Source organism: Lysinibacillus sp. NPDC096382 (assembly GCF_044762845.1).
Lineage (GTDB): Bacteria > Bacillota > Bacilli > Bacillales_A > Planococcaceae > Lysinibacillus.
Genome location: NZ_JBIWFC010000001.1, coordinates 613,770 through 671,440, shown reverse-complemented (window position 1 = coordinate 671,440; position 57,671 = coordinate 613,770). Strand labels below are relative to the sequence as shown.

Sequence of the window (57,671 nt, the reverse complement as noted above, 5' to 3'; positions counted from 1 at the left end):
GCAAAATACATAGCTGTATCCACTTTTACACATGTTTTCGTAGCGTTTCTATTCATTCCTTTTCACCTCCGTTCAATATAATTAAATTTATATTATCATAATTCAGGTAATTTTGAAAAGACTAAATTACATTCTTTCACATTTTTTCTACAAGTCACCTTACCATAGGGTTGATTTCCGTTCCGACTGGTGCCTTCCTTGAGGCGCCAACATTTTCCAAAACTCATTACCCATCCCCCAATCCAAGATGTTAATTAAAAAAGTGCGAACTCCTGTACAAATACTTATGTACTAGCGCTCGCACTTTTATGTTACCAACTATTATGCTTGTAATTTAAACATGTATTTTTTTCTCAACCATAAACTTATCGCCATGCTTATAAAAATTAATGCACTGACAGCTGTAATCCAAAAGAATACGTTTCCTCCAACAGTTGATGAATTAAAAAATATACCGCTAATAATAATAAATACACAACTTATAATCCCTGATAAATAATGGCTAACTGACGATTTAGTTGAAAAATGAAAAATATAAGTACAGTACAAATATAAAGAACACTTACTGTCATAATAGTCGGGAAAAATGGTTGAAATTTAGCCGCATAGACAAAGTAATCAAGCTGGCTAATATCCTGGCCATTGTTTATCTCAATATTAAATATCTAAGAAACTGGGGTTGAATACTTCCATTCCAGCGGATTATCTATAATACCACTTCCCTCATACCAAGAAATAGCTGTTGACATCAATAAAGTCAAGAAACCAAGAATTAGTTGCATCACATATTTAAACAATGTACTTCACCCTTTGAAGTTAAAGACGTTAAAATAAGTTCTTAGTTTCATAAATACTGGATTATATGGATGAAATAAGTGCTTTTGGATTTTCCCAATTAGATTTTCCTAAACCCTTAGCAATCTTTACTGCACGATAAACGCGCTTCACTTTTCCGATGGGAATAAAATTCAATGCCACTGCCCAGGCTATTTGTTTTTTGTTTTTCCCTACTTACTTTATATCCATCATAGGCCGCAAAACCTGCGTTGATAACGAGCCATACCCTTTTTCCATCTGGGTCTGTTTTCGTTATTGGATTATCATCCCCATATGTGTTGTAACTAGGTCCTAGATCGGGGTCACGAGAGATGAAACGGGCTGTTGCTGGATCGTAGTAACGGGCTTGTAAATAGTATTGCTTTGTTTCGGCATCGTAGACATAGCCTGCGTAGCGAATAGGTTGCTCTTTTATACGACTGTCGACTGGTTCAGCTGATAGTAAGTTCCCCGCTGGGTCATAATCGTATGTCGCAACGCTTGCATCATTTTGGTCAACTTAGAAACCAATCACAACAAGCTTCTATGTCTTTACTTTTTTCACAAACATTTTAACAAACGGTACGAGGAAAACGGACACGACCAGTACGCGAAATAGCTGAAAAGCGGTGACGATTGTGACCTTTGCATGTACGGAAGCTGCGATTATCCCCATTTGATCAAGCCCGCCTGGTACGATGCTTAAAAAGCCTGTACGAAAATCAAGGCTGTATAAACTCTGCATGACAAATGTTAAGCCATAAGCTGCGCCAACAAAGATACATGCCGATATAAAAGCGTAAAATACATGCTTCCTCGATAAATGTAGATCGTCTTTTTTCATTAAAAGTCCAATGTAAATGCCAAGCATCAGCTGCGCGATATGAAGTAGTGACAACGGCAATTTCGGTACATCAATCCCTGCTATATTGATGCCCATCAATAGAAACACGGGACCAAGCATATAGCCTGTCGGAATTTTTGCCTTTTGTGCTAGCCAGCCCGCTACGCCACACACACCAAGTAAAGCTATTAGGCTCCATGTATATGATCCGTTGACAACTATGCTAGTTCCCCCAGAGTCTGACACCATTAATGGCACAAAGCCGACAATTAAAAGAACCCGTAATATTTGGAAGAACGTAATGACGACCATATCCATATCCCCTTGCTCCTCGGCAAAGGCAACAACTTGTGACATGCCACCAGGTACACAGCATGTTAACGCGGTCGCAAAATCTAAATCCGCACGTTTTGCAACTAAATAACTAACACCAAAAAACAATACAATAAATAATACATTTAAAACAATCATGCTTCCTAAAAATTGTTTAATATCCTGCACCGCTTCTGGTGTAAACGCAAAACCTATGGAATATCCCGCAACGATTAAACCAAAATTCCGAAAATATTTATGCCATTTCAATTGTACTTTCGTCGATAACTGAACAATTAGCACCGCCGCAATAGCTCCAAGTAACCATGGCATTGGAATATGTAATACATTAAATAAAAACGCACCTGTTAAACCAATACATAATGTAATAAACATGTGCTTGTCAAAAATAAACATAGAAGCAACCCCTCATGACTGTATCATTCTATTATGCCGTGAACCTGCCTATTTTTCTACTTCATCACTTTTTTACAATGTTTTATATCGTTAAAATTGAACCTGTTATTTATAAAACCTCTTATCCAAGACTAAGCCCAAATTTTCTATGCTACATATTTATTCCCTGATTCAGTGATTCTCCGTTGTGGAGATATGTAAAGGAGGCCTTCAATGAAAATTTACTTAACGATTAACAGTGATTTAGAAGAAACTGAGGTTCATATTCATGCAAAGGAATACAACAAGCAAATTGAACGTCTGATGAAGCAACTACAAACTTCACAAACGACAATGCTAGATGGCTATTTTCAACAAGAAATTCATATGTTAAAAATTTCAGATATTTACTCCATTTATGCAGAGGGTGCAAAAGTATTTTTGCAGACGGAGGAACAGGAATTCGAAACGAAGCGTAAATTATATGAGCTGGAAGCACAATTTGCGAAAGACTTTGTCCGAGTCAGTAAATCGACACTCGTCAACATTAACAAAATTACCTCTATTCAAATGGGTACAATCGGTACAACAGAACTAATTTTAGAAAATGATGTGTCCGTCCATGTTAGCCGCAAATATTTAAAAGAACTAAAACAACACTTAGGTATTGGAAGGGACTCATAATATGAAAAAATTTATACGTATGATGACAAGCGGTCTACTCAGCTCTTCCTACGCCTTAGTACATTCAGTTTCCTATCTAATATTTCCCAATCAGCTATACAACTTTACTATTACGCAATGCCTTTATGGAGAGCTCAATCTCCAAGGTTTTCGAAGGTGCGCCCGCTTCACAGCTAGAAGAATACAAAAAAGTATATGGTATTGTCTATGACCTTCACGGAAATATACTAAGTACCTCAACAAGCATGATCATTATTATCGTCACAATTATTGTGCTAGCTATCTTATCTATCATTATTTTTAAAAAGAAGAATAAATAAACACTTTCGCACATCGTTTATAAAACGATGTGTTTTCCATTGATTTTATTTAAACATTTTGTTATTTTAATAATATATAAGCAAACAAATTTAACAATCGTTTGTTTTACAGGAGGATTTCCAATGGATGTAAATGAATTATTTTGGCAAGCTTCGATTCATGACATAAAAAAAGGCTACAACGATGAAGTAACACACTTCACTTGTTTACTTTGCGGGGAAAAGATTGAAAAGGGTATTATTTATCCACATGAAGGCGTTCTCTACGAGGCAGAAAAATTTATGCAACATCATATTACTGCTGCACATCAATCCGTATTTCATTATTTAAATGGCCTTAATAAAAAAATGACAGGACTAACTGATCATCAAAGTCATATTTTACGCTTATTTTATGAAGGAAAAACCGATCAAGACATTAAAGAAGAATTGGAGATTGGTAGTGCAACCACAATACGTCATCATCGCTTTACCCTTAAAGAAAAGGAACGTCAAGCGAAAACCTTTCTTGCAATGATGGAACTATTAAAAGAACAGAATGAAAAGGAAGACAGCTTTGTACCTATTCACAAAACGGCTACGATGGTCGACGATCGCTATAATATTACGATTTCTGAAGAACAACAATTACTTGAAAAGTACTTTCCAAACGGTATTGGTAAAGAGCTTGTCCGCTTCCCAAAACGTGAAAAACATAAAATTGTCATACTCCGTGCAATCACAAAGCTTTTCGATGCAACAAAACAGTATTCAGAAAAAGAATTAAACGAAATAATTCAACCATTATATGAGGACTATGTACAAATACGTCGCTATTTAATCGAATACGGCTTCATGGATCGACATGAGGATGGCAGTGCTTACTGGATAAAAAAATAAGAAGGCAGGGTTTCCAATGGACCATAAAAAAGAATTAAAGGAAATGTATAAAGAAATAAAAATCGAAGCTGGTGTTTTCACAATGACCAATCAACAAAATGGTAAAGTGTTTGTTGGCAGCTTCAATAATTTAAAACGCTTAAACGGCTTTCAATTTATGTTAAAAACGAAGACACATACTAATAAAGCACTACAAGCGGATTTCAACACATTCGGCCATGATGCTTTTGATATTGAAGTTGTGGAATATTTGAAGAAAAAAGAAGAAGGCTATTTCGATCCAAAAAAAGAGCTAGAAAAACTGGAACAAAAATGGCTCGACAAACTTCAGCCATTTGGTGAACGTGGATATAATTAAATAACAAAAAAGAATCTGTTTTCTACGAGACTAAGCTTGAGAAACTTGCAGATTCTTTTTTTGTTTCATATATTGTGTTGTATCGCACGGGGATTCACTCCTTCCGGGGAATTCCTTTTCACTGGTAGAGTAAATATCAGTTGGATCTGATCAGTTCTTCGGCCGACCCGAGCACTTTTCTCTTGCACCCGATCAGTTTAACCGGAGTGGTTTTCTTGGCATCTGAGTATTTCTTCGTCGGCCTGCCCCCTTGCTCTCTCACTTCATTTCTGAATTTCCTGCTGAGCTTTTTTTGTTAGCTTTCCGAAAACTAGCTCATACGAATGTTTGATTAAATTTTCAACTAAATCAATAGGTACGTCATCTACATCCATATAGATTGAATTCCAATGTGTTTTATTCATATAATAACCTGGTATAATACCTTCATAGGCTTCTCTTAACTCTTCAGCTCGATTAGGTTCACATTTTAAAGTAAGTACAGGTCTTCCGGTACTATCTCCACCCATCATGCTATACATTTTATCCCCAATATGATAACGATCCGCCTGCCATTCTTCTTTGTAATCATGCGTTGTTCCACGAAGTTTTAGGCAATATTTATGAATTGTTTCTTTGTTCATTATTTAACCCCATTTCGTTTTAAAATAAAGAAACACACGTTCGATTATTTTCATTATAATCAATAACGTGTGTAGAGGAAATAATTATTTTATTTTTTAAATTAATTTCAGTTCCTAATAATTTTTGTTCGAGCAGATCTTCGGTCACACGATTTAATTTTTAAAGTGTTATTACAGGACACTTTTTACTTTATGCCTCTATCAAACACACCGATGACCTCAGTAGTTTGTAATATATTGACAAAAGCTTTAGCATCTGCATTCTTGATCATACTTTTAACATCAGCAAGCTGATAGCGTGTAATGACGGTAATTAAAACTTTGCGCCCTTCGCCTGAATAAGCACCTTTCGCATCCATAATCGTTACACCTCTATGAAGCTTTTCCAGTAGCTGCTGTTTTACTTCCTCGCCCTTACTCGTAATAATCATCAGTGTCAATTTAATATGGCTCGTATGAATGGTGTCGACAACCTTCCCTGTAGCATAAATTGATACGAGTGTCAGTAATGCCGCATCCCAGCTAAAGACGAACCCGGAGATAGCTACAACGATACCATTCATCGCAGAGATTAATGTACCAAGTGGAAAATCTCGTTTACGACTTAGTAGCATCGCTATAATATCAAAACCACCAGAAGAACCTGCCGCACGAAAAATCAAGCCCAACCCTATGCCCACAATAACACCACCAAATAATGACGCAAGAATTGGATCTTGTGTAGCTTTATAAACCGGAATAATATACAAGCTTACCGACAAGACAACTACAGAAAGAATGGTATAGCCAATAAACCGTTTCCCTAGCTTCAAGACACCTATAATTAGCAAAGGTAAATTCAATAGTAAATTTAAAACCCCTGTATTCAAGGGTGTAATAATACCAAGCATGATAGCAATCCCACTTAATCCCCCACTTAAAATCTCATGTGGGATTAACAGAAGATTGTAGGCAAGGGCGACTAATATCGATGAAAGTGTAATAATGACAATATTCCGCATAATAAATCCCCTATCATAACGAACGAGTTTTGTACTTCTTTCCCTTAGAATACCCAATTTATTCGTTCAAAAAACCTTGAGTAGGGCACTATTGCAGTAAAAACAACGACATTTATTTCTTTATTTCTTCTGATGTTCTTTTTTCTGCTCCTCTTTTAACGGCTCTTCTTTTAACGGCTCTTCTTTATTCTCTTCAGCCTTCTCCGCTACCTTATAAATACGTTCAAGCATAGGCGGATGTGTATAACGGAACCACTTTACGAGCAACTGTGGATTTACCTCACTCAAACCAGATATCGTTAGCTTCTGGAATGCAGTAATTGCGGACTCTCGATCGCCCGTTAGTGAAATCGCATATTGATCAGCTCTATTTTCCTGATACCGCGAAATATAATTCGACAGAGGGCTCGAAGCAAATAATAAAACAGATGTTAGGAGTAAGAACAATGGATAAGAGCTTATATCACCGACTTTTTTAATTTTTAATACCTGTCCGTAACGTCCAATGAACCATCTCAAACATTTTGCTGTTAGCCATAAGCCTAGCAATGACAACAGAAGATACCCAGCAATCCCAAAATAAATATGCTTCTCAACATAGTGTCCCATTTCATGTGCCATGATAAATAATATTTCATTATCTGTTAAACGATTTAAGGTTGTATCCCATAGCACAATTCTTGAATTACTGCCAATACCCGTTACATAGGCATTTAAAGCATTTGTTTTTTCTGCCATATTGACTTCATATACGTGCTCTGCTGGTATATTTGCCTGTTCAGCTATAGATAAAATTTTCTCTTCTAGCTCCTTATTTTTTAACGGATAAAAATCATTATATAAAGGATCGATGACTACAGGTTGAATGAACATCACAAATATTGTAAATGGAATCGTTAGAAACCATGCATATAGCCACCATCTTTTGGCACTTTTTTTGATGAGCCAGTAAAGGACAGATACGATAATTAGACTCATGCCAAAGTTAACCCAAAAATCAATAATGCCGTCTCGCATCCATGAAGAAAAACCTTGTGTACTAATTCCGTAAGTTTTGCTTAAATTGTAACGATAATAATCGAGTGGGAATAGTACAACGTATAGTAAAAATGATAATAAGAATAAGTAGCTTGCATTTTGTAACAGCTTCCATTTTGTTTGTGACGTCGCCACCTTTTCAAAGTAACGTGATACGCCCATAGTTAAAATCATGAAATAAATTAACCATTCCAAAGGTGTAGCAACAAAGAATAGGAAGTTCCGTATTTTAGAATATTCACCGCTTAAGTATAGTTCTTTTTCGGACATAAACATCACTGGATCTGCAGCTGTCCCTTGCATCGCACGGGGTATTGTACCACCACCGCTGTGGAATATATACCAATACATACACAGCACATAAACACCGAATAAAAGTAGCGCGACAATTCCCATTTTTTTCGCTATGTCATTTCCTCCCTTGCTCAACACTAAGTTCGTCCTATAGTAAGTGTAAGCTAAAATGAAAAAGTTAGAACAATTTTTTCTTTGTTTTTATTTACCTTCTGTCCTTCTTTACACCAAAAGAACAAATGCACTAAAGCGCTGGAGAGCCCGAGGGATCGAAGCGACCTCGAGGATGTAGCGCTTTAGCTTAGACGAAAACTATACCCTTGTTTTTCCACAATTAAAAATCTATAGTTTCTTTAACAAAAAAATTCGTTCTACTTCTCCAAACGCGTAACAAGCCATGTAGATGCTGAAGCACCGCGGCTCGTTCGCTATTCCTAAAAGTGTCGCGAATTTTAAAGAATATTTTTTATTACTTATCCATTACAAATGCCGTTTTGCCACGTTGATCTTCACTTAAATAACCAGCTAATTCTAGTCGATCATGCCATTCTTTTTCTATAATAGCGGCCTTTAATGCTTCATCCTCTTTCGTTGATAGCTCTACCATAATCTCCCCTTGATATTGCCAAACCTCAATATCCGCCGCATAGCCCGCAAAGCTTCCTTTATATGTTGTTGCCTTTGCAGGACCATATACAACCGCTTGGGATAATGTGTTTTGATACCATGCTTCAGAATCCCAATTTAAAATTTTCTTCGGAACATTTTCTAAAATTAATTTTTTTGCCGCATTTGTATCCACTGCATCATAGGAAATTTTAGCTGTAGTCTTTAATGATTCCTTACGACTTATTGCGAACGAACGATTGCTACCCTTAATATCCGTTTCGAATTTATAGTTAGACTCTGTTCCAGTGAAGCCATGACTCTCTGTAATAGCAATTGCTTCATCCAAAGGTGTATTTAAAAATCTCTTTTTATACGTGATATCCATGTTATTGCTTCCTTTATAAACACGTAAACGGTGGATATAATCCTCATTTAGAAAAGCTCTATTCGGCGTATCAAAGAAATAAATCTTTACTTCATCTTTTTTTGTAGCTTGGAAAATAGTAAAAATATCCGGTTCAGTGAAAAGCTTAGATTTAAGATTGAATTTAATTTCATTCCCTGGTTCGATTGCTGCTTTAGCTTGTGTAGAATCCAATCCAATGATGCTAACAAGTACAATAACAACTAAATAAAAATTTACTGCCCATTTCTTCATGTTAATTCCTCCTCATGTTTTAGTAATTGCAAGGTAGTCGTTTCTCTATTCGTTAATGAACTGTGAAAATAGATAGTTTTATGTGCATGTATTTTCTTAAAAAGTGCGATGATATCATCATAATCCGGATGCGTTTTGTAAAAAAAATCCTTATGTTGATTTTTGGAAAATTGAATTTTATATTTACCTTTATTCCAATATCCCGTAAAGATAACCATAGCTGTTGGCTTTTTGTGAAGTAGTTCCACTAATTTCGCTTCATTACGCTCAGGTACAAAATAAATGAAGTTTTCACATTCTGTTTTCTTTGTCAAACATTCTAGTTTAAACTCTTGCAAAATTGTTTTGATAGGCAATAAATTTTCAGGTGCCTCATAATAATTTTCAAATAACGACAACAAATCATGATCTACACGTATCGCTCTTGTCGTATGCTGAAAAAGATAAGTAGCAATATCTGCTGTTTTTCCTGAGAAAGAAGATGGGAAAATGATCGGGCAGCCTGGATTTGCATTGATATATTCCGCCATTTGCTGCAATACTTCTAAATTATTGATGCGCTTCTCAACATGACCGCTATCTATAATGGCTAGATCATAAACAGTCCCGTCCTCTATCGGCAGTGCTGCTTTTAACAAATAGGAATCCACAACATAATCGCCAGAGTAAAATATCACCTCCTCAAAAAAACGAATCTTGTACCAAACGCTTCCTATTAAATGCCCACTGTAGCCCCATTGAAAGGCAAGACATTTACTAACAACTATCCACTTTCCGATTGATTCTGGTTGAAAGGTTCTTGTATGTTGACAAGACTGTTTTAATTGCTGCGCAGTCATTTTACTCATAATTATCGGCCCGCTATATCCCCAACGCTCAAGTAAAGGAATAGCACCTACATGATCTATATGTGAATGGGAAATAAACACTGCATCAAGCTTTGCCACATGAGCTTGTGTTAATTTTGGAGGTGTCTTTTGTCGATTGTTCATCACTCCGCAATCGAGTAAAATAGCATGTCCATTATTTTCAATGAAAAAACAGTTACGCCCATACTCACCGACCCCACCTAAAATCTCTACATTAAGCATCTACATGTCCTCCCCGTTTTTGCAGCCAATCTAATAGAAACATGAAAATAACGGTCATGACGACTGTAATCACCGCTACAGCCATTCCTACACCAACATTGCCTTGTTCAAATTGACTGTAAATAAATGTTGCGCCAGTCTCTACTGAAGGAGGCAAAATGAGTAATCCAGCGACGAGCTCACGCATTGAGATAATAAATGTCATCATCATTCCAGCAAGAATTCCCTGCATTAATAATGGAATGATGATATGTCGATAAACAGCCCAGCTACTTCGCCCAAAAATAGCGGCTGATTGGAATATCGAAGAATCTAATTGTGATAAAGATGACTTTATATATTGCACGGAATATGGTAAAAAAAGTACACAATACGTGACTACAACCATTGCCTTTGTGTTATAGATGGTCGCTGGTAGCCACGGTGCATTCCAAAACATGATTAACCCAACTACAAAGACAATTCCGGGAATAATATTAGACATTAAACTAAAGAAATCTAATACTTGCTGCTTTTTCGTTTCTCCTTTTTTAATGTACAAGGCAATGAACAAACCAATAATTGCTGTAACGACAGCTGTGATTACGGAGAAAACAACACTATTTAAAAATGCTGACAATCCAGCACTTCCACTTGTAAACACTTCCTGGTAGGAGGCAAAGTAAAAATTCCCTGCCTGCAAACCATCTCCCCTTACTTTCTGCAAAGATGTCACAATAATTGAGAAGTAAGGAATACCGATTGATAGTAACATGATGATCCCGACAAAAAGCCATGAACCGAACTTAACATACCATTTATCTTTGATCTCGCGAATAGCTGGTGTTTTTCCAGATAGCACGCTATATGTATATTTTCGTCCAATAAGATTTTGAAAATACCAGATAACGAGACAAACTGATAGTAAAAATAATGACAGCGATGTCGCCATACTAATGTCTACTGGCCATCTTGAAAGGTAAGAGTGAATCTCCGTTGTAAATACTTGAAAGCCAATTCGACTACCAAACGTTGCAGGTGTTCCAAATTCAGCAAGTGTTTTGATAAAAATTAGCAAGCTCCCTAGAACATAGCTAGAAACTACTAAAGGCAAAACTATTTTCGTCCAATTTCTCCAAGAGCTTCGTCCAAAAATTAATGCAGCATCTAGAAAGGAGCCATTGATTCTTAATAGCGTATTTTTCAACATTAAATATAAGAAAGGAAAAAGATGCAGGCTCATAATCATGACCATTCCAAATAAGGAGAAGAACGATTCAGTCATCCAAGCAGCACTTGGAAATAGCTGTTGGAGAAAGCCATTATTTTGCATGAACAATATCCATCCCATGGAACCAATATATGGTGGTGTCATAAACGGAATCGTTAAAATAATATCTAGCCAATCGTATTTATATAAGCTTGTTTTCGTTCTTATTAACGCCATTGGGAATGCTACAATTGTAGTCCCTATAATAACTAAAACCCCTAATAACACAGAGTTTCCAAGCGTTTGCCACATTCTTTCATTGGCAAACATTCTGTTAATCTGCGAAACATCTAATTGCCCATCTTTCATAAACGTATAAAATGCAATGGCAATTAACGGTGCGATACCAAACGTGACGACAAGTGTCAGTAAAAATCCAAAAGTTCGTCTGCCTTCCATAATCATTGATAATTCAATCCTTCCCTAAAAAAACTTAAAGGAGGCTAAAAAACTTCCTATCTATTTAACGAAAAATATCATTGAATTTAGTTAATATTTCAAGCTGCTTCGCTTCTGCACCTTTCCAATTCACGTTTAGCTGTGGAATTTCATCTAAGGCTGCGCGATCCTTAACAGGTATATCTTTGTTGCCTGGTAGTAAGTAAGCATTTGCTACAAGCTTTTGCCCTTCATCTGACAGTAAAAAATCAACGTACGCTTTTGCACTCTCTACGTTTTTTGCATCCTTCAAAATACCAACAGCCCGCGGACTGACAACTGTCCCGCTTTTTGGATAAATAATTTCTACTGGTTCACCATCAGCTTTCGCTTTATAGGCCATGTAATCTACCCCTGAAATTGTGGCATTTTTGGCACCAGTAATAACAGCATCTAACGCTTCCTTATTGGCACCATTCACCTGTAAACCATTTTCCTTCCACCTTTCTATCGTAGCCCAAGCTGTTGTTTCAGCTTCTGTATATCCGAATAAGAAGTCTACAGCAGAGCCTGACAAGCTAGGGTCTGGTATATTAATTTTATGTTGCCATTCAGCTTTTGCTAAATCTGTCCATTCTGCCGGAACCTGTTGCGTATTTTTAGTATTATAAGCAATACCTAATGCTGAGGCACTGTAACCATAGTAATACCCTTCTGCATTTGACCAATCGCTATTGATTTTCTTTGCATTAACAGCATCTTTATAACTTTGAAGCTGATCTGTTTCCTTTAAGCCATCCATTGAAGCAACAGAGGCTAGTACAACAACGTCTGCTACAGGATTATTTTTTTCCGCTTCTAAACGCGATAATATTTTGCCTGTTGTCCCTTGGAACATCTCTACTTTTATACCTGTTTTCTCTTCAAATGCTTGTTGAATATTCGCAGCTAAACCATCTGGACCAGCAGAGTATACCGTTAAAGTTTGTTCTTCTTTTGGGTTTGAACTTGCTTTATCATTCTTATCTACCTCTTTATTTCCACAGCCCGCTAATACTAATGTTAAAAGAACCCCAGCTGTAGCAAATAGTTTTAACCCTCGTTTTTTCAATGTAAACCCTCCAATTGATATATTTGTTTTTCATCAATAAAAACTTCAAGCTGTTTGCCATGTTCTATTGGTTCTGCTTCGTAAAAGCTCCAGTGCTTACCTTCTACCTGTGCCTGCACTAAATAACGATCACCAATAAAGGTACTTTTTACAATCATCGCTTGTTTTGCAATCGTACCTGGGCCTGGTAGTCTGGAAACTCCTTCAGGTCGCACAATATAATTACCTTTATCAAACCAGTTCACTTTGCCGACAAAATCTGCCACATACGGCGTTGCTGGAGCGTGATAAATTTCTTCAGGTGTTCCCACTTGTGCAATTCTTCCTGCCTCCATCACGATAATTTGATCTGACATTGCCATTGCCTCTGTTTGATCATGTGTAACAAAAATAGCCTGACAATCTAGCTTGTGAATAATATGCATGATTTCATCTTGCATTTTTTCTCTTAGTACTGCGTCGAGCGCCGATAATGGTTCATCAAACAAAATAAGCTGTGGATTTGTCGCAAGTGCTCTCGCTAGCGCTACCCGTTGCTGCTGTCCTCCCGATAACTCCCCAGGTTTTCGTTTTTCAAACCCCTCCATTTTCACCAATCGCATAACATGCTCTACTCGAGCCGGAATGTCTGACTTTGGAACAATACCCTTCAGGCCAAAAGCAATGTTTTGGAAAATAGTCATATGAGGCCATAATGCAAAATCTTGAAAAACCATTGCTATATTTCGCTTATTTGGTTTTACATTTTTATGGAGTTTGGATGAATAAATAATTTTGTCATCAAAGTAGATTTCTCCATTTGTCGGCTGTTCAAGACCTGCCAATATTTTTAATAACGTTGTCTTACCACAGCCTGATTGCCCTAAAATGGTAATAAACTTGCTATCCAGCTCCACATTAATGGGCCATAGCACTTGAGCCTGTCCATATTTTTTCTCGATATTCGTTAATGAAATTTTCATCATATCCTCCTCGTTAATTACAACTATAAATTCCAGATATTTAGAAAATATTAATATATTATTAATAACTCGTTAAAAAAAATCTAATAAACTAAAGCAAAACTAAGATTTTTTCTAATTTACTTTAGGAGGATAAAATGAATAACATGAAATTACAGGCATTTTGCCTACTCGTAGAATTAAAAAAATTAGCTCCTGTTGCCAAAGAGCTTGGTCTAACAGCACCGACAGTATCCTTTCATATTCGCTCCATTGAACAGGAATATGGCATCCGTTTATTTCGGACAAATGCAGGTGGATACCGTTTAACAGAAGCGGGAGAAGGGCTCTATCATTATGCTCGTCAAATTGTACAGTTACAAAAAGACATGAATCGCTTTGTCGAAAATCTTTTAGCGGGTAATATCGGCTACATTCGTCTTGGCGCAAGCGGGCTACCTGCACATATTTTTATGCCAGATATTATTCATCTGGTTTCAACAGCTTACCCAGACATTCGAATATCGCTAGAAGTAAAAACAGCACCCGAAATTGAACAAAAGGTAGCTCTTCAAGAATTAGATTTCGGGCTAATTATGGAAACAAAACAAGAAAATTCATCTCTTATATACAAAACAATCGGCGAAGATTCCCTTGTATTAGCATTGAGTCCTAGCCATGAGCTCGCATCAAAAAAGGACATCACAAAAGCAGATGTCCTAAAAAATAAAGTATTATTGCATACATCCTCAAGTTCAACGAATCATTTTATAGAAAAATGGATGGACCCATTTCATCCATCCATTTATACGATTGAACTCGATTCTGTCAGCACTATTAAGAAGATGCTTACTTTCGGAAAGACAATTGCATTTTTGTCAGTTGCCCTAATCGAAGATGAGTTAAAATCAGGACTTTTGATCAAAAAGGACTTGCACGATGTGACACTTAATAGAAAAATTCAACTTATTTATCCAAAATCTCGTCTAGATAGCAAGATGGATGCATTTGTAAAAACTGCAATTTATGATTTAGCCAAACAGTTAAAAATATATCCTCTTATGACATAATTCCATAGTCAGCAATAGTAATATGGAATGGGAGTTGTTTATCCCTATGAAGGGAGGGTTGTACTTGCTAACTGAGTTACTGACAAAAGATACTATACAACTCGCAAATTTTGTAAATACTTGGCAGGAAGCTATTCATTTAGCGGCAAGTCCACTATTAAAGCAGCATAAAATCGAAGAACGCTATATTGAGTCAATGATTCATTCCATTGAAAAACACGGACCTTATGTAGTCATTACACCAAAGGTAGCAATTCCACATGCACGGCACACAGAAGGCGTCAATGAGCTAGCCATGAGCCTATTAAGCTTACAAAAACCTGTTTTGTTTGGACCAGAAAAGCCTGTTTTCTTAATTATTGTCTTGGCGGCAACTGATCATGTGTCGCATCTGCATGCATTAGTTGACATAACAAAGATTTTGCAAGAACCAAATCAAATAGACAGCATCATTGCCTGCCAGCATAAAGACGATATTATCAAAGAAATCGAACAAATTATGGCAAAGGGGTAATTTTGATGAAAATATTAGTAGTATGCGGGAATGGCTTAGGCAGTAGCTTTATTATGGAATTGAATGTAAAAAAAGCGTTAGCTGAACTTGGAAAAGTTGCAGAAGTAACTCATACAGATTTAGCATCTGCCAAGGCCGAGAAAGCGGATATTTATATTGGCGCAGAAGATATTGTTAATCAATTAGGCAAAGAGAGAGGTCACATCGTTAGTATTGTTAATATGATGAGTATTTCTGAAATTAAATTAAAGCTTAAATCTCTGTTATAAAGGAACGAATTTGAACTTAATTAAAAAATGGATAGGATGAGGTGTTAATATGTTAGATGTTATTATGAATGACATTTTAGGAACACCAGCTATATTAGTCGGCCTATTCGCTTTTGTTGGTTTATTAATCCAAAAAAAATCAACTTCAACAGTACTTTCTGGTACGTTAAAAACGGTTATGGGTTTTGTTATACTTGGCGTAGGTGCAAGCGTTTTAATTGGTTCTTTAAATCATTTTAGTAAAATGTTTGATCATGGATTTCATGTCCAAGGGGTTATCCCAAATAATGAAGCGATTGTAGCAGCCGCTCAAACTAGTTTCGGAACATCTACGGCCATGATTATGGTTTTCGGTATGATTATGAACATATTATTTGCGCGATTTACGCCTTTTAAATATATATTTTTAACTGGTCATCATACATTGTTTATGGCGTGTTTAATCGCAGCGTCACTGTCAGTCGGCGGTATGAGTGGTACACCTCTTATCATCGTCGGCTCTATTATACTAGGTCTTTGTATGGTCGTATTCCCTGCCATTTTACAACCAACTGTTCGTCAAATAACTGGCAATGATGATTTTGCTGTTGGCCATTTTGGCAGTATTGGTTATTATGCCTCTGCTAAAATTGGGAAGCTGTTTGGAAACAAAGCCAAATCAACAGAAGACATAAAAGTCCCAAAATCTCTAGGTTTTTTAAGGGATACATCTGTAGCTGTGTCCTTAACTATGAGTCTATTTTTTATTATCGTTGCTCTATTCGCAGGTTCATCCTATATTGAGACACAATTATCTGGCGGTTCGAATTTTATCGTCTTTGCCATTATTCAAGCTATTACTTTTGCCGCTGGTGTCTATATCATTTTGGCTGGAGTGCGAATGCTAATTTCCGAGATTGTTCCTGCCTTTAAAGGTATTGCTGATAAACTTGTGCCAAACACAAAGCCTGCATTAGACTGCCCTACAATTTTTCCGTTCGCACCGAATGCAGTTATTATCGGTTTCTTGTTTAGTTTTGTAGCAGGCTTAGTGTCCATGTTTATACTCCCTCTCATAGTGCTAAAAGTAATTGTACCTGGGCTTGTACCACATTTTTTCACGGGTGCTGCTGCAGGAGTATTCGGAAATGCAACTGGTGGTAGACGCGGTGCTATGGTAGGAGCATTTGCCAACGGATTAATTATTAGCTTTATCCCTGCGATTCTACTGATCTTTATGGGTGATATCGGCTATGAAGGAACTACATTTGGTGATTCAGACTTCGGCATTGTAGGGATCATAATAATAAATATATTAAAGTTATTTGGTGCAGTTTAATTCATTAGTATGTCTCGCAAACCCTTTAGATGTTTGCGAGGCTTTTTATTTGCTAAAGAAAAGGGATGATTTTGCAAAATATATAAATATTTCACATTATTCCCCTACCTTTTTCACTATACAAATAGAGGAAATCCATTACAAAACAAACTAAATACTCAGTGATTAGAAAATATCGAGAATGATTTAAACCCATTTTCCTGTAGTAAATTGTAAATAATCTGATAGTATTTAATGGTAAAACAAAAAAATCATCGTCTGACCTCTGACTTAGAATAACTTATTGCCGAGATAAATAATACATACAATTGGAGGTATTCATATTGAAAAAATTAATGATGGGCTTTTGCTTAATAGCTTTGTTATTAGCAGGCTGTTCCATTACTCAGCAGGAAAAAGCGCAAGATGACTATAAAGTTGGTATCTTACTTTCGGATGCAGGGCTTGGTGATGAATCGTTTAATGACTCAGCTTTTAAAGGGCTTGAGAAAGCACGCGATGAGCTAGGTATTTTGTTTGATTATAAAGAGGCGCCTGATGGCAATTACGAGCAGAAACTAGAGGAACTTGTCGCAGAAAAGTATAACGTCATTATTGGTTTAGGCTTCTCTGTACAGGAAGCTTTAGAAAAGACTGCGAAGAAATATCCTGATCAGCATTTTATCCTTATAGATGGTCAATCAGATGTTGCCAATATCACTTCAATCACTTTTAAAGAGCAGGAAGGAAGCTTTTTACTTGGAATGGTTGCCGCAATGACGAGTAAAACTGGAAAATTAGGATTTATTGGCGGTGCAAATGTTCCAGTTATCCATCATTTTGAAAACGGCTTTATTGAGGGTGCTCGGTATTTTAATCCAACTATCGAAATTGTTAGTGAGTACGCTGGCACATTTGATGATACCGAGGCAGGTGCCGCAATCGCAGAACGTTACATTAAGAACGGTGTAGATTTTATTTATCATGCAGCTGGATTCACTGGCTTTGGTGCCATAAAGAAAGCCGAAGATATGGGCATATATGCGGCCGGAGTTGATATTGATCAATTTTACATTGCAGAAAAAACTGTCGTAACATCAATGTTAAAAAACGTCGACCAAGCTGTTTTTAAAATGGCTAAAACATTAGATGAGGAAGGAAAAATTTCCGAAAAATCGTTGTCATTCGGTTTAGCTGATAATGGCGTGGGCCTAGCGGATATACGTGTTATTAAACTTACACCTGAGCAACAGGCTGCTATTAAAAAAGCACAAGAAGATATTGTTTCGGGTAAAATAAAAGTTACTGCAGAAAAGGGGAACAGCCAGTGACACTACGAAAAAAATTATTCATGAACATACTTATTCCCATTGTCCTCGCAATGGCTATGATTGGTTTTATTATCGTTCAAACATTTGATATACAAACAACTGCACAAGATGATACAGAGCTATTGCTGGCAGTGGAAGAACTTGAACAAAGTTTAGTTTTAGCGAGCCAATCATTAAATAACTACACTTTTTTAGATAGTGAGGCCAATAAAAATGAAGCTCTTTCAACTTTACAAGAAACGAAAGTAAATTTAGAAAAACTCTCAACTATTGCAAAAATAGCTGAGCATAAGGCCATCATCAAAAAAATCGGGGGTAAATACGACGAATTAGAAAAAGCTTCAGAAGCAGGATTTCTTGCTCACAATCGTCCTGAGATAAAAAAACAATCCATCAGAATATCCGGTATTTTGAACGATATGTATCTACTGAAAAAAGAAACAAATGAATGGTATAAAGAAACGAATGATTTGGCAACACAAAAAATTTCTTTTATTACTACATCAACAATAATAGGAAGTATCCTTCTACTTATTGCTACTATCATTTTTTCGTATGCCGCAACGAAAAAAATTACAAATCCGATTAACCGAATCGTGGATTGTGCACAATTGGTGGCTGCAGGGAATTTGACAATTGACACCTCTTCCCTTCCCTATAAGAAAGGTAGCCGCAATGAAGTTGATCAACTGACTGAGAACTTTTCCAAAATGATTGTTAGCTTAAAAAGCACCGTACAATCCATTGATCATGTAGGTAAAAATGTTGGCCTATTTACTAAAGATGTCACAAGCTATATTGAAACCGTTAACGAAGGCAGTAAACAAATTGCTACATCAACGGACGAATTGGCAAAGGGAAGCCTAACTATTTCAGAAGATATCCAGTCAACGGCTATCCTGATGAATACGATGGCGGATCAATTTACTACTGTTCAGGAAACAAGTGAACAGTCAGCAGTAAACGGTAACAAAGCACTAACTGCTGTTCAAAATGGTCGTAGCTCACTAGAGAAGCAATCCTCTATTGCAAAGGATATTTCATCCACTTCAATTAATATCAAAGAGGCTGTTACTCAATTCTCTCAATTCACAACAAAAATTGAAGGTGCGGCTAATGCAGTCCACGCGATTGCTGATCAAACAAATCTCTTAGCATTAAATGCTGCAATTGAAGCGGCACGTGCTGGCGAAGCCGGAAAAGGATTCGCTATTGTAGCGCAGGAAGTGAAAAAACTATCTCATGAAACAGAAAAGGCAACTACTTTCATCTCTTCGATGGTTACACATATACAAGATGGTATTACACTCATTCTTTCTACGGCAGAGCATGGACATCAGCTTTCAAAAGAACAATTACAATCGATGACCGATACAGAAAAGTCTTTTGAGGTAATTGCAACTCATGTATTAGACATTAATGATCAGTTAAAGCACCTTACGAAGGATATGGAGAAAACAAGCGAAATGAGCCAGCACATGAACAATGCCATTGAAAACATTTCAGCTATTACGGAAGAAACCGCTGCAGGAACAGAAGAAATATCCGCTTCTACTCAAGAACAGTTAGGATCATTCAAAAAAATTAGTGATAAGGTTTCAGAACTTCAAGAAATGACAAATACATTGTCTGTAGAACTAAAAAAATTCACATTGTAAATTTCGTATTATTTTCGTCTATTACTTCAGAGTAATAAGTGCGTTTAATGAAAAGACGCTGATATCTGCTACACGGTATTCACGCTCTCCCGCTAAAGAGCGTCAAGCCGCATACAATAAAATGAGCAATTGTAGCAAGAACTTTTACACATAATTAACCTTCACAATTTTTGGATTGTAGTAAAGTTAAAACTGATGGAGCTCTAAAGCCTCCATCTTTATAGTGAACTGCACCCCAATTGTTAGACACAATCTAACAATTGCAGGTGCAGTTTTTGTATGGCTAAATTTAGAGAAGCCTTCATTATGCTTCGTAAATATATTTTTCTAGTGTGTATTTTTCAAGTTTGTCTTGCGCAACATTATAACCAATACCTGGTAGTTCAGAAACTTGGATATGTCCTTGTTCATCCATGACAATCTCTGGCTCAATAATGTCCTCATGCCAATAGCGGGAAGACGGTGCTGTATCACCAGGTATTGTAAAATTTGACAGTGTCGTAATGGCAATATTATGAGCACGACCAATCCCTGATTCTAGCATGCCTCCACACCATACAGGAATCTGATGCTGCTGACATAAATCATGAATCTTTTTAGCCTCAGATAAGCCTCCAACACGGCCTACCTTTATATTAATCACTTTGCAGCTACCTAGTTCAATTGCACGTCTAGCATCATCGTATGAATGTATACTTTCATCTAAGCAAATCGGTGTATTGAGTTCTCTTTGTAAATTTCGATGATCGACAATATCATCATGCTCAAGTGGTTGCTCAATCATCATTAAATTTAATTTATCCATCTCCTTAAATAATGGTAGATCTTCTAACGAGTAGGCAGAATTGGCATCTGCCATTAAAGGAATATCACCAAAACGATCACGGATTACACGGAGTACTTCGATATCTTTTCCAGGCTTAATTTTAATTTTAATTTTTTTGAACCCTTGTTTTAAATAACCTTCAACGCTTTCCAGCAATACATTCGTATCCTCTTCAATGCCTAGGCTAATGCCAACTGTAATTTCTTTTTTTTCTCCTCCAAGTGCTTGTGCTAAAGGTATGCCCTGCTCTTTTGCATATAAATCCCAAATGGCTGCTTCCATCGCAGATTTTGCCATATTATTGCGACGCACACGAGCAAATTTCTCATTTACTTCATTTGGGTGGTTGAATTCCTGATTAATAACAAGTGGTATTAAAAATTCATCAATAATAGAGAATGCCGTTGAAGCCGTTTCTTCTCCATAATAAGGATAAGCGCTAACAACACATTCTCCATAACCAACATGCTTCTCACCATACGCTTCAATAATTAAGAAAATACGTTCTTGCTGCTTCATAAAACTTGTTTCAAAGGGTGATTTCATTGTCATCTTCATTTTGCGAACTATAATTTTTTCAATTTTCATTTCTCAAAACTCCCCCTACTTGTAATATAAATGACAGGCCGTTTTATGGGCAGGTGAATGTTCGACCAACTCTGGCTCCACCGTCCGGCATTTTTCCATTACAAAAGGGCATCTCGTCTGGAAAACACAGCCTGTTGGTGGATTCAATGGAGAAGGGATTTCACCTTGCAGCTTAATCTTTTCACGTCTTATTCGCGGATTGGGCACAGGAATTGCTGATAAAAGTGCTTTTGTATAAGGATGCATTGAGTTGCTAAAAATTTCATCTGTCGTTGTTTCATCTACTAGCTTTCCTAAATATATTACGCCAATTCGATTGGAAATATGGCGTACAACACTTAAATCATGAGAAATAAACAATAATGTAAAGTTAAATTCTTTTTGTAAATCCTCCAATAAATTCAGCACTTGCGATTGAATAGATACATCTAATGCCGATACAGGCTCATCACAAATAATAATATCTGGATTCATAATAAGCGCACGTGCTAATCCTATAATTTGCACGCACAGGCATTGCCGAAGTTATTGGCGAACAAAAATCACCCTCTGGTGGAGACGATTTTCATTTTTACACAATTAAGAAACCACAATTAAAAGCAACGATGATTGGCCTAGGCTGTAACCTCACTCCTGGACTCCATCATCCTTATATGAGCTTTGATACAGATGCTCTTGAAATCGGCACAAACATCTTAACTAAAACTGTACTAGCCACTTTTCATGCTCAACAATAGATCAGAAAAAAATAGACTGTGGAGAAAAACACAATATTTTTCTCCACCCATTTTGGCTATTTGCACTAAAAGGAGATGTTAGTTAGCAAATGCTTTGTAGGCAAATCTCTCATAAACGGTCAGTAAGACATACTTACTTTCCTAAATCCCACTCTGCTCTTTTCATTGAAACACAAATTCCGCTGGTTCTGTCAATACAGCTCTCAACTATAGCGTGGCACATAAAATCCAAAGATGAAAATACGCGTGATACCTTATTTCAAGATAAATATTTCATTGTTAAATGGAGAACTGCTACTTCATTCCCCTTGTTTTCATAGCTATGCTTTCTATTTGCTTCAAATTGAATAGAATCAAATTCGTTTAATTCATACATTTCTTGTCCAACTTGAATCGAAATTTCCCCTTTCATTACTGTTACATATTCGATAGCTCCTTCATGATGAGGTTCTGCCTCATATACGCTATTCGCTTGCAAACAAGCACGATGCATTTCCAATCCTGTTTCTTTTTTGTAACGAAATATAGTCTCTAATCGCCACATTTGATTTTCTTCTATAATAAATCCTTGTCCGCAGCGTGCAACATTTACTATATCTTCTATCACCATAAGCCTTGATAACGGAATAGATAATCCTTTTGTAATCTTCCAAATGACGCCTAATGTAGGATTCGTTTCTCCTCTCTCAATTTTCCCTAACGTTAATTTACTAACACCTGTTTTTTTCGCTAACTCTTCTAAACTTAATTTCTGTTCATTCCTTATTTGTCGTAACAATTGACCAACTTGCAAAATTACTTCTTTTGTTTGCATATCCTCTTGTTCTTTCATATGAACCCCACTTTCGGTATATTATAATTTACTTTTTATCTAAATAATTATATTATAATATATATTTAGAAAGGAGCGAACGAAATGCGTGCTATCTTATTAGGTATTTTATCATCTGCGTTTTTTTCAGCTACATTTATTATAAATCGAGTTATGAACGTATCAGGAACAAGCTGGGCTTGGACTGCTTCCTTCCGATTTTTATTCGCTTTACCCATTCTATTCTTTATCGTCCTATTTCGCAAAAACCTTCGTCCACTATGGGTAGAAATGGGTAAACATCCTTTGGCATGGCTTGGCTATGGCACAATAGCCGGGGTTGGATTTTATTCATTATTAAGCTATGCTGCTGTCTTTAGTCCTGCATGGCTCGTAGCAGGTACATGGCAAATAACCATTTTAGCTGGTTTGTTATTATCTCCGTTATTTTTTATTACATTGGAGACGACATCTGGAGTTAAACGAGTTCGCGGTAAAATTCCAATGCGAAGCTTACTCGTTTCCTTATTTATTTTAACGGGTGTCATTTGTATGCAATTAACAGAATCTGGGGATATTACTATTTCTCAATTTTTATCTGGCTTCCTCCCTGTAGTTATCGCTGCATTCTTATATCCTTTCGGTAATAGAAAAATGATGGAAGTCGTTGCTGGTCGCTTAGATACATTTCAACGCGTGTTAGGCATGGCAATAGGTAGCCTTCCTATTAGTATTATACTAGCGATTTATGGTTGGACTACAACAGGTATACCAACATCTGGGCAAATCATGCAAGGTTTCTTATTAGCATTATGTTCGGGTGTTATCGCCACAATGACATTTTTCTTCGCTACTGACCTAGCGAAAAATAATCTGTCTTTGTTAGGGGCAGTGGAGGCAACGCAAGCTGGCACAATGATTTTTACTGTTCTTGGTGAAATCCTTTTTTTAAACGGTTCTTGGCCAGTTGGAGTATCTTTAATCGGTATGATCATTATTATGATTGGAATGATAGCTAACAGTATTTTAAATCGGTCAGTTCCTGTATCCAAACAAAAGAAAATAGTATAGTTTAAGAGCGTGTTTTAAACCGAAAACGGATTAAAACACGCTAAATTGAATTAGGATCTATAAAACACAAGATAAGAAAAACAAAATCCCGAAATAAGCTTATATTGCTCAAACGCAAGCTTCATTGAAAATGATCTAAAGGACATCAATAATATCAACGTTAAAGTTGCAACAACTTCGATTTTGACGTAATAATTGTTCTTTTAATAGCTTTTTGAAATTCTTTGATCTTTTATATTTGCAATTTCTGCTTTAGAGCTGGCTTTCATTTTCCATAATCATCCATAACATTATCTCTCCTTTTCTCTTAAAACTCTCATCTTTTTCGACTGCACATCACACAACATAATTGCCTGCTTTTCATAAGGGAATAACTGATCGAGTAAAGAAATTAACGAATGAAAGGATCCCTCATTTACCGCTAAGTAATGTAATGTGTGCTTTATAAAAGTATTTTCTTGCATTAAATCCTCTCTAATGTTTGGTTTTTGCATAAGGAATATAAATACCGATAGACTCGTTTATATAGGCGTATAAAGCTGTTCAATGTCCATCTCTTCCCACCTTTCAATCTATTCTCGTTTGATAAAAAAAGTTGCACTAATTTATTTTTTTGTATTTTTAATAACGAAACGAAACGACACGAGGGGAAAGTGGAAATGCAAAAATTTTATAAAAAGGGATGCTCTTAAAGCCCTTTATAGACTTTAAGAACATCCCACGTAAACATTAGTTACGCAACATTTATTATTCATTTAGACATTCTAATGAAAACTATATTTTGCGAGCATTTCTCCCCAAGGTGCCATTCCAGACTCTTTAAAACCTATACTGCCGTATAGTTTTCTTGCTTGCTCGTTGTCTGGCTGATACCCAAGCAAGATGACATCAGTGCGATCATCCCTACTCCGGATGTCTTCAATTATTAATTTCATTGCGCTCTTGCCATGTCCACGCCCTTGAAATTGCTCATCAATCATAAACCTATATATCCAATAGTTTTCATCATCTGAATCGATCCCGTACATCGCAAAACCGATAAGTATTTCTCCACAATAGATTGCCTTGATCTTCATGTGTGGTAAAAATTTACTTTCTGCAATTGAATACAGATTCGAGGCAATAAACCCTTCCTGTTCTTGCTTTGGCTTCAGTTGAATACAAGCTTCCCAATTACTTTGATCAATTGATCTTAAACTAAGCAAACTTCCGATTCCTCCTCTAGTAGTAGAGAAATCCATGATCACGAATTCTCTACTAAATAAGTTTTCCCCTACTGATAAAACAACCTGTTATTTTTATATACATACTACATCACTCCTCATCAGATGGTAGTCATCATTAAACTGTACAATTATATAGAAATATTGCTCTCTATTTGTACTCTTGTTTATTTCGGCATACAGGAAAAAAATACCTTCTGTATTTCTCTCATCACGTGTCATCGATTTCCGTTCCGCCCCCGCTCCCATCCTTGTCTTCGATATATGTTTATATACCGCCGATCATGCTTAAAATATCTAAATGATTCGCCATATATTCAAATGTTATTAGCAGATGATTTTTATAGGCATTTAATTCACGAATGTCAAGTTTAATACCTTCACATAAGAGCTATTGCATTTCCATTGGTGTTTCTTCATACAATTCTACATAAATCACGAATAACTCATCTTCAATAGCAGAAGACAATTTTTGTTTATAAGTCTTACCTCTTGCTTTACTTTAGAGTTTTATTATAAACCCCTAAAAAAATAATTTCAGAATTTTTAAAACAGAATACATACTTCCCCTTTTTAATTCAAGGTTATTTGTCGCACTTATAGTTCAGTCTATAAATCAAATATTGATGTAAATTTTATGACAGAGTTTATCCATTAGATATAAATAAAAAACCATTCTTGAATTGCTAATTTTAAATTCTAGTTGTTATTTAGTCTTGATTTTTACCTTTATTAATGAAAGCCGGTTTTCAAATAAAAAATAAAGGTGGAATTTTAAATGAGCGTAAAAGGTAAATCATTCATTATTGATGCCGGGCATGGCGGTAAATATGATGGTACAACATCAGGTTCTCGAAAAGAAAAAGTAGTGACTTTAAACATGTCGAAAATTCTTGAAAAAAAATTAGATGCAAAAAGGGCTACTATTTACATGACTCGTACCACAGACAAAGATTTTGGTGGTTCTAATGCAGATGACGATGTAAACAAACGTGTAGCGTATATTAATAATTCGTTCCCGAAGGTTAGTGGATTGGTTAGTATTCACGTTAATACTGCTTGGACAGGACGAATTGGCCCGTTTTATCAAAAAGGTAAAACTACATCCAAGAATTTTTCCCAAGCAATTGCTACTCGTTACGGAACTGTTCCACACGAAGGGGATTTTGCGATCATACGTGATACTACACGTACAGCTGCAACTACCCTAATCGAGTTCGGCCAAATTAATGAAGGTTGGTTAGACAAACCGGCTAGTCTTGAAAGCACTGCCGATTTCATTATCAAAGGAATGGAAGACTATTTCGCAAAATAAATTCTTACTAAAAAACCTAGGTAATTATGACCTAGGTTTTTATTGATTTTCAACAATTCGAGTATTTAAAGTTTTCAATTCATCGAAATTTTCTATTTCTAATTTAGGCTCTGCACCTTCTTTAGAATTAGGGACGTAGTAAACTTTATAAATTAGAGGAATCATAGTATCTATTTCTGCAATTGCTTTTTTGTATTTTTCTTTATCCTGTTCTGAGAATTGTTCGCTTTTATCATATCTATCCTTTAAATCGGTCATTATTTTCAACAAATTATTGGCAATAGGGCTAAGTAATTCTTGTCCTACTGCTAGGTCTATAACGCCCGAACTAGCCTCAATCGAAGTTAAATTTTTGTCAATTTCTTTTATAGAGTCAATTGATAATTCTTTTTTCGAAAGAATAGCATCATAGTTATCCAACAGTTTAAAAAGAGAGTTGCCTACAACACTTTCTAATGTTACTTTTGCTTCTTCTCCCTCTGTTTTGTAACTGTAAATAATTAACACTGCTATTATCACTAATATTAAAGTCATAAAAATCAAATAAATTTTTTTCATTTAATTCCCCCTAATATATAGCTAATAAAAATCTATTGCTTATATAAATATTACATTAACAATTACAAATAGTGAAATTTTGTTATCTACCTATCTCGAAAAAGAACGTATATAGTAGAGAGTAACTGTCTTAATTTTTACCTTTATGGTAGGAGGGGTTATATGAAACAAAAACATAGTACGACTCTTTTTGAGCATTATAGACAGGAAATAAAAAGAATTGCTTGGAGATTGCAATATAAAGAAAAGGTAAAGAGAAAAAAAGAAGTATTTGGTGATGATGAATTTTCATTTAAAACATCCAATTTTGCGCCTACTGTAGAAAGTGAGATTTTTCTTTTCCAACTAATAAATACACTACCATCTGAAACAGGCCGAAACGTTATTAAAGGTATTTATTTAGAAGGTAAGACTGAAAAGGAATTGGCGAAAGATTTAAAAATGTCACAGCAAGGGGTGAATAAATGGAAACAAAATATGTTGAAGCAGTTATATCAAACGATGAATTAGCGAAGTTAATTGCAATGGCTAAAAGTGGTGATAAAGCTGCAATGACTAATATTATTGATATGTATCGCGAGGACATCCAAAATAGTAGTAAGTATATAAAAATGAATAAGGAACATGCTTTTCAAAGTATTATTACAGATTTTATTGAGCTTTTAACCAAGGATGATAAAGATTTGGAATCTCATAATAAGAGGGGACTTTACTTATGGAAGGAGTAATTCAGACTATTTCAACCGTGGGATTTCCAATAGTGGCGTTTTTGCTGATCTTTTGGAAGTTTGATAAATCTCTTGGGCTTTTAACCAAGGCAGTAAATAACAATACAACTGCTGTTCGGTTATTGCTTCAACAAGAAAATAAAGACAATCATTAATAACCCTACATTTATGACATGTTCTAAAGATCATAAAAGATTGATTAAAAATTGTCTTCAAACTTTATTTAATAACAAATAGAAAAACTCCATTTTGAAAAAAATTTGATCAAAATGGAGTTTCGTGATTGTTTATCAGTACATTTGAATTTCATTTGGTACTAGAAGGTCCTAATTCTAAAAAACGCGCTATCATCGCACTAAATCGCCTACGCTAGATACTTACGTTGAAACAGTAGTACCGTTAACAATCAGGTAATTGTATAAATGTCGCTACGTTAAACTATGCCTTATAAATAAGTTAAAATGCTTAGAAGGTAAATTGAGCCAGCAAAAAAATAATAAGCCTTGTACTATTAAACAGCCTGCCGTAATTCTTCTTCATGCATAACCTGTGGACTCGTGTTTTCTTCTCTTCGTTGACAGATGTTATTCCAAATAAGAGCAGAAATAACAAGTAAGGTCCCTACTATATCAAAGATTGTTATTTTATATCCTTGTACCATCATAATGACTAATGTAGTAATTGGAACGAAGTTAATAAATAAAATTCCATTAATGGATGATAGGATTTTCACACCGTAATTCCAACTAAGCAATGCTACAATACCCGGCAGTGTCATCATAAACAATAAATCATATTTAATAGCAAAAATCGTTTCCATACTTGGGACTAATACAACCCCTTGTATCGTCATGATTATTGTGATGATACCTGTTACAGCTGTGCCAAATACACATGTTAAAGTGGAATAGCGCAGAGTAGACCAATCATTAAATGTTTGACCGCCCATTGTATAGATGACCCACCCAACAACACCAATTAAAATGAATGCGAGCGAAACCAGATTATGTTTTAGTGTAAGAAAGAAACCCATATCGCCTTTTGTAATAACAATTATAGCCCCAACAAAAGCAATGATCATACTACTAATCATATACTTCTTCGGTTTCACATGTTTATACCCCCAAAGAATAGCAATCGAAATCATCGGCATGAGCGCTTCCATAATCGACGCTACCATAACACCGGATTTCCCCATTAACATTTGGCCTAAGAAAACAAGCACGTTGTAAACTGTAAACGCCATAGTCCCAAAAAAGACGAGCAATTTACCTTTCCCTTCTAAACGAAATGCTTTCTTCCCTTCTTTCATCCATAATAAAATGACTAATACAATCGATACCGCTCCATATCGAATCGTTGAAAAATAGAGCGGATTTATATATTCAAGCGCATGATCTGCAACTGGAAACATGGCTCCCCATGACATACTTGCAATTAAACACGCGATCACGCCTACTACTATTTGATTTTTTCTCACTGTTTTTCCTCATTTCTATATAACCCTATCAATTATGCCTCGTCATGATTACGACCGGAATCAGTTTTGTGCTTTCGCCGCACGATGTGGCTCACTCAGTCATTGCCACAGGACGTGGCGTTTTTAGACTGAGTTCCTCTATTGCACAATGAGAATTATAAAAAAGAAAATACATCACGTAAAATGATTGAAAGTGATATTAACTATCATTTATAATGATAGTTTTTAAGGGGGTAATGCTCGATGGAACTACGAGATTTACAGATTTTCAAAAGCGTCGCAAATAACGGGAGCGTTAGCCATGCTGCAAAAGAATTAAATTATGTACAATCCAATGTAACTGCACGTATTAAGCTATTAGAAAAGGAGCTCAAAACGCCGCTATTTTATCGCCATAAAAAAGGGATGACATTAAATCCAGAAGGGCGAAAAATGCTTACTTACGTTAATAAAATTTTGCAAGATGTCGAGGAAATGAAACAAGTATTTTTAGATAGTGATACACCGACTGGTACTTTAAAAATCGGTACAGTCGAAACAGTAAGTATATTACCTACCATTCTAGCGTCCTACTATAAAGGATATCCGAATGTCGACTTAACACTACAAGCTGGTTTAACTGAGGAACTTATCAAAGAAGTAGCGGATCACCAATTAGATGGGGCTTTTATAACTGGACCGATTAAACATCCAGTTTTAGAACAATATGATGTGTATACAGAAAACCTCGTTCTCCTATCACAAAACAAATCCTTTCATATTGAGGAATTTATGTCTACACCAATCCTTGTTTCTAATCAAGGTTGCGGCTATCGATCCAAGCTAGAACTCTGGCTCAAAGATGAAGGTTTATTGCCAAAAAGAATTATGGAATTTAATATTTTAGAGACAATTTTAAACAGTGTTGCCATTGGTCTTGGCGTTACACTTGTACCACAATCAGCTGCTGAACATCTTTCTACTACAGGCAAGGTTTATTGTCATCCAATTCCTAAAAAATACGGTACGATTTCAACCGTCTTTATTCGACGAAAAGATGCATATATGACAAATTCGATGGAATGTTTTTTAAAAACAATTGCTGAGCATCAGTATATATAGGGTTATTTCTTTTTTGCGTGATATCGAAAGAGAAGTAGATCCAAACAATAGGAGAGTGGTTTTGATAACATATATAGAGAATGCGGAAAGCTTACGACCTAAAATTGAAGTAGCAACAGGCAAAATGAATGAAGCTGTCTTAAGAAATCAACGCCCGAACATTGCTGATAGAAGAGTAAGAATCACTGATAAGCATCGAACATCGCTGATAGAAGAGCAAAAATCGCTGATAAAGCATCGAACATCGCTGATAGAAGAGCAAGAATCACTGATAAGCATCGAACATCGCTGATAGAAGAGTAAGAATCGCTGATAAAGGATCGAACATCGCTGATAGAAGAGTAAGAATCGCTGATAAAGGATCGAACATCGCTGATAGAAGAGCAAGAATCGCTGATAAAGGATCGAACATCGCTGATAGAAGAGCAAAAATCACTGATAAAGGATCGAACATCGCTGATAGAAGAGCAAAAATCGCTGATAAAGGATCGAACATCGCTGATAGAAGAGCAAAAATCGCTGATAAAGGATCGAACATCGCTGATAGAAGAGCAAGAATCGCTGATAAAGGATCGAACATCGCTGATAGAAGAGTAACAATCGCTGATAAAGGATCGAACATCGCTGATAGAAGAGCAAAAATCGCTGATAAAGCATCGAACATCGCTGATAGAAGAGTAAGAATCGCTTCTCCATTCCAGATAAAAAAATAGTAAAAGAAGGATTACAGATAATCATCCATACAGATTTTTCATAAGAGCATTTTGATCCAAAGAAATAAATCATGATATTAAGAAATCTAAAAAGCGTGTTTTGATTATAAATTAAACCAAAACACGCTCTTATTAAAAATAGATTAACTTCTAGCAAAGTTCTTAATTCCTTAATAAAATTAATTTTTAGCGTGTTCTACATCCCGAGCAGCCCGTCAAATTAAATAGAGAAAGAGCAATAGCTATTCAGCTGTTTAATTTTCAATGAAACAGCTTCTGGTAGTCTAAGTCTGGATTTTTAAAAATGCTTTCCGTGTCTTGTATTGCATATTTTTTAACTATTATGAACTCTATTTTGCATTTTTGTCAGGTTGATGAATTCCGAATATATTGCCTTCAGTATCAATATAGTATCCTTGCCACGCCATTCCTGGTAGTGCGTATTTCGGCATTGCAACCGTGCCGCCATTCTCAAGAATTTTAGCTTCTGTTATATCATAATTTTCCACACCCATTGTACAAGCAAATCCATTTAAGGCTTGGTTTGGCTCCGGAGAAGTACCTTGACGTTGCATTAAAGCACCATTGATTCCAAGCTCGCCCTCATTGCCAGTCACCGCTCCAAAGTAAGGCATTCCTGCATAATCACTCCAGTCTTGAAATGACCATCCGAATACCTCTCCATAAAATTTCTTTGCACGTTCCATGTCACTTACATGAATTTCAAAATGAACTAATCTTCCCATAATATCCTCCTATAACTAAAGAATTAAATTACTCACTGTGTTTGAGTACAATCACTATATATTATTATTACAAGGAATGGAAATAAAAAAGAAGAGAAATTATATGAGCAAATCGAGAATAAACATTCCAATGCTTGTTCCCGATTTTGGCTCTATTACTTTTAAGTTAGTTTACAGCGTTTAAATGATCTTTTAAATACTGTATAAATGGATGCTCTTCTATATCTGATTTGCGTGTACATATAAATAAACTTTGCTGAATATCTGCCTGTTCAACATACACCCGAGCTAGTTTCTCATTTGCTATACTTTCCGTTACACTGTAGGACGGTGCTAAAGTCATACCGTATCCTGCTTCTACTACTTTAATCGATTCATGCAAGCCCTGCATTTGAAGTCCTAATTTAGGTAATGGACCGTTAAACGTGTAAAAAACCGACTCCAATAAATCAAGTGTCGAGCTACCACGTTCCCGATAAATAAAGTCCTCATTCGATAATTTGTAAATGGGGACAGTTTGATTTGCTAAAGAATGTGATGGGTGAACAACAAACCAAAACGGGATATCTACTATTTTTTCAAACCGTAAATCAGGGTGACCCATTTTATTTTGCACGACAAAACCAAGATCTACTTCATAATTCAGGACTTGCTCTTCCACAGATTTTACATTGCCTAGCGACACAAAAAATTCAATGTGAGGATTAGCAAGCTTATACGCTGCTATAATAGGCGGGAGTATATGGTTTATCGGTATATAGGAAGAAGCAATATGTATTTTTTCTTCCTTCGCTAAAAATTTACCAAGCTTGTCATCAATTTGTGCTTCTAAATAAAATAAACGCAATCCTTGCTCATACAAAAACTTCCCCTCAGGAGTTAATTGAATGCCACGTCCTTTCCCTTCAATTAGTTTTGTTCCTATTTCGCTCTCTAATTTCCGAATTTGAATAGTAACAGCTGGTTGGCTAAGAAGCATTTTATTCGCTGCTGCGGTAATTCCTCCAAGCTTTGCTACATTCGTAAAAATCCTTAATGCATGCAAATTCATTTCAATCACACCTTTCTATTCATAAATTATATTTATGAATAAGCAATTATTATATATTTGTTTTATGTATTATTTAGCAGTAATTTAGGTATGAGGTGATTTGATGGAAATTTTACTACATGAATGGTTATCAGTAAATGGGTTTATGTTATTTACAATTGGCTTACTCGCAGCAATTATTGGTGTTCTTTTCGGCGCTGCAGGCTTCGTTTTGTTACCTGCAATGTTACTTATTGGCATTCCAATTCATACAACCGTAGCAGTTAATAAATTCGCGACAGGAATTTCAGCCCTATCCAATGTCGTATCGTTTATAATTAAAGGACATTTATCGGTAAAAAAATTCACATCTTTAATTATGATATCTAGTTTTGGAGGTTTATTTGGCGCATTTTTAGCCACTCGATTATCAGAGCAAGTCATGAATGTTGTAGCTTGCGTATTCTTAATTTTCGCATTTTTCATTGTACTTTGCAGTAATAAATTTATGGTAAAGGATATAAAAGAAACGGAGGAACAATCAATTAATAAACTCATTCCGTTTGTGATTTCTATATATGACGGTGGTTTTGGACCAGGCTCAGCCTTAATGAATGTAACCTATCATCTTAAAAAGCAATATAACTATATAAAAGCAGTTGAGGTAACAAGAATTATTACATTTTCAAGTTGTACAGGTGCATTTCTCTTTTACTACTTTACGGGCATTGTTAATTGGGGAATCGCAATTCCTGTTTCAATTGGCTCTATCGTTGGCTCGTTCTTAGGTTTAAAGATAATTCCATATATCAAAACAAAATGGATTCAAATTTTATTACCCATCATTTTTTTCTTGCTAATTGTTCAGGTCGTATCAGATTTATTGATGTAACACTCATTGGCTAATATACGTTCTTAGGCTTCTCATCTGATGGTGTGCAAATTTATCTTACAAGTAAAGACACAGCGTTATTTTGGTTTGTTTCTTCAAAAAAGGTTGGGCAGTTAGTTATGATGAAAGAAAATAACTGTCTGGCCTGCATGAATTTTACATAAAAATATTTCTGCATCACGTTACTGGTCTATGTTACTATTTCTAAGAAAGTGTTCTAATTGCAAGAAAGCAGTCTAAAAAACTGAAATAAAAAAGCAGATTTGGAAAATGAAATATTCCCCAAATCTACTTTTAATTTTTTAAGTAATCTATATTGAAAACAGGCTATATTTTTAACTCTTTTATCCCTGCTTTTAATGTGTCTGCATCTACTTTTAATGTTCCCCAGCTGTCTTTAGCTGATTTCAAATTAGGTAGTAAAAATTTGAATTTATTTTGTTCCGCTTTTGCAGATGCATTCTCGATATGTCTCAGTACGCCTGAATATTGAGAGTCTAAATCATTCCATTGTGTAGACATAAAAGTAAGAGCGTTAATAGCATCATCGAGTGCATTGTACATCTCACTAATATTACTATGTGCAATGCCAACTACACGATTTAATGTTGTTTTATAATCAACTGTCTGATTTAATTGTGCTAATAACGGTTCTAATTGACCTAATTGATCTCTTGCTATCCCTAACATAATACCACCAGCAATCCACGTAGGAATAGAGGGCACAGATACTGTTATTATTCCATCAGACTCTAATTTTTTATAATAGTTTACTGATTCTAAAACTTCTTTTAGTCGCTTTTGATCATCCTCAACTGCAACCCCCTGGTTTTTTAAAATCGACTGTAAAAGATCTTTGTTACTGCCGAATGCTCTTACATCTTGTCCAACAGCGTCCCTTAATTTAGTTAATTCTCCTATTAATTGTTGTGCATATTTTTGATTTTGTTGAATTTCTTCTCGTAAATCTGTAATCCCTTCTATTAACGTCTCTCCATCTCCTGTATGAATGGCCTCTACAATTATGTCATAATAATTTTCAAATTTTGTATCGTATTCAATAATACCTGTCAATGTATCTATCAACTGTTTTTTTACTTTTGTATCCCATGTAAGGGCATGTGCTCTTGCATCCTTTTGATCTTGTACAATTTTACCAGGTAAATTTGGATAGTCCTTAATATTAATTCCTTCAAAGTTGACATCTGGATTCTTAATTAACATATAAGAATAGGCATTCATAGATTTTGCAAAAAGCCCCGCCATTTGCAAGGTTTCTCTCATCTTCGCTTCATTTGCTGAAAGAGACGTATCACTATTGTTAGTTTGCTCAATCTTACTTGTCTCTGCAAATGCTGCTACTGGAGAAATTACAGAAGTTGTTGTCAAGGTTAAAAGCGTCGATACAGCGAGTACTTTGTAAAGAGATTTTTTTTTCATTTTGTATTCCTCCTAGCTGTCTTTCAATTCTTTTCTTCTTGTTTAAACGCAATGTCTTTTGCAATAAATTCTGCATCTTGATGAATATCATTCCAACTCTGTTTAGCTGCTTTTAAATCATCAGGTATTAAAGAGAGCTTATGTTCTTGCATTTGATCGATATTATCATATAAATCTTTATAATTTGCCCCCATTGTATTCCAGTGTTGCTGAATATTCGTTAGAGACATTATCGCTTGATCCACTGTTTGATACAGATATGTCAAAGTGTCTTTAGCGTTAGTAAGTGCAATAACTGCTTGGTTAGCAAAATCGGCTTTCATCGTTAATTCTCCGATTTTATTAGAAATTTCGTTATAGGAGTTCATATGATTAGATGCCGTAACACCAGCTGCTGTTCCTAAACTAATACCAGCAGAACCTAGAACTGCAAGGCCGCCTACAACAGCCGGTGTAGCTGTTCCGCCAGTCACAACGATTACTACCCCTCCTGCAATCGTTCCAATAACTAAAACAGCTGCTCCCAAGCCACCACCAATTGACCATGCTAATACATTGTCAAAATGGGCCTTCTGAGTGGAACGCAGATTTTCAATTTCAGCTTGAATGTGTGGAATCAATGCTTGTTTTCCCGCTAATATTGCCGTTAATCCACCTTTCCCATCTGGACCGCCAATATTATTTTTAAAATCTATAGTATTTGTATACAGTTTTGTTTTGAAGGCTTCTAACATTTTAATTACTTCTGTAACTTCTTTCGAATTTGTATTAATTGTACTGATTAAATCGCCTATACCTTCTTTTAAGCCTTCCTTATCTTTCTTTTGTACAGTGTCTATCAATGTGTCGTAATAGTTATTAAATTGTTCATCATAATTTACAATATTACGTGCTGTCTTTTGAATTTTTGGCTTCGCCGTATCTAACCAATAATTCGCGTGGATTCGAGACAGTTCCTGATTAAGGTGAATATTTTTGATTAATTCTCCCCCTCCTGAACCTAAATCAATATTGGATAGATTTACATTCGGCTGTTTAATCATTGTTTTTGCGTACAAATCCATTACAAGAATATGAGATCCTGTTTGAGCTAACGCTTTTTTCAGTCCTTCAGGTCCTAATGTATAATAATTTCCTATTTTTTGTTCCAGAGTAATCTGTTCTTGTGCAAGTGCATGAATAGTGCCACTGTTAGTTGCGGTTATAACCGTTGCTAAAGTGGCCACAGTTAATACTTTAAAAGGGAATTTCTTCATATTAAACTCCTCCAAACCTTCGATAGATTTTTATAATTTTAGAATATTAAAATTTATCAACTTGTTCCTCTAGTTGACTTATTATATTTTTCAATCGTCTTAATGTCTCTTTTTGAGACGGATTGTCAGTAGTATCAGCATCAGTACTTAATTTTTTGATACTATTTTTTATTAAATTCAAGTCTTCTTTATAGCGTTTCAATAGGTCAAGTTCTACATCCACTTGGCTAGCAAATGTATGCAAATCATCTTGCATAAGAAGTAGCATTGATTTTTGTAAATCTGCTATCGTTAGTTTCGTTGTTAAATCATATAATTTTTGATTTTGTTGTCCTAAATCATCTAAGTATGCTCGTTGTTCTGCCTTTAGATTATTTACTTCAGCGAAGGTACTATATGCTTTTTTGATTTTTTCTGGGTCAATTGCTTTCATAAGGTCATACTCTTTCGCTTTTGTAGCTGCCGCTGCAGCAATTTCACCTTTTTTATTTTTCTCAATTGCTTCACGAGCTTCTTTTTTAGCAGTTTCAATCTCTAAAGCAGATTTACCCTTTTCTTTTGCTTCTTGCTCTGCTTTTTCCTCAGCTTCTAGAATAGATTTATTAATTTCTTTTCCTTTGTTATACGCCGCCGCCGCTGTTTGTGCAGCTGGGTCGATAATATCTTTTACAAGACTATAAATCTCTTGGAATATTTTAAGTCCTTGTACATTTAAAGCTCCCGGAAGAAATGCCATTTGCTGCAAATCATTTTGAATTAATTTTTTGGTATCTAGTAATTCGTCTTTTAGCTTGTCTATCTTCCCCGTTCCCTCTAAACTTAGTACCCCCTGAGCTTTTGTCACATCCGTATCGAGATCTTTAAGTTTTTTTTCAAGCTGTAATTTAAGGTCTGTTAATTCATTAATCTGAAGTTGCACATTTTCTTGATTCGTTATAGCCATTTCTTGAAGGACTTCTAATCTATCCAAAAAACCTTCTCTATCGTCCTTATTATCTACATACCCTTTCAATGTTGGATAATAATGATTAAATTTAGTGGCAAATCCTTTACTTTTTGAATTTATTAGCATTAACTTTGGATAATGTTCCGATGACCATTCTTTCATATCCTGTTTTATTAGAAATTGCTCTGTGTTTAAAGCTGGTACTTCCTCTAGCTGTACATTAGGGCTTATTAAAGCCTGATCTATATATAGTTGAATCAATTTAGACTGTGCACCTAATTTTCTTAAAGATGAGGAAATAGCGATGTTCTCTTCTTGAACTTCCGCCTGAACTAAAGGCGTTGTAAAAGTATGTATAGGAATAGCCCCCGTTGTAAAAATGGACGTTATCATTAGCCCTGTAATTATTTTCTTTTTCATTTTGTTTACCTCCTTCTATAATATTTTTCAAAGTAATTTATGCAATTACTTCTTAAGTACCTCTCTATACTTATTGTTTCAGGAAAGATCCTTGCCAAAATGATTTATACTTTCCTACAATGTAAATTTTAGGTATTGTCACAATTTTTGGCAAACTGCAGTGTAAAGAATCTATTTTATGTGTAAAATAGTTAATTCTCGCTGTAATATTGATTTTAAATAGATTAATAAGAACAAAATTAACATGAATGTGCCATAATATGGCGAAAATAAGCAGATTGAAATTGCAATATTGACATATTTTAGCCAACGGAATAGGCAATAAATCTTCAAATTTTAGACATACTGGTCATTTTAGAAAGGACGTATTTATTGCTTTCCATTCCTTAGATAAATAACTAAAGAACCAATTGCCGATTAAAGATTGGCAATTGGTTCTTAGAGTAGATTTTTGATTTGTTTAGTAAAAACTGATTAGCTCCGACTTTAAAAGGTGTAGATTAAGTCTATACTTTCATCCAGCGCGCATTTCTCCCTTTTGAAATAAGTTTAATTTCACCTAATAGTTGCAAATCAGTTAAAGCTTTACTAATAGTACTTTCAGCTATATCTGGGTAAATGCTTCGAATGCATTCTTTTGTAAATGGTTGCTTTTGATGATGAATAAAATTTTGAATTCGCTCTACCTTAGTATGTTTACATATAGAATCCAGTACTCTGCTATGTAGATCTTCATAAGCTTCTAAAATAATAAGTAAGAACTCTTTTAGCCAGAAGCTACTATTATGCCCATTACAATACCAATTAACCGATGATTTAAATATGGCTTCATAGTATTCTGACTCTCTCTTCTTTATATATTCATCTAAACAAACATATTTTACAAATGTATGTCCGCTTTTTACTAATAGTAATTGCATTAACATAATTGTTAATCTACCATTGCCTTGACTAAAAGGAATTATGCAATAAAAGTTCAATATAAAACGAGCTATTAATATAAGTGTAGGTAACTCTTTTTTCTGATGTAATAAATTGTACTGGTTACATAGTTGTTCTATTGCCCGCGGAATATTTTCAGGTGGAAAAGGACGATAACAAATCGTATGCATCCCTTTTTCGGGAAGTCCTGGGATAGAAAATGGCTTTTGGCGCCATTTTGCACCGTCAGAGGTATTATAATGAATTAATTGGAAATGCAATTCTTGTATAGTATCTGGACTTATAGAAAAAGTACAAGATTTTTTATGTACTAAAGACAAAGTTTCATAATAACAAAATATCGCATCTTCCGAAATTGATTGGGGCATCATATCATCTAAAATAAGTTCTTTTAATCGCTTATTTGAAACTTTTATATCCTCATAAACTGAAATATAATTTTTTATGTATTGTAGGGGTATAGCTTTTTCAAGGCTAGTGAATATGTCAGGTCTTTGCTCTTTATAAGCGGTCAACATTCCTTTATATTCACTAATTTCACTGACCAAGTTTATTAGTTGTTGCTCAATATTTATGTACGGGTCTTCGAAATAATTTCTCATTTTGTTCCTCCTGTTACAATCTCTCAATGCTCTATTACAATAATAAATTTTTGTTGTTAGGATTTCCTAATGTTATTCAGTATTACTATTCAAATAACATCCGGTTTAATAGAGCTTTTACTTTCTAAAAAAGAGGATTAATTTATTATTCAAATTTTTGTATAAAGTTTAGACTGATTTATTCAAAAAGTGGATGTATCGTAAATATAGATGTTAGACATTAGACATTATTAAATATCGGAATATTATCTTTTAAATGTACTGATTTTTATTATTTTTTGTGACATTTTATATATATTTTTTCTTCCCGCTATATAATCATCCATTTAGGTATGTTGAACAACTAAACCCGCTTCGTTAGTTCAATTTACTTCAACAAAAAGAGCGTTAATCCCTTGTTGGATCAACGCTTTAATTTCTAATTAAACTATACCGATTGGATCTGTTTAACCTTTTGAATTATTAGGATTTTCAAGAATAAAACTAAAGAGAGCAATGTATGTACTATACTAAATATAATCAGTCCTGATGTGACATCTGGTTCTTTTTTAAAGTTGAATAACGAAGGAACTCCCACGTAAAAAGGTAGTAAAACGTAAATGTAATACATTACTCCAAAGTATAATACTAGTAAGAAAATGATCACACAAAATCTACTGAAACTAGGTTTCGCAAAAGCAACCCTATGCCTTCCTTTTGCTAAATTATAGCATGTTGATCCTAATACAGAGATTAAAATAATACAAATGAAGATTGTGATACCCAGAATTATCTTAGCGGCAGAATTCACCTTTGGAAAATCCTTACCTAATAAAGGTTTAGGGGTTCCTCCCTCCACTATTCTAAATAAATTAAATCCAGAATGGTATGTTATATCTTGTTTCGAATTTGACAAGAGAACAAGACCAAAGGATTTATCAGAAGAAAGGACCATCGTTGAAGTGAAGCCTGGTAACCCACCCTCCATATACATATTATGAGGATATACATACCAATTGTACCCTACGCCATATTTATTAGCTTTGAATATTTCAGTAATACTATTTGAACGAATCAGATTACCCGTAGGCGTTATTCCCCCGTTGAGTAAACACATCATAAACTTTGCTAAATCTGTGGCATTTGAGGATAACCCAGCCGAGCTAGATGTAGCATAGACTAGCTTTTCCTCATAGGGTTTAATTTTCCCCCATTGATAGCGATGCCCCATTGCTGTATTGGAAAGGTGATGATTATCAAATGTAAAATACCCTGTTCTGTTCATTCCGAGAGGCTTAAAAATATTGTCATCCATATATTTTATAAAAGGGACACCTGAAACTTCCTCAATAATTATTTGTAACAAATCTGTATTCATATTGGTGTATTCAAAAGTTTCACCAGGTTTTGCAACTAACATAACATTACCTAGTTTATCACTAATTTGCTCTATAATCTCCCGGCGATCTACACTTTTAACATCATGAACATTGAGACGACTTGGCAAACCACTCGAGTGATTAAGTAAATGTTTAATAGTAATTTGATTTGACATTAAAGCATCTCTTGTCTTAAACCAAGGAAGATAGTCAACAACAGGATCTTCTATACTTAAAAATCCTTTCTCCTGAAGCTGCATAATAGCTAATGTGGTAAACACTTTAGAAAGCGATCCTAAGTTAAAGTTTGTATTTTCGTCAATCTGCTGGGTATCTTCTCGTATATCTAAAATTCCAAAACCTTTAGAATAAATAATCCCATTAGAATCAACTAGTGCAAAGGCCATCCCCAGAATATCATGTGTTTTCATGTTGCTCTCAATTTCAACTTCAATCAGTTTTATTTTCTCATCCCTATTACTTATTGTTGCCAAAACTTTATCTGTAGACATAATTAGTAAAATACAGAGAATGCTAGTAATTAAAACTATACTCTTTTTAATCATACTTCCCCCTACTCTTTAATATTAAACCACTCTACATCTAGTACTGTTTTAACTACTGTACGAAGTATCAAAAGATTTTTTAAGGAATCTTTTTCGAAAAAAAATAAACAATGTTGCGAACTTGGACTATTACTGATGTTGCAACATTGTTTTCTTATTATGAATTGTTTTTTTTCGATTCCATTTAATTTATATATTGTTGCTGTTGGCGTTGTTGTTTAGAAAGTTCTCTTATTGCAGCAGGTAATAAATATTTATTCACCGCATCAGTAAGCTTTTCTGCTACCTCTCCTTTATTATATATTATTATTACTTTTTCAATTTTCTACTTCAGTCAAAATTTCCTAAAACCATATAACTTTTTTCCCTTCATATTCTATAGAATCAGATTGAATTTTGAGGGGAAACGTTGGGATTGAATTCACGGCTCTTCATTGGATTTACGTTGTTTTTATTGTCCTTATCATTGGATTAATGGTTAAACGTCACGATACCACCCTCATTTGTGTACTAGGCAGCAATCGTTGCTACAGCCCTTTAATAAAAATACTCACTGGTATAACGGTCCCATTCCTGCTAATATTCCAATCATCGTTTTACCCCCTAAAATATGTCACTATCTTCTCTATAATTCTAACAATAGCACCCAATTTCCTTATAAACAGTTAGACCCAATACAGCAAAAGAGCGCAATCCTTCCTGGATAACGCCCGATTCTTGAAGAAGCTACTGCATATTGTCTTCGTACTGTGTAGCAGGTAATTAATTTTTAACAAGCTTAGATGTGTCTTCTTCATCTACACGATACTTTCCCCTTAATGCTCGAATTTTCCCTGCTACATCTGCTTGTTCAATGTTTTCTTTTGCATAACGTTTCACGTCATTATTCCCGACGCATACGCTATGTACTGCATGTTCAAACAAGCATTGGTCATTGCTATCATTCCCAAAAGCAATAAACTGTTGAATGTTCAACCTATGTAGTCCACTAACTTTATTAATCCCTAGAGGGCTAATGTCGATGGCATGTTCAGTTTTATAGTGTGTGACTATGACTGGAAATGCTTCAAGCACTTCTAACACTTCCTCATTTGGTTGGAAAATAACTAATTTGCTGACTGGAAGTAATTGTTCCAACGGTATGTTCGTTGAATTGGTTTTATCGATATTTCGATAAATAGGATGTGCAATATCACCTGTAAAGGAGTAATCCCACTGACCATCTGCTAAATATTTCAACTGATGTCGATGAATAAGTGTGATGAGTTTGTCCAAAATTTGTTGTTCAAAATGTGTCACTTGAATTTGCCCATGATCATAAGTAAATGTTCCATTTCCTCCAACTAATAGACCTTCATGAAAATCCTTTGGTATGATAGGTACTAAATCACGAATAGGTCTAGCTGAGGCAAAAATCACTTGATGCCCTGCTAACTTTAATTCTTGAAGTGCTTCAATAATTTCTCTATCAATACTTTTACCATCAAAGCAAAGTGTTCCATCTAAATCGAATACAAAGTTCATTTGAATCCCTACCTCTTTATTAATTAACTATAACTATATTAAAATTAATACTATTAATACAGGACAGATGTCTCGGAGGAAAAAATGAATCAAAGTCTATTTAAATCTATTTATAACTACACTTTTACACAAGAACTAACTTCATCCCTTATTGTATGTCCTTTCCAACCAAATGAATACATTCTAAAAGCAGGAGACCAGATAGACGGAATATATTTTTTACTGTCAGGAAGGTATATGGTATCAAGTTTAGAAGTGACTGGGAAAGAGTTACTATTAAGGTACTGCCAACAGCCCTCGATTATGGGCGATATTGAAATATTTACAGATTGTTTAATTGTATCTAACTGTATCGCTGTAGAGCCATGTGAAGTTTTAATTATTCCATTAGAAGTGTACGAAACTCATTTAAAATTTGATAGTAAATTTAATCAATTATTATTGAAAGAGTTAGCATATAAGCTCCTAACTTGCACAATTTCATCTAGAGTTAATGCGCTTTCTCCAGTAAATGTACGTTTAGCAGCTTATTTATGTACTGTTGAATCCCCAACACATGTCAATCAATACATAAAAACAAATTCTTTAGATGATGTTGCCTCATTAATTGGTACTACAAAAAGACATATAAATCGTATCCTAAAGGACTGGACAGAAAAAGGGATTATCATTCGAGAAGATAATGCGATAGAAATTTTGGATTGGGCTAAGATGAAAGAAATTTCTGAAAATGTACGCTTTGAATAAACATGGAAAAACAAAACTTCATAAACTAAATTCTGAGGTTTTTCTTTTCCTTTAATCCTCTCTACTTGGTCACTTCGATTTAGAAGTGATCATTTTTATGTCTATGTTTGACAAAATAAATAGTAGTTATACGTGAAATCAAGGAACGATTATAGTACTTTCGCACTTTGTTGCGCTATGGCTTTTTCATTTATAAACAAAATAAAATCTACAAAAGCTTAATTCTTCAAAACCAATCTACTCCAAATTCTTCTAGTCTAATTCTTTTTTTTGCTTTTTCAACAGTATTTCTATCACTTTTTACTTTTATAAAACTCCATTTTAATTGCTTTAAGGTATTCAAAAACCTATTTTTTCGTAAAAAAATTTATTTAATTCTCTTTTTATAGACTAAGCGCCAATCACCTTCCCATTCTAATTCATAAAATATAGTAAAAATAAGATATTTTTTTTTGAAAATCTTTCTTTATAAAAAATGCCTATAACTTACGGGGTCAAAAACATATGAAAAAGGGAGGTGAAAAAATAATGGGAAAATTGGACCCGCAAAAATTGATTTGTGACAGTTGTTGTGAAAATAATCGAATTTTTTGGCCCCGTATGAAAGCTATTGATGTAGGTTCTATTCAACCTCCTCCAGTTGCTATCCCTGAAGGAACTATTATTCCAATAATAAATAGATATTTTTATATTGTGACAGATGATATTGATTTAACAAATGGAACAACTCTTCCTGCTAATTTATTTACAGATGATACTGGCGATCCAGTAACAGAATTCAAGCTTTTTAATCCCAATGGATATGTCAATCTTTACATCAATGCTGTGATGCAAGAAGGCGGTGCTTATAAAGTAACCCCGGATTCATTAATCCTTAAGCCATTTAATACAACTATTTTTGCCGGAACTCCAATCATTATTGAATCATTGGGTTTCCAACAAATGTGATAGGAGAATCTGCTAAATTATTCTTTTTCCCTTGAAAGGAGGTGAAAAAAATGGCACTTTCAATTATTAATATTCATGTAAACGTTAATGGTACTTCCACAAGATTTTTTGATGTGTTAGCAGCAGATTTAACAGTTGCTGACGGTACTACAATCCCCGCAACTGCCTTTCTAAATGATAGTGGAACTGCTGCGACTGCTTTTCCAGTAGTAACACACGGCTACTATAATTTCTATATAAACGGTGTATTACAAGAAGGTGGATCGTATACAATTTCTGCAACAGAGTTAACTTTTAACGGTGTTACTGGCACAATCTCAGCCGGAACTCCATTAGTAGTAGAAGCTGTAGAATTAGTTACACAAACTTAATGATTAATTTTTAACTAATCGCCTGTTGAAAATGTCTAGCCTTTCTTCTACCTTTTGTACAAGGGTCACTTTATTTCAGGTGACCCTTTATTTTTAATTTCCTGCCAAAGCTCCGATTTGAAAATAGTTATGAAAAAGCTGTTCATATAGAGATAATCCTCTAAAAAACTACACTTCAACTTCAAGCCTGTTCAAGAGTGAATGTTTTTCATCTGTACTGCCCAAATTCACAATATTTTAATGTTTAAATTTCAACACAAAAACTGTACCTCTTGCTCCCGATTGGACACTAATGGCTCCATCATGCAAATCAATTAACTGTTTAGTAATAGCCAACCCTAATCCTGTACCCGTTGTATCGTCTGTAGTATTTGTCCCTCGATAATATCGCTCAAAGAGGTTATCAAGCTCCTTCTGAGGGATTCCAGGACCTTTATCAGCAATGGTCAGCATAATTTCATTACCGATATTTTTCGCTTCTACACTTACCTTTGTACCATCAGGCGTATATTTTTTAGCATTAGTTATTAAATTGTCTAAAATGCGCTTTAATAAAAGCTCGTCTGCTTCGAGCATAACATCCCCATAAACCTTTACAGACACCTGCTCATCTTCATATTGAGGTAACCATATGTTGAGTGGTAATAACACTTTTTCAAGCTGGATCGCTTTATTTTTTAATTGGTACGTATAGGTTAAATCTTGTATAAGAGCATCCATGTACGTCGCCTTCTCCTGCATTGTAGTTGCAAAGTCGCGCATTTCTTCATTTGTCCACTCATAATCTTTAGAAGCAAGCATGGTTGAATAACCATATATAGAGCTTAACGGTGTCTTTAAATCATGTGATAAGCCTGTTATCCATTCTTCACGTAATTGCTCTGCATGCTTAATTTGCCGTTCATTAGAGTCAAGACGTTCCGATAAGTGATTGAGAGATTCATCAACTGGCTTAAATAACTTAAATTTCCTTTTTAATTTACCTGTCTTTCGGTGATGTACCTTCTTATCTCTTACTTCACTGTAATCAAACTGTGTAAGTCGCTCTATTCGAGATAGTATATACACAAGCGGACGAACAAATTGACGAGAAATGCTAATTGATAAAAAGAATACCCCTATTAACATGATAATACTTTCACCAAAGAAGCTGAAAATAAATAAAAACATTGCATTTTTAAAAGGATCTTCCAAAGGCTTGTATGACGGATTTGGCATCCGTACAACTAGTGTCGAGCCATCCTCCAAAGCAGCATTCTCTATAAACTCTTTATGTTCAAAAATATCATATTTCTCTTCTAGCAATTGAGGCTTATGTAGCTTTTTATAACGCTCTCCAATGATCTCTATCCTATCCCATTGCTCATTATAGATTTCAACAGATGCCTTATTGTCTTGTAAATGCTGGAGTACCACATTTGAAATTCCCCCTGTAGCTTTCCAATTTTGCAGTGCCTCCTCAAAAAGTGGTTGGACAGATGATATAGGTAGAAATAACAAATAATATTTAGGAATCTCCCATGTGTGCATCCCCGGGCGTTGAAGAGTCATTATTTCGTTATCTGTCATTCCACATAGTTCACATGAATCTCCTGTGTAATCAACAATATCCATCGATTCATTGAACAAATATAATTGCCCTGCATTCTCTTCAGCTCGCTTCACTAAATAATCAGCAAGCTTAATGGATTTGCCTTTTTCTATGACAGCATTATCTTCAATTTCAGAAGAAGTCATTGTATGAATATTGTCACCCATATGACCAATGAGAGATTGAAAGAAAAACACCAAACAAATAATAAAGCCTGAAATGATTAGTAAATAAAAAATGCTGAAATAAGATACAAAACGAAGCGTTAATCTCCTAGCTGGCTTCATGAAAGAACATCTCCAACAAGTTTATAACCAATACCCCTTACAGTTATAATGTAAGTTGGTTTACCTGGATTCTTTTCAATTTTTTCACGTAGTTTTCGAATATGTACCATCACTGTATTATCATCAAACAAACAATCACCCCATACACGCTCATAAATTTGCTCCTTCGATAATACTTGCCCTGCATTTTCACATAAATACTTCAGTAAGTGAAATAATCGCCCACTAATAATTTCCTTTGTACCATCTACCGTTATCTCTGCTGCATCCATATCAAATGTGAACCCATCACATGTGAATACATGGCTTTTTGATACAATCTTTTTCTTCATATATCTTGTAAGCTGTACCTTCACCCTCGCAACGAGCTCAAGTGGATTAAATGGCTTCGTAATATAATCGTCTGCACCGTTCATAAAACCGCGAAGCTTATCTGCATCACTACCTTTTGCCGTTAAAAAGAATATAGGCGCTTCACTATGCTCACGAATAATATTCGCCATATCCAGCCCACTCCCATCAGGAAGCATAATATCTAATAGATAAAAATCAAAAACCTTTGCTTTAATTTTATTTTTTGCTTCTTGAACAGTACAGCAAAGTGTAATGTCTAAAAACCCCTCTTTTCTTAATATAATTTCAATCATTTCCGCAATTGCACGTTCGTCCTCTAACACTAAAATTGACGCATCTTGCATACTATCACCTTCTTTTAAGATTAATTTAAAGTAGTCATAATTTCACAATAAGCTTTACCAACCACTATGTATAAGATAACCAATTAAGGAGATTAAACGCAATCAAAAAACGTGTTTCCTTTATTGATACAATACGTGGGTTCGGCCCTTAATAGCTAGTGCTTGTACTCTACATGATAAATGAATATACAACAAAAGCCTCATAAAACAGTGATCTTTTCATCATAAACAGTCATATCCCTCTTATAAAACTTTATAACCTTTTATTCAGTTTTTAAGACTTTATTAAGATGCTTATTATCTTCCTATAAGGTTATGCCCATATACTTACACTATATTAAATAGTATGGTTACATGTTTAGAAATAAAACGAGTTTCTTTTATTGATTTATGCAAGGATTTAGTTCACCCAGGATATTACTTGCGAATTTACTTATTGGAAACAAAGAAAAGTATATAGGTTGAAATATGTACCGCGCTAAAAAAGCGAGGTCCATTTGAGCAGATTTTACATTTGTGGACGCACAGAAGGAGGGTAACAGAATGCTGACGTTTATCTATGAAGTATTTGTCTTTTCAATTACTAACTTAATATTTGATAGCTTTGACAAAATAAAAAGAAAAAAGAAATAGCCCTCTTAGCTAAGGTTTCCGACTCAACTAGAAAGACTCCAATGAAGTTGTACATCGAAGAGGTGCTTTGGTCTAATAGCAAAATAATGAATTGGGAGGTTACATTTTTGGGAATAAAACGAGTTTCTTTTATTGATTGTATGCGAGGATTTAGTTTACTTGGGATATTACTCGCGAATTTGCTTATTTTTCAATTTGGAATTATAGGAAAGGATGAAGTAAGGGGTTTATCACAGCTTGATCAAGGTGCACTGTACTTCTTGAAAGTTTTTGTTGTAGACTCATTTATGCCGATTTTCACATTGCTTTTCGGCTTTTCACTTATGAAACTAGTAGAATCTGTACACCGAAAAGGTAGAAAAAGTAGATGGGTAATTCTTCGTCGGAGTATTGGTCTTATTGCATTAGGTTGGCTACATTCAGTAATTTGGGAAGGTGATATTTTAGTAATTTATGGTGTAACGATCCCTTTATTAATTCTTTTTATCAATCGAAAAGCAAAAACTACATTTATTTGGGCAGGGATACTGTTTGTTACTTCTACTGTGCTGTTGTATGGACCAAGTGAGGTCTCAATGAAGCAACAGCAAAGGATTGATACTTATATTGAAAAAGAAAGTCATACATATGTAAATGGTACTTTTGCAGAAACATATGATTTTCGTAAACATGCTGAAATGCCAGGAATGGAAGATCCTTTAGTTTATATGGTCAAAGTGATATTTGGACTAGTTTTACATTTACCATTATTTTTAGTAGGGATGGGTCTAGCCAAAATACGTGCATTTGAACATATGGAGCAGGAGAAAAAGTGGTATATGCTAGGGGCACTTCTTGTACCAATTGGACTGTTGTGCAAGTCTCTAGGACTAATGAAAAATAGTTTTTCTCCTATGTTTTCGATGGGCGGCGCTATGTTATTATCGTTAGGGTATGTATGTTTAGCTGCCTTACTGTATAAATTTTGGCATACCTCTATTATTTCACAGGTCTTTGAATATGTTGGTAAACTATCGCTAACAAATTATTTAATGCAATCCATTATTTGTACGACTATCTTTTATGGCTATGGCTTAGGGTTGTATGGAAAACTTGGTGTCTTTAATGGCATTTTGTTAGGCCTTATTGTATATAGTTTGCAATGTGTAGCGAGCTTTTTCTACTTGAAAAAAAATAAACGAGGTCCATTTGAACAGAATTTACATATGTGGACGCACTGGTCATACCCCAATCATCTAAAGCAAAAAAAGCAAGCTCAAAAAGTCGTTTGTTAGATATGAACAAAGAACCTAAGAAAAGAATTGCCATTTTATAATTTTTTAGAGCGATGTTTTAATCGCTCTTTTTTCATTTAATCCCTATCTAGTGATTCCGGAGTTATGCAAACTATTGGTAACTAATTACTAGAGGCTTCACACGGTATTGCCAACATCTCGGTGTGGGCCTAGCTGCTGTAGTTCCATTAACAAAGGGAATTGCAGTCGTTGGCGCCATTACAGGCATAGACAATTCTGGCTTCTCAAATATTTCCTTAGCAGATTCCTTGTTTGGCAATGCATTGGTGGTGGTACCGCTACTTTAACAGCTTTAGGACAAATAACAGCGATCTTTGCAGGAGGAGGAACATTAATTCCTTGGGCTTTAATCCCTGCTGCTATTTGTAATGTTAGCCCCTTCGAACTTGCATGGCGTAATTTATTTCTAGTGGCGATTGGCATTGTGAATACAACTATTGTGGCTGTATTTTTAATAAAACATTGTAAAAGTAATGAACTCTTTAGTGGTTCTTTTCTACACAATTATAATGGTATAATTTAACTATACAAATTAGAAAGGTAGATGAGTTCAATGAAAGTTTCCTATTGGCGCGGAGCAAAAATTCGGTTAAGAGCGCCTAAGTCTGAAGACATTCATATATTTGAAAATTTAGATGATGACATACTTAAAAACCTTGATTCAATCGCTTTCCCCCGGACAAATCAGCAAATTGAAGAATGGATAAATGAAATATCACAAGGGGCATCTACTGACAGTGATGATTTTTACTGGATTGCAGAGGATGCTTCAAACAATGTCGTGGGGACAATTGAGGTTTCTGGTTGTGATGGAAAGAATGGGACATTTGACTATGCTATAACGGTATTTCCCCCACATAGAGGAAAAGGGCATGCAAAAGATATGATTTTAACGATTTTAAAGCATTATTTCTTTGAACTTCGCTATCAGAAAGCAACAATTTGTGTTTACTCCTTTAATGCATCTTCTATAGCTCTACATAAAAAACTGCGATTTGTTGAAGAAGGCCGATTAAGAAATATGATTTATACAAATGGTACCTTTTATGACGAGATCTATTTTGGAATGACCAAGGATGAGTTTACTAAAATTCACTCTAATTAGTAAGAGATGGCTTCTGTTCATTGCAGAAGTCATCTCTTTTTTTTAAGGCTCAATATAAAATTTCCTTCTATTCTCATGAAACAGCTGCTGTAATTGATATTCGCTAATACCTAAAACATAAGCTTCACACATTATTTGTTCAACCTTTATAGAAATTTGTTGAAGGCTAACACTCTTTGCTTCAGCAGGCTTATTAACAGTTGCTTTTGAGTTAGGTTTTATAGCGATTATTCCCTTCTTCTGAAGCTCCTTGTAGCTTTTATGAACGGTATGAAGATTAAGGTTTGTTTCGGCTGCTAAATCACGAATAGAGGGCAATGGATCACCATTTTCGCAAATTTTTCCTGTCGCTATTTCAAAAAGTAGTTGCTGGGTTAACTGTTGATAAATAGGAATTTTACTCATTGGATCTATTTTCATATTCAATTGTTCACGTTTCCTTTCATATGGCTTATCGCTAAAAGTTGATGTCATTTGTGAAAACGTATATCATGCAAATAAGTTGGTTTGGTAGTGGATGTGCGACTCCTTGGGAATCAGGTCAAAGATGAAACCCTGAAGTACATGTTGTTGGTCACTCAGGTGTTTTCATAGAATGTGAAGTTCATAGCCCGAATCCCTCTATTTTATTTCACTCTTGCTACCCAAACACTTTTCTGAAAGAAGTTAAAATTTCTTTTTCGCAATAAAACTTTGCATAGTAACAGTCATCAATAAAACGAGCAGCAGTGTTCCTATAATATGGAGGCCATACCAAGTTTCCACATCACCCGACATTAGAATATTTGTTGCATACATACTATTACTAGCAGGATTAACAATGTCTATTAATGGATGTAGCCCAGCGATAAAACGACATATTAATAGACTAACAATACTTATTAGTGCAATAAATGCAGTACTTTTAAAAAATGTACTCATCATCGCAACAAACGTAATGATAAATAACAACCAAACACAATAAAATACTAATGCCCATAAAGCTTGTGTCAAAGGAACAGTAGTAAATAAGTACGCTGAATAGCCATAGGACACTGCATAGCCAAGAGCTATACAGATAACAGCCAATATATAATGGATGATGATTTTACTTTTTAAATAAGAAGCTATCGATACTGGCCTTGTTAGGATAAATGCCATCATGCCATTTGCTTTCTCTCCTTGGATAATACTCATAGTAGCAATGACCAGAATAATAATGCCTAGCTGATCAAACTGTGAATTTAATGTTGAGGCAAGTACCTCCTGTCCCACAGGCTTTGCCATCGTAGGATCAATTGTGATACCTTGAACACCACCAGCCGATTGTAAAATAACAGGTAAATAATACATCATAATCGGCTGAGTTAGCCCTAGTAAAATAAATACGATTGGGAGCCACAATATTTTAAACTCCCTTGCCATTTGCTGTACTTCTTTTTTGCTTAATGCAATAAAAGCATTCATTCATTTACACCACCAATTCTAAAAATATTTCTTCTAGATTGTCTTGAATACCCACTTCAAATTTAGTAATCATCACTTTTGAATCCAGTCCGTGCTGTATTAATCGATTAGCATCTGTTTCCAAATTTTCAACGTGGATTTTGAAGCCATTTTCACAGCTTTCGATTTTCTGCACATAAGATAATTGTTCAAGCATTGTTAACCACTGAAAATCTACCTTGCGAATCATTAAAAAGATAACTGATTCTTGATGGCGCTCAAGTAACTCTGATTTTGTAGCATCTTCTATTTTGTGACCATTTTTAATCATTATAAAGCGCTCACAAATTTCCTCCGCATCGCTCAATATGTGCGTTGATATTAAAACTGTCGTTTCTTTTTTTATCTCTTTTAATAAATTTAACACTTCTCTTCTTCCTATTGGATCTAGCGCTGATACCGGTTCATCCATAATCATTAAAGCCGGCTTATGCAACAATGCTTGTGCAATGCCGAGACGTTGCTTCATACCACCTGAAAATGTCCCGACATGAATATGTGCTTCTTTCCCTAAGCCTACCTTTTCTAAAAGTAATGGAATTTCTTTCTGCAATTCATTTTTTGATATGCCTGAAAGTGTTCCCATAAAGGACAATGTTTCAAATGCTGTCATCCATGAGAAAAAATTAGGAAACTGAGGTAAATAACCAATTTGATTTCTCATAGATGAAATCTTTTGACCATCAAGAAGAATTTCACCTTTGTCTGCATTCAGCATGTCTGCAATGATTTGAATTAACGTGGATTTCCCCGCTCCATTTGGTCCAATTAATCCAACACACTCATTGGAATCAATGACCATTGAAAAATCATTCACGGCTGTTTTTTGTTTAAACTTTTTCGTAATATTTTTAATCTCTAAGCGCACGTTTATTTACATCCTTTCTACCAATAATGAAATATAGAACAGAACCAATTGAGTTACAGAACAAAATAATAATTGTCCACATCAGTATGTTTTCTCGCGTATCTCTGTGCCGATATAAATCGAATAAAGCAACAATGATTAGAACAAATCCTACGAATAAAAATGGCAGAATGATTGGAAGTATACTTGCCCAATCCAATTGGCTTAAATCATCAAAACCATAGTGTAATTTCATTTCTAAAACCCCCAATTCATTATCATTATCAATAATGATAACAGAAGATGTAAATAATTTCATTACCTTTCTACTGTACATCTGTAAAAAAAATATATAGTATATTTATTGATAATGTTCTCATATTGATAACATTTGATTGCTTCCCTTGATTCCATTTGATAGGAGGATCGTTTTTATGCGGAATAAAGCAGAGGTTTTAATGCACCCTGTGAGAATGAAAATTTTACAAGCTCTAATGCACGATAAAGAAGAAGGCTTAAGCACTTTGGAGATGATTTCTATTATAAAGGATGTACCTCAAGCTACTTTGTATCGTCACATCCAAATTTTAATGGATGAAAACATCATAAAAATTGTGAAAGAGCGAAAAGTACGTTCTGTCACAGAAAAATTTTATGCATTAAATGAAGGAGCAGAAAAACTTAGTCAGGAGGATTGGACACGACTAACAATCAAGCAAAAATTAAATTATGTTTCTAACTATCAATTAGCTTTACTATCTCAATATCAAAATTATTTAAATTTACTTGATGAAGAAGAAAGACTTGCAGATTTAGCAACTTTCTCATTTATCGATTTGACATTAACGACTAATCAATTTATGAGTTTTGAAAATGAATTAAACGATCTAATAATTAAATACTATAATATGGCCGACTCAAGCAAAGAGACTGAGACAAAAACAATTGCTATAAATATTATTCCAAAACCTTAAGTAATATTTTTACGTAAAGAAATGGAGAAGATTTATGAAAAGAAGAAAGACAGTTGAAAACACACGAAAATTTATCATGATTATAGTTGGCGCCATCATCGCAGCATATGGACTAGAAGCGGTATTAATACCGAACGATGTCATTGATGGTGGCGTGACAGGTATTAGTATTATGGGAGCACACCTCTTTGATATTCCATTAGGCGTACTGCTCTTTGTATTAAATATTCCTTTTATTTGGATTGGCTACAAACAAGTAGGTAAAACTTTTGCATTGATGAGTTGTACTGGGATAGCAGCTCTTTCTATTTCCACAGTTCTTATGCATGATGTTAAAACAATTTTAGGTCCAAATGATCCGTTATTAATTGTTTTATCTGGTGGTATGCTACTAGGTGTTGGGATTGGGATTGTTTTACGTAACGGTGGGGCGTTAGATGGCTCTGAGGTTTTAGCCGTGTTGCTATCACGTAAAATTCCGTTTTCAGTCGGGGATATTATATTATTTATTAATGCCTTTATTTTCTTAGGGGCAAGCTTTATTTTTGGCTTAGAGAGCGCATTATACTCAGCTTTAACGTACTATATTGCGAAAAACGTTATCGATATTATTCAAGTAGGTTTAGAAAAATCAAAAGATGTTCGTGTTGTCAGTGCAAAATCAGAAGAAATTGGGGATGCGATACAAGCTCGTTTAGGACGTGGTGTTACATATACAAAAGGGCGTGGCGGTTTTTCTAATGAACCAACGGATATATTAAACTGTGTCATTAACCGTATGGAAGAAAATAAACTTGTGTCGATTATTAAAGATATCGATGAAAGTGCCTTTGTAGTTATTTCTGATGTATCAGAGGTACGTGGTGGTAACTTCAAAAAACGTGATATCCACTAAACAAAAGGTAAGAAAGTAAGTCGTTCATAAACTGCATCCCCATTGTTACATATCTAACAATGGGGATGCAGTTTTTTATGACTAAATATACAAGTGAACTTAAACAGGTATTACATTTTTTTCATTACGGGAGATTGCTAACTTTTGGCAAGGAGTTCGCTAAATTTTAGCTTTTCTTCTCCATGACACTAATTCCAATGCCCATAAATACGACTGTCATAAATAATAGTAGGCTTAAAGGTTGTAATAACTCTACATAAGAACTATCATTAATCGTCACACCTTTTAAAATCTCTAAACCATATGTGATTGGCGAAATATAAGATAGAGCTAAAATTACTTTAGAAGTAACGATTTCTAATGGCCAGTAAGCGCCACCTAGCATCGCAAATGGTACTGCAAGAAACGCCATCACTGTATTAAATATACTAGGTGTATTCGTAATTGAGGCGATAAATATGGATAGTGCAACGATACACAATAGATACGGTATGACTGCGATTAAACTTGCTACAAACCCTCCGTAAAACTCTACACCAACCCCAAAATAAAAAATGCAAAATACTAATACGATTTGAAGATAGCCTATTAAAAACGCATAAGCTAGATTGGCGGCATATACTTTCCATTTACTAATATTTGAAACCGTTAAACGATTCCAAATACCATTTCTACGCTCCATGACGATATGATTGACACCGTTGGATACCGTATAAATGACCATAAACAGTGCAAAGCCAAATAGAGTGTGAAGTCCAGAGTCCCATTTAAATCCTTTTTCATTGGCAAAGTTTGCATACTGAATATCAAATGATGGAGCTGTTTTCGCTACTGCGATCGCACTTGTTACCTCATCCTGCAAATCTGTAGGAAAAGCTTTTATCATCGCATCATTTTGAACCACCTGACTATAAATTCGGTCTAGTTCATGCTGAACCAATTTGGAATTCATAAAATCAACAGCCACCAGTAACTTATAGCCGGCTTCCTGTAATAAAATTGCTACATCGACTTTACCCGTTTCAACTAAATCTGTTGCTTCATCCTCACTATAAATCGTAAATTCGTAATTTTTATTACTTTCTAACTCAGTCAATACTTGCTTTGTCATTTCCTCACTTAAAGTCGAATGGACTGCAATCGGCTGCTTTGTTTGTTGTCCTTGCCCTATCAAATACGCATAAAGACATATAATAATAGTAGTTAAGATTAATGAACTAGGCTTTCTTTTTAATAATAAAAATTTTGTCTTGAGTATATTTATCATGCAATACCACCTCTTCTCGGGAACAATAAAAAGGCGATTGTTGTACAAACCACTGCTACAGCCGTTAATATCCATAAATAAGATGAAATCTGGCCAAGCCCTCCACCTTGCTGTATCGTTAAATAACTTTGTAAGGCTGCTCCATTCGGTGTCCAGCTCCCAATTTTCGCAAGTGTTGGTGCAAAGGTACTTAAATTAAAAAAGCTACCACCAAATAAAGCTAAAATTGATACGATAACTGAACCAAACACATTAGAAAACTCTGCCGAATTAAAGCGGTAGTTAGCAGCTGATAGTAATGCAGCAATACTCCCAACAACAATTGCCAGCATCAATGTCACGAGTAAATGTAAAGGCAATTGTACAAATGAAATATCAAGCATAAGATAGACAACTACAAATACAATGGACACTTGAATGAATGACAAAATAACAGTTGAAACAATAACCGCTAATAAATAAATGATCGGATGGATATTTGCTAGTAAAATACGATCAAAAATATGCATATGCTTTTCTAAAAATGCTTGACTGGCGATTGTCCCTGCTATATATAAAATAAACATGACAGTCATACTAAACGTATAATATACACTCGTTGAGACGGGCTCCTGTTGATTCACTGTCTGAACGGTAGATGAAATATCTGCTTTTGGTAATATAACATCCCGCGTTAATAACCCTTTTGAACTAAGCTCTGCCATAAGCGAATATTGATATTGAAATGACTTTAAAATATTTTGTACAATCGTTGAAGCAATTTCTTTCTGTTCGTTTAAATACACATGTAAGGCTGGAATATCTCCGTTCGCGAAAAGTGATGTATAAAATTGCTTTGTAAATCCTGCTGGTATTTCAAGTATTACATCGTACTCTCCTTCTTTTTTAAGCACATCCATATCACTTGAAGCAATCTGAGAGACAGTAATAAATTGTCGCATATCCTCCTGCTCTAGCAATTGCAAGAGCATAGAAATGGGTAGCATTTGTTTAAGGCTTTCCCGTGAATGTACATCAGTCCTCATCTCATCTTGTGATTCCTGCAAAAATGCCGCGAACTCTTGCTGCTCATCCTCATGTTGTACAATCGCAACCTTTACATCAATTGGACTATTATCCCCATCCATTAATGAGCCGATCGCAAAACTTATTATAGATATAAGTCCTATCGGCATTACTAGTAAAATCACCAACTCTTGAGGGTGACGCCACAATACTTTTAACTGTTTGCGAATAAGTGCTAAAAACATCACGGATCCCCCCTAATTCCTTAATGCTCTACCAGTTAAATGTAAAAACACATCTTCCAATGTCGGCTCTTTGACATGAAAACTTTTAAGAACTATGTCATGCTTCTCACATAAAGGTAATAACATCGGAAGGAAATTGGTATTTTTCGCTACACTAAAGGAAATATCCGCATCCTTTACCTGGAAATTAGATAAAAAGCCTTGTTTCATAAGCACATCAACAAAATCATTTGAATGCTTTTCTAGCTTTAAGACAATCGTTTTTTCTGAAGATAATATCGCCTTAATTTCTTCCTTTTTGCCAGCTGCAATTATATGCCCTTTATCCATAATATAAATGCGATCACATAAATACTCAACTTCCTCCATGTAATGACTCGTATAAATAATCGCTGTATTGGCCTCTTTATTCAGCCTCTTCACAGTTTCTAAAATATACTTTCTCGATTGCGGGTCAATGCCAACTGTCGGCTCATCCATAATTAAATATTCAGGCTCATGAAGTAAGGCAACACCAATATTTAAACGTCTTTTCATCCCGCCAGAAAAATGTTTAACAAGTTTTTTCGGCTCATTTTCGAGTCCGATTTGTGTAAGTACTAGACGAACCCGTTCCTGCAATTTCAAATGCGGAATTTTATAGACGTTCCCAAAAAACTCCAAA

57 protein-coding genes and 4 pseudogenes (2 of these 61 cut by a window edge) are annotated in these 57,671 nt (G+C 35.0%); 25 read left to right on the top strand and 36 right to left on the bottom strand.

The annotated features are described in order from the left end of the window. The 4 genes and pseudogenes from ACIQZA_RS03230 to ACIQZA_RS03215 all read right to left on the bottom strand — a co-directional run. Positions 1-56: the start of an RAxF-45 family protein gene (locus ACIQZA_RS03230; RefSeq protein ID WP_402879758.1), read on the bottom strand. It extends 85 nt beyond the left edge of the window; 56 of the gene's 141 nt are visible here — the first part of the coding sequence; the start codon lies at positions 54-56; its stop codon lies beyond the left edge, outside the window. A gap of 423 nt (positions 57-479) precedes the next feature. Then, positions 480-749 (bottom strand): annotated as a pseudogene (locus ACIQZA_RS03225) (DUF4306 domain-containing protein). A 164-nt stretch (positions 750-913) separates the two neighbouring features. Continuing rightward, a pseudogene (locus ACIQZA_RS03220) lies at positions 914-1,288 on the bottom strand (RHS repeat-associated core domain-containing protein); the annotation flags it as partial. A 72-nt stretch (positions 1,289-1,360) separates the two neighbouring features. After that, positions 1,361-2,389, bottom strand: a complete 1,029-nt coding sequence (locus ACIQZA_RS03215; protein ID WP_402879760.1) for an AbrB family transcriptional regulator — start codon at positions 2,387-2,389, stop codon at positions 1,361-1,363. Positions 2,390-2,602: 213 nt separating this feature from the next. Here ACIQZA_RS03215 and ACIQZA_RS03210 point away from each other — a divergent pair, with 213 nt between their 5' ends. The 3 genes from ACIQZA_RS03210 (at position 2,603) to ACIQZA_RS03200 (ending at position 4,609) form a co-directional block, all read left to right on the top strand. Further along, positions 2,603-3,052, top strand: coding sequence for a LytTR family DNA-binding domain-containing protein (locus ACIQZA_RS03210; RefSeq protein WP_400935172.1), 450 nt, complete (start codon positions 2,603-2,605; stop codon positions 3,050-3,052). 443 nt (positions 3,053-3,495) lie between these two features. Next, entirely contained in the window at positions 3,496-4,251 is a 756-nt protein-coding gene (locus tag ACIQZA_RS03205; RefSeq protein ID WP_402879761.1) for a DUF2087 domain-containing protein, read from the top strand. 16 nt (positions 4,252-4,267) lie between these two features. Further along, complete coding sequence (locus ACIQZA_RS03200) at positions 4,268-4,609, top strand: GIY-YIG nuclease family protein (protein ID WP_402879763.1); 342 nt, start codon at positions 4,268-4,270, stop codon at positions 4,607-4,609. A 263-nt stretch (positions 4,610-4,872) separates the two neighbouring features. Here ACIQZA_RS03200 and ACIQZA_RS03195 read toward each other — a convergent pair whose 3' ends face one another. The 8 genes from ACIQZA_RS03195 to ACIQZA_RS03160 form a co-directional block, all read right to left on the bottom strand. Continuing rightward, positions 4,873-5,232 carry an MmcQ/YjbR family DNA-binding protein gene (locus ACIQZA_RS03195; RefSeq protein ID WP_402879765.1) on the bottom strand — a complete coding sequence of 120 codons (360 nt, stop codon included), beginning with the start codon at positions 5,230-5,232 and terminating at the stop codon, positions 4,873-4,875. Between the two features lie 185 nt (positions 5,233-5,417). Further along, on the bottom strand, positions 5,418-6,233 hold the full coding sequence (locus ACIQZA_RS03190; RefSeq protein WP_142508412.1) for a YitT family protein: 816 nt from the start codon (positions 6,231-6,233) through the stop codon (positions 5,418-5,420). A gap of 120 nt (positions 6,234-6,353) precedes the next feature. Continuing rightward, positions 6,354-7,679 (bottom strand): M48 family metallopeptidase, encoded by a 1,326-nt coding sequence (locus ACIQZA_RS03185; protein ID WP_402880255.1) that lies wholly within the window; start codon positions 7,677-7,679, stop codon positions 6,354-6,356. A 355-nt stretch (positions 7,680-8,034) separates the two neighbouring features. Then, positions 8,035-8,832: a hypothetical protein gene (locus ACIQZA_RS03180; RefSeq protein ID WP_402879768.1), complete on the bottom strand. Its 798-nt coding sequence runs from the start codon at positions 8,830-8,832 to the stop codon at positions 8,035-8,037. Continuing rightward, on the bottom strand, positions 8,829-9,923 hold the full coding sequence (locus tag ACIQZA_RS03175) for an MBL fold metallo-hydrolase (protein ID WP_402879770.1): 1,095 nt from the start codon (positions 9,921-9,923) through the stop codon (positions 8,829-8,831). The genes ACIQZA_RS03180 and ACIQZA_RS03175 overlap by 4 nt, the downstream gene beginning before the upstream one ends. Further along, positions 9,916-11,577 (bottom strand): ABC transporter permease, encoded by a 1,662-nt coding sequence (locus ACIQZA_RS03170; protein WP_402879772.1) that lies wholly within the window; start codon positions 11,575-11,577, stop codon positions 9,916-9,918. Before ACIQZA_RS03170 ends, ACIQZA_RS03175 begins: the two co-directional genes overlap by 8 nt. A 58-nt stretch (positions 11,578-11,635) precedes the next feature. After that, positions 11,636-12,661, bottom strand: coding sequence for an ABC transporter substrate-binding protein (locus tag ACIQZA_RS03165; RefSeq protein ID WP_402879773.1), 1,026 nt, complete (start codon positions 12,659-12,661; stop codon positions 11,636-11,638). After that, positions 12,658-13,626: an ABC transporter ATP-binding protein gene (locus ACIQZA_RS03160; protein WP_402879775.1), complete on the bottom strand. Its 969-nt coding sequence runs from the start codon at positions 13,624-13,626 to the stop codon at positions 12,658-12,660. The genes ACIQZA_RS03165 and ACIQZA_RS03160 overlap by 4 nt, the downstream gene beginning before the upstream one ends. A 134-nt stretch (positions 13,627-13,760) precedes the next feature. Here ACIQZA_RS03160 and ACIQZA_RS03155 point away from each other — a divergent pair, with 134 nt between their 5' ends. The 6 genes from ACIQZA_RS03155 (at position 13,761) to ACIQZA_RS03130 (ending at position 19,741) form a co-directional block, all read left to right on the top strand. Next, entirely contained in the window at positions 13,761-14,672 is a 912-nt protein-coding gene (locus tag ACIQZA_RS03155; RefSeq protein ID WP_402879777.1) for a LysR family transcriptional regulator, read from the top strand. Positions 14,673-14,736: 64 nt separating this feature from the next. After that, a complete protein-coding gene (locus ACIQZA_RS03150; protein ID WP_400935200.1) occupies positions 14,737-15,186 on the top strand; it encodes a PTS sugar transporter subunit IIA in 450 nt (149 codons plus the stop codon). Positions 15,187-15,191: 5 nt separating this feature from the next. Continuing rightward, a complete protein-coding gene (locus tag ACIQZA_RS03145; protein WP_402879779.1) occupies positions 15,192-15,455 on the top strand; it encodes a PTS sugar transporter subunit IIB in 264 nt (87 codons plus the stop codon). Between the two features lie 49 nt (positions 15,456-15,504). Next, positions 15,505-16,773, top strand: a complete 1,269-nt coding sequence (locus tag ACIQZA_RS03140) for a PTS ascorbate transporter subunit IIC (RefSeq protein WP_402879781.1) — start codon at positions 15,505-15,507, stop codon at positions 16,771-16,773. 323 nt (positions 16,774-17,096) lie between these two features. Next, complete coding sequence (locus tag ACIQZA_RS03135) at positions 17,097-18,083, top strand: BMP family lipoprotein (protein ID WP_402879783.1); 987 nt, start codon at positions 17,097-17,099, stop codon at positions 18,081-18,083. Then, positions 18,080-19,741, top strand: coding sequence for a methyl-accepting chemotaxis protein (locus ACIQZA_RS03130; protein ID WP_402879784.1), 1,662 nt, complete (start codon positions 18,080-18,082; stop codon positions 19,739-19,741). Before ACIQZA_RS03135 ends, ACIQZA_RS03130 begins: the two co-directional genes overlap by 4 nt. Before the next feature lie 304 nt (positions 19,742-20,045). Here ACIQZA_RS03130 and menC read toward each other — a convergent pair whose 3' ends face one another. The 3 genes and pseudogenes from menC to ACIQZA_RS03115 all read right to left on the bottom strand — a co-directional run bounded on the left by menC (position 20,046) and on the right by ACIQZA_RS03115 (position 22,724). Then, on the bottom strand, positions 20,046-21,155 hold the full coding sequence (gene menC / locus ACIQZA_RS03125) for an o-succinylbenzoate synthase (protein WP_402879786.1): 1,110 nt from the start codon (positions 21,153-21,155) through the stop codon (positions 20,046-20,048). Between the two features lie 15 nt (positions 21,156-21,170). Continuing rightward, a pseudogene (locus tag ACIQZA_RS03120) lies at positions 21,171-21,659 on the bottom strand (oligopeptide/dipeptide ABC transporter ATP-binding protein); the annotation flags it as partial. A gap of 492 nt (positions 21,660-22,151) precedes the next feature. Further along, on the bottom strand, positions 22,152-22,724 hold the full coding sequence (locus ACIQZA_RS03115) for a helix-turn-helix domain-containing protein (RefSeq protein WP_402879788.1): 573 nt from the start codon (positions 22,722-22,724) through the stop codon (positions 22,152-22,154). A gap of 84 nt (positions 22,725-22,808) precedes the next feature. Between ACIQZA_RS03115 and ACIQZA_RS03110 the strand changes: the two genes are divergently transcribed. After that, entirely contained in the window at positions 22,809-23,774 is a 966-nt protein-coding gene (locus tag ACIQZA_RS03110) for a DMT family transporter (protein WP_142508424.1), read from the top strand. Between the two features lie 764 nt (positions 23,775-24,538). Here the strand turns inward: ACIQZA_RS03110 and ACIQZA_RS03105 are convergent. Beyond that, a complete protein-coding gene (locus tag ACIQZA_RS03105) occupies positions 24,539-24,979 on the bottom strand; it encodes a GNAT family N-acetyltransferase (protein WP_402879790.1) in 441 nt (146 codons plus the stop codon). Positions 24,980-25,775: 796 nt separating this feature from the next. Here ACIQZA_RS03105 and ACIQZA_RS03100 point away from each other — a divergent pair. Continuing rightward, positions 25,776-26,312 (top strand): N-acetylmuramoyl-L-alanine amidase family protein, encoded by a 537-nt coding sequence (locus ACIQZA_RS03100; protein WP_402879792.1) that lies wholly within the window; start codon positions 25,776-25,778, stop codon positions 26,310-26,312. A gap of 39 nt (positions 26,313-26,351) precedes the next feature. On the opposite strand, the gene ACIQZA_RS03095 is transcribed toward ACIQZA_RS03100, so the two are convergent. Beyond that, complete coding sequence (locus ACIQZA_RS03095) at positions 26,352-26,870, bottom strand: hypothetical protein (RefSeq protein ID WP_402879793.1); 519 nt, start codon at positions 26,868-26,870, stop codon at positions 26,352-26,354. 162 nt (positions 26,871-27,032) lie between these two features. Between ACIQZA_RS03095 and ACIQZA_RS03090 the strand changes: the two genes are divergently transcribed. The 3 genes from ACIQZA_RS03090 to ACIQZA_RS03080 are packed head-to-tail and all read left to right on the top strand — an operon-like array spanning position 27,033 to position 27,753. Further along, entirely contained in the window at positions 27,033-27,380 is a 348-nt protein-coding gene (locus ACIQZA_RS03090; protein WP_402879795.1) for a sigma-70 RNA polymerase sigma factor region 4 domain-containing protein, read from the top strand. After that, positions 27,335-27,598, top strand: a complete 264-nt coding sequence (locus ACIQZA_RS03085; protein ID WP_402879797.1) for a helix-turn-helix domain-containing protein — start codon at positions 27,335-27,337, stop codon at positions 27,596-27,598. Before ACIQZA_RS03090 ends, ACIQZA_RS03085 begins: the two co-directional genes overlap by 46 nt. After that, complete coding sequence (locus ACIQZA_RS03080) at positions 27,586-27,753, top strand: hypothetical protein (RefSeq protein WP_402879799.1); 168 nt, start codon at positions 27,586-27,588, stop codon at positions 27,751-27,753. The genes ACIQZA_RS03085 and ACIQZA_RS03080 overlap by 13 nt, the downstream gene beginning before the upstream one ends. A 356-nt stretch (positions 27,754-28,109) precedes the next feature. Here ACIQZA_RS03080 and ACIQZA_RS03075 read toward each other — a convergent pair whose 3' ends face one another. Next, positions 28,110-29,078: a DMT family transporter gene (locus tag ACIQZA_RS03075; protein WP_402879801.1), complete on the bottom strand. Its 969-nt coding sequence runs from the start codon at positions 29,076-29,078 to the stop codon at positions 28,110-28,112. A 243-nt stretch (positions 29,079-29,321) separates the two neighbouring features. Between ACIQZA_RS03075 and ACIQZA_RS03070 the strand changes: the two genes are divergently transcribed. Both ACIQZA_RS03070 and ACIQZA_RS03065 read left to right on the top strand, forming a co-directional pair. After that, on the top strand, positions 29,322-30,179 hold the full coding sequence (locus tag ACIQZA_RS03070; protein WP_400935238.1) for a LysR family transcriptional regulator: 858 nt from the start codon (positions 29,322-29,324) through the stop codon (positions 30,177-30,179). A 61-nt stretch (positions 30,180-30,240) separates the two neighbouring features. After that, the gene (locus tag ACIQZA_RS03065) at positions 30,241-30,471 is read left to right on the top strand and encodes a hypothetical protein (protein WP_402879803.1); all 231 of its coding nucleotides are present in this window, start codon (positions 30,241-30,243) and stop codon (positions 30,469-30,471) included. Here the strand turns inward: ACIQZA_RS03065 and ACIQZA_RS03060 are convergent. The 3 genes from ACIQZA_RS03060 to ACIQZA_RS03050 form a co-directional block, all read right to left on the bottom strand. After that, positions 30,445-30,843, bottom strand: coding sequence for a hypothetical protein (locus tag ACIQZA_RS03060; RefSeq protein WP_402879805.1), 399 nt, complete (start codon positions 30,841-30,843; stop codon positions 30,445-30,447). The two genes, ACIQZA_RS03065 and ACIQZA_RS03060, sit on opposite strands and share 27 nt — an antisense overlap. Before the next feature lie 399 nt (positions 30,844-31,242). Beyond that, positions 31,243-31,638, bottom strand: coding sequence for a VOC family protein (locus ACIQZA_RS03055; protein ID WP_400935243.1), 396 nt, complete (start codon positions 31,636-31,638; stop codon positions 31,243-31,245). Between the two features lie 166 nt (positions 31,639-31,804). After that, complete coding sequence (locus ACIQZA_RS03050; RefSeq protein WP_402879807.1) at positions 31,805-32,689, bottom strand: LysR family transcriptional regulator; 885 nt, start codon at positions 32,687-32,689, stop codon at positions 31,805-31,807. A gap of 103 nt (positions 32,690-32,792) precedes the next feature. Here ACIQZA_RS03050 and ACIQZA_RS03045 point away from each other — a divergent pair, with 103 nt between their 5' ends. After that, positions 32,793-33,560: a sulfite exporter TauE/SafE family protein gene (locus ACIQZA_RS03045; RefSeq protein WP_402879808.1), complete on the top strand. Its 768-nt coding sequence runs from the start codon at positions 32,793-32,795 to the stop codon at positions 33,558-33,560. A gap of 327 nt (positions 33,561-33,887) precedes the next feature. Here ACIQZA_RS03045 and hblA read toward each other — a convergent pair whose 3' ends face one another. The 6 genes from hblA to ACIQZA_RS03015 form a co-directional block, all read right to left on the bottom strand. Then, a complete protein-coding gene (hblA, locus tag ACIQZA_RS03040; RefSeq protein ID WP_402879810.1) occupies positions 33,888-35,000 on the bottom strand; it encodes a hemolysin BL binding component B in 1,113 nt (370 codons plus the stop codon). A gap of 23 nt (positions 35,001-35,023) precedes the next feature. Then, a complete protein-coding gene (hblD, locus tag ACIQZA_RS03035) occupies positions 35,024-36,256 on the bottom strand; it encodes a hemolysin BL lytic component L1 (protein ID WP_402879811.1) in 1,233 nt (410 codons plus the stop codon). A gap of 46 nt (positions 36,257-36,302) precedes the next feature. Then, the gene (gene hblC / locus ACIQZA_RS03030) at positions 36,303-37,622 is read right to left on the bottom strand and encodes a hemolysin BL lytic component L2 (RefSeq protein WP_402879813.1); all 1,320 of its coding nucleotides are present in this window, start codon (positions 37,620-37,622) and stop codon (positions 36,303-36,305) included. 506 nt (positions 37,623-38,128) lie between these two features. After that, positions 38,129-39,166, bottom strand: a complete 1,038-nt coding sequence (locus tag ACIQZA_RS03025) for a Fic family protein (protein WP_402879814.1) — start codon at positions 39,164-39,166, stop codon at positions 38,129-38,131. A gap of 427 nt (positions 39,167-39,593) precedes the next feature. Further along, positions 39,594-41,090 (bottom strand): serine hydrolase domain-containing protein, encoded by a 1,497-nt coding sequence (locus tag ACIQZA_RS03020; RefSeq protein WP_402879816.1) that lies wholly within the window; start codon positions 41,088-41,090, stop codon positions 39,594-39,596. A 762-nt stretch (positions 41,091-41,852) separates the two neighbouring features. After that, positions 41,853-42,614 (bottom strand): HAD-IIB family hydrolase, encoded by a 762-nt coding sequence (locus ACIQZA_RS03015; RefSeq protein ID WP_402879818.1) that lies wholly within the window; start codon positions 42,612-42,614, stop codon positions 41,853-41,855. An 84-nt stretch (positions 42,615-42,698) separates the two neighbouring features. Here ACIQZA_RS03015 and ACIQZA_RS03010 point away from each other — a divergent pair, with 84 nt between their 5' ends. The 3 genes from ACIQZA_RS03010 (at position 42,699) to ACIQZA_RS03000 (ending at position 44,680) form a co-directional block, all read left to right on the top strand. Beyond that, positions 42,699-43,361: a Crp/Fnr family transcriptional regulator gene (locus tag ACIQZA_RS03010; RefSeq protein ID WP_142508440.1), complete on the top strand. Its 663-nt coding sequence runs from the start codon at positions 42,699-42,701 to the stop codon at positions 43,359-43,361. A gap of 504 nt (positions 43,362-43,865) precedes the next feature. Next, a complete protein-coding gene (locus ACIQZA_RS03005) occupies positions 43,866-44,309 on the top strand; it encodes a DUF4183 domain-containing protein (RefSeq protein ID WP_402879821.1) in 444 nt (147 codons plus the stop codon). A 50-nt stretch (positions 44,310-44,359) separates the two neighbouring features. Then, the gene (locus ACIQZA_RS03000; protein ID WP_142508441.1) at positions 44,360-44,680 is read left to right on the top strand and encodes a DUF4183 domain-containing protein; all 321 of its coding nucleotides are present in this window, start codon (positions 44,360-44,362) and stop codon (positions 44,678-44,680) included. Positions 44,681-44,917: 237 nt separating this feature from the next. Here the strand turns inward: ACIQZA_RS03000 and ACIQZA_RS02995 are convergent, their stop codons facing one another. Beyond that, positions 44,918-46,558 carry a sensor histidine kinase gene (locus ACIQZA_RS02995; protein WP_402879822.1) on the bottom strand — a complete coding sequence of 547 codons (1,641 nt, stop codon included), beginning with the start codon at positions 46,556-46,558 and terminating at the stop codon, positions 44,918-44,920. After that, on the bottom strand, positions 46,555-47,256 hold the full coding sequence (locus tag ACIQZA_RS02990) for a response regulator transcription factor (RefSeq protein WP_402879823.1): 702 nt from the start codon (positions 47,254-47,256) through the stop codon (positions 46,555-46,557). Before ACIQZA_RS02990 ends, ACIQZA_RS02995 begins: the two co-directional genes overlap by 4 nt. 740 nt (positions 47,257-47,996) lie before the next feature. Between ACIQZA_RS02990 and ACIQZA_RS02985 the strand changes: the two genes are divergently transcribed. The 3 genes and pseudogenes from ACIQZA_RS02985 to ACIQZA_RS02975 all read left to right on the top strand — a co-directional run bounded on the left by ACIQZA_RS02985 (position 47,997) and on the right by ACIQZA_RS02975 (position 50,289). Continuing rightward, positions 47,997-49,163 carry a DUF418 domain-containing protein gene (locus tag ACIQZA_RS02985; protein ID WP_402879825.1) on the top strand — a complete coding sequence of 389 codons (1,167 nt, stop codon included), beginning with the start codon at positions 47,997-47,999 and terminating at the stop codon, positions 49,161-49,163. Positions 49,164-49,280: 117 nt separating this feature from the next. Next, positions 49,281-49,707 (top strand): annotated as a pseudogene (locus ACIQZA_RS02980) (hypothetical protein); the annotation flags it as partial. A gap of 30 nt (positions 49,708-49,737) precedes the next feature. Beyond that, entirely contained in the window at positions 49,738-50,289 is a 552-nt protein-coding gene (locus ACIQZA_RS02975; RefSeq protein WP_400935278.1) for a GNAT family N-acetyltransferase, read from the top strand. Between the two features lie 42 nt (positions 50,290-50,331). Here the strand turns inward: ACIQZA_RS02975 and ACIQZA_RS02970 are convergent, their stop codons facing one another. The 4 genes from ACIQZA_RS02970 to ACIQZA_RS02955 all read right to left on the bottom strand — a co-directional run bounded on the left by ACIQZA_RS02970 (position 50,332) and on the right by ACIQZA_RS02955 (position 52,877). Beyond that, positions 50,332-50,709, bottom strand: coding sequence for a GntR family transcriptional regulator (locus ACIQZA_RS02970; RefSeq protein WP_402880256.1), 378 nt, complete (start codon positions 50,707-50,709; stop codon positions 50,332-50,334). Between the two features lie 246 nt (positions 50,710-50,955). After that, positions 50,956-51,735, bottom strand: a complete 780-nt coding sequence (locus ACIQZA_RS02965; protein WP_400935284.1) for an ABC transporter permease — start codon at positions 51,733-51,735, stop codon at positions 50,956-50,958. A 4-nt stretch (positions 51,736-51,739) separates the two neighbouring features. Further along, positions 51,740-52,642 (bottom strand): ABC transporter ATP-binding protein, encoded by a 903-nt coding sequence (locus ACIQZA_RS02960; RefSeq protein WP_400935287.1) that lies wholly within the window; start codon positions 52,640-52,642, stop codon positions 51,740-51,742. Beyond that, complete coding sequence (locus ACIQZA_RS02955; RefSeq protein ID WP_142508449.1) at positions 52,626-52,877, bottom strand: PLD nuclease N-terminal domain-containing protein; 252 nt, start codon at positions 52,875-52,877, stop codon at positions 52,626-52,628. The genes ACIQZA_RS02960 and ACIQZA_RS02955 overlap by 17 nt, the downstream gene beginning before the upstream one ends. A 178-nt stretch (positions 52,878-53,055) precedes the next feature. Here ACIQZA_RS02955 and ACIQZA_RS02950 point away from each other — a divergent pair, with 178 nt between their 5' ends. Together ACIQZA_RS02950 and ACIQZA_RS02945 are read left to right on the top strand one after the other, a co-directional pair. Beyond that, positions 53,056-53,595, top strand: a complete 540-nt coding sequence (locus ACIQZA_RS02950; RefSeq protein WP_400935290.1) for a helix-turn-helix domain-containing protein — start codon at positions 53,056-53,058, stop codon at positions 53,593-53,595. A 34-nt stretch (positions 53,596-53,629) separates the two neighbouring features. Then, positions 53,630-54,490, top strand: a complete 861-nt coding sequence (locus ACIQZA_RS02945) for a YitT family protein (protein WP_400935293.1) — start codon at positions 53,630-53,632, stop codon at positions 54,488-54,490. A 166-nt stretch (positions 54,491-54,656) separates the two neighbouring features. Here the strand turns inward: ACIQZA_RS02945 and ACIQZA_RS02940 are convergent, their stop codons facing one another. The 3 genes in view from ACIQZA_RS02940 to ACIQZA_RS02930 are tightly spaced (at most 12 nt apart) and all read right to left on the bottom strand, a layout consistent with a single transcriptional unit that may run on beyond the window. Continuing rightward, positions 54,657-55,757, bottom strand: coding sequence for an ABC transporter permease (locus ACIQZA_RS02940; protein WP_402879828.1), 1,101 nt, complete (start codon positions 55,755-55,757; stop codon positions 54,657-54,659). Next, complete coding sequence (locus ACIQZA_RS02935; RefSeq protein WP_402879830.1) at positions 55,754-57,007, bottom strand: ABC transporter permease; 1,254 nt, start codon at positions 57,005-57,007, stop codon at positions 55,754-55,756. Before ACIQZA_RS02935 ends, ACIQZA_RS02940 begins: the two co-directional genes overlap by 4 nt. 12 nt (positions 57,008-57,019) lie before the next feature. Continuing rightward, positions 57,020-57,671, bottom strand: partial view of an ABC transporter ATP-binding protein gene (locus tag ACIQZA_RS02930; RefSeq protein WP_402879832.1) — the 3' portion only. 281 nt of this gene lie beyond the right edge of the window; 652 of the gene's 933 nt are visible here — the last part of the coding sequence; its start codon lies off the right edge, out of view; its stop codon occupies positions 57,020-57,022.

Coding starts and splice junctions, on each gene's coding strand:
- ACIQZA_RS02965 (WP_400935284.1), bottom strand. CDS start 51,735: ATGAATGCTTTTATTGCATTAAGCAAAAAAGAAGTACAGCAAATGGCA.
- ACIQZA_RS02950 (WP_400935290.1), top strand. CDS start 53,056: ATGCGGAATAAAGCAGAGGTTTTAATGCACCCTGTGAGAATGAAAATT.
- ACIQZA_RS03090 (WP_402879795.1), top strand. CDS start 27,033: ATGAAACAAAAACATAGTACGACTCTTTTTGAGCATTATAGACAGGAA.
- ACIQZA_RS02970 (WP_402880256.1), bottom strand. CDS start 50,709: ATGAAAATAGATCCAATGAGTAAAATTCCTATTTATCAACAGTTAACC.
- ACIQZA_RS03100 (WP_402879792.1), top strand. CDS start 25,776: ATGAGCGTAAAAGGTAAATCATTCATTATTGATGCCGGGCATGGCGGT.
- ACIQZA_RS02990 (WP_402879823.1), bottom strand. CDS start 47,256: ATGCAAGATGCGTCAATTTTAGTGTTAGAGGACGAACGTGCAATTGCG.
- ACIQZA_RS03005 (WP_402879821.1), top strand. CDS start 43,866: ATGAAAAAGGGAGGTGAAAAAATAATGGGAAAATTGGACCCGCAAAAA.
- ACIQZA_RS03025 (WP_402879814.1), bottom strand. CDS start 39,166: ATGAGAAATTATTTCGAAGACCCGTACATAAATATTGAGCAACAACTA.
- ACIQZA_RS03190 (WP_142508412.1), bottom strand. CDS start 6,233: ATGCGGAATATTGTCATTATTACACTTTCATCGATATTAGTCGCCCTT.
- ACIQZA_RS02975 (WP_400935278.1), top strand. CDS start 49,738: ATGAAAGTTTCCTATTGGCGCGGAGCAAAAATTCGGTTAAGAGCGCCT.
- ACIQZA_RS03115 (WP_402879788.1), bottom strand. CDS start 22,724: ATGAAAGAACAAGAGGATATGCAAACAAAAGAAGTAATTTTGCAAGTT.
- ACIQZA_RS03010 (WP_142508440.1), top strand. CDS start 42,699: ATGAATCAAAGTCTATTTAAATCTATTTATAACTACACTTTTACACAA.
- ACIQZA_RS03015 (WP_402879818.1), bottom strand. CDS start 42,614: ATGAACTTTGTATTCGATTTAGATGGAACACTTTGCTTTGATGGTAAA.
- ACIQZA_RS03045 (WP_402879808.1), top strand. CDS start 32,793: ATGGAAATTTTACTACATGAATGGTTATCAGTAAATGGGTTTATGTTA.
- ACIQZA_RS03055 (WP_400935243.1), bottom strand. CDS start 31,638: ATGGGAAGATTAGTTCATTTTGAAATTCATGTAAGTGACATGGAACGT.
- ACIQZA_RS03155 (WP_402879777.1), top strand. CDS start 13,761: ATGAATAACATGAAATTACAGGCATTTTGCCTACTCGTAGAATTAAAA.
- ACIQZA_RS03095 (WP_402879793.1), bottom strand. CDS start 26,870: ATGAAAAAAATTTATTTGATTTTTATGACTTTAATATTAGTGATAATA.
- ACIQZA_RS03205 (WP_402879761.1), top strand. CDS start 3,496: ATGGATGTAAATGAATTATTTTGGCAAGCTTCGATTCATGACATAAAA.
- ACIQZA_RS03140 (WP_402879781.1), top strand. CDS start 15,505: ATGTTAGATGTTATTATGAATGACATTTTAGGAACACCAGCTATATTA.
- ACIQZA_RS03085 (WP_402879797.1), top strand. CDS start 27,335: ATGGAAACAAAATATGTTGAAGCAGTTATATCAAACGATGAATTAGCG.
- ACIQZA_RS03020 (WP_402879816.1), bottom strand. CDS start 41,090: ATGATTAAAAAGAGTATAGTTTTAATTACTAGCATTCTCTGTATTTTA.
- ACIQZA_RS03210 (WP_400935172.1), top strand. CDS start 2,603: ATGAAAATTTACTTAACGATTAACAGTGATTTAGAAGAAACTGAGGTT.
- ACIQZA_RS03060 (WP_402879805.1), bottom strand. CDS start 30,843: ATGTTCGATGCTTTATCAGCGATTTTTGCTCTTCTATCAGCGATGTTC.
- ACIQZA_RS03110 (WP_142508424.1), top strand. CDS start 22,809: ATGCGTGCTATCTTATTAGGTATTTTATCATCTGCGTTTTTTTCAGCT.
- ACIQZA_RS03215 (WP_402879760.1), bottom strand. CDS start 2,389: ATGTTTATTTTTGACAAGCACATGTTTATTACATTATGTATTGGTTTA.
- hblA (WP_402879810.1), bottom strand. CDS start 35,000: ATGAAAAAAAAATCTCTTTACAAAGTACTCGCTGTATCGACGCTTTTA.
- ACIQZA_RS03145 (WP_402879779.1), top strand. CDS start 15,192: ATGAAAATATTAGTAGTATGCGGGAATGGCTTAGGCAGTAGCTTTATT.
- ACIQZA_RS02995 (WP_402879822.1), bottom strand. CDS start 46,558: ATGAAGCCAGCTAGGAGATTAACGCTTCGTTTTGTATCTTATTTCAGC.
- ACIQZA_RS02935 (WP_402879830.1), bottom strand. CDS start 57,007: ATGTTTTTAGCACTTATTCGCAAACAGTTAAAAGTATTGTGGCGTCAC.
- ACIQZA_RS03070 (WP_400935238.1), top strand. CDS start 29,322: ATGGAACTACGAGATTTACAGATTTTCAAAAGCGTCGCAAATAACGGG.
- ACIQZA_RS03000 (WP_142508441.1), top strand. CDS start 44,360: ATGGCACTTTCAATTATTAATATTCATGTAAACGTTAATGGTACTTCC.
- menC (WP_402879786.1), bottom strand. CDS start 21,155: ATGAAAATTGAAAAAATTATAGTTCGCAAAATGAAGATGACAATGAAA.
- hblC (WP_402879813.1), bottom strand. CDS start 37,622: ATGAAAAAGAAAATAATTACAGGGCTAATGATAACGTCCATTTTTACA.
- ACIQZA_RS03195 (WP_402879765.1), bottom strand. CDS start 5,232: ATGAACAAAGAAACAATTCATAAATATTGCCTAAAACTTCGTGGAACA.
- ACIQZA_RS03180 (WP_402879768.1), bottom strand. CDS start 8,832: ATGAAGAAATGGGCAGTAAATTTTTATTTAGTTGTTATTGTACTTGTT.
- hblD (WP_402879811.1), bottom strand. CDS start 36,256: ATGAAGAAATTCCCTTTTAAAGTATTAACTGTGGCCACTTTAGCAACG.
- ACIQZA_RS03200 (WP_402879763.1), top strand. CDS start 4,268: ATGGACCATAAAAAAGAATTAAAGGAAATGTATAAAGAAATAAAAATC.
- ACIQZA_RS03170 (WP_402879772.1), bottom strand. CDS start 11,577: ATGATTATGGAAGGCAGACGAACTTTTGGATTTTTACTGACACTTGTC.
- ACIQZA_RS02945 (WP_400935293.1), top strand. CDS start 53,630: ATGAAAAGAAGAAAGACAGTTGAAAACACACGAAAATTTATCATGATT.
- ACIQZA_RS03080 (WP_402879799.1), top strand. CDS start 27,586: ATGGAAGGAGTAATTCAGACTATTTCAACCGTGGGATTTCCAATAGTG.
- ACIQZA_RS03160 (WP_402879775.1), bottom strand. CDS start 13,626: ATGATGAAAATTTCATTAACGAATATCGAGAAAAAATATGGACAGGCT.
- ACIQZA_RS02955 (WP_142508449.1), bottom strand. CDS start 52,877: ATGAAATTACACTATGGTTTTGATGATTTAAGCCAATTGGATTGGGCA.
- ACIQZA_RS03050 (WP_402879807.1), bottom strand. CDS start 32,689: ATGAATTTGCATGCATTAAGGATTTTTACGAATGTAGCAAAGCTTGGA.
- ACIQZA_RS03175 (WP_402879770.1), bottom strand. CDS start 9,923: ATGCTTAATGTAGAGATTTTAGGTGGGGTCGGTGAGTATGGGCGTAAC.
- ACIQZA_RS02940 (WP_402879828.1), bottom strand. CDS start 55,757: ATGATAAATATACTCAAGACAAAATTTTTATTATTAAAAAGAAAGCCT.